Below are 57,671 nucleotides of genomic sequence, written 5' to 3' on the forward strand. Positions count from 1 at the left end.
ATATAAATATTATTCCTTATATCATTCGATTTGTAAATGCTTTTTACAAATCACTCGCAAGATATCCCTAGATTTGCAAACGCTTTTTCTAAATAATAAATTTACATTGAATCGAATTATTTTATAAATGATAATAAGGGTGTAAATAAAATAGCAAAGGAGCAATACAATGACAAAAGGAATCAAAATCGCTACCATTGGTGGCGGCAGTAGTTATACTCCGGAGTTAATGGAAGGCTTTATCAAACGCTATGAAGAACTGCCAATTCGGGAAATTTGGTTAGTAGATATCGAAGCAGGAAAAGAAAAACTGGCAATCGTTGGAGCGATGGCACAGCGAATGTGGGATGCTTCTCCTTATGATGTGAAAATCCACATGACGCTGGATCGAGAAGAAGCCTTGAAAGATGCAGATTTTGTTACGACTCAATTTCGAGTAGGCTTGCTGAATGCCCGGATCAAAGATGAGCGTATTCCTGCCTATTATGGCATGATCGGTCAAGAAACCAACGGTCCTGGCGGGATGTTTAAAGCATTTCGGACAGTACCAATTATTCTGGAAATCGTAGAAGATATGAAACGCTTATGTCCAAATGCTTGGTTGATTAATTTTGCCAATCCAAGCGGCATGGTCACAGAAGCGGTTGTCCGTTATGGGAAATGGGATAGAGTGATTGGACTTTGCAATGTTCCTGTGATGGCGACCATGATCGAACCTGCATTGATCGGTAAAGAGCCGGATGAGTTAATCTACAAATTTGCTGGCTTAAACCATTTCCATTGGCATAAAGTCACTGACTCACACGGAAATGATGTGACGATGGATATTATTGATAAAATGTATCAGGAAGATAATGGTTTGCCGAAAAATATTTTTGATGTGCCGTTTTATCGTGAACAATTAGAACAAATGAGAATGATTCCTTGCGGTTATCATCGCTATTACTATCGTCAAGAAGAAATGTTGAAGCATGCACTGGAAGAATATCAGACTGTAGGAACGAGAGCGCAGCAAGTGAAGCAAACAGAGGCAGAACTTTTTGAACTTTATAAAGATCCAGAATTGGATCATAAACCAGAACAGCTGCAGCAACGTGGGGGAGCCTACTATTCAGATGCGGCTTGCGAAACGATTGCCTCGATTTATGCAAACAAAAATACCCAGATCGTGGTCTCAACCAAAAATGAGGGAGCTGTTCCTGACCTACCGGCTGATTGTGTTGTCGAAGTTACCGCGTATGTTGGGGGACAAGGTGCCCGCAATGTGGCTTTTGGCGAGCTGCCGACTGCAGAAAAAGGCTGGCTACAAGTAATGAAGGCTATGGAGCTTTTAACGATCGAAGCAGCGGTTACTGGCGATTACAATACCGCATTACAAGCTTTCACCATTAACCCATTGGTGCCATCAGGAGAAACAGCTAAACGCGTAATGGATGAATTATTTATTGCTCACAAAGCTTATCTACCAAACTTTAAATCAACGATTGAGCGTTTGGAAAAAGAAGGAATCGAAGTTCAAGACGAACTGGCAAAATCACTTAATTAATCAACAAAATATCAAGAAAGTAGGAATGAAATAATGGGATTTAGAAAAGACTTTTTATGGGGCGGCGCAACTGCTGCCAATCAGTGTGAAGGAGGTTACAACGAAGGTGGGCGAGGCTTAGCCAATGTCGATGTTGTACCGATCGGTAAAGATCGTTTTCCAGTCATCACAGGACAGATGAAAATGTTTGATTTTGATGAGGATCATTTTTATCCTGCCAAAGAAGCAATCGATATGTATCATCGTTACAAAGAAGATATTGCTTTATTTGGAGAAATGGGCTTTAAAACCTATCGTTTGTCCATTGCTTGGAGTCGTATTTTTCCAAAAGGGGACGAACAAAAACCAAATGAAGACGGCTTGAAATTCTATGAGGATCTCTTCAATGAGTGCCATAAATATGGTATTGAACCACTGGTAACGATCACGCACTTTGATTGTCCAATGCATTTAGTAGAAAAATATGGTGCTTGGCGTTCACGAGAATTAGTAGGCTTTTATGAGAATTTATGCCGAGTTATTTTTAATCGTTACAAAGGATTGGTCAAATATTGGTTAACTTTCAACGAAATCAACATGATTCTTCACGCGCCATTTATGGGAGCTGGCCTCTATTTTGAAGAAGGCGACAACGTGGAGCAGGTCAAATACCAAGCGGCCCATCATGAATTATTGGCATCTGCGATTGCGACGAAAATCGCTCACGAAGTAGATCCGGAAAATAAAGTGGGCTGTATGCTGGCTGCAGGTGCCTACTACCCTTACACAAGTAAGCCTGAAGATGTTTGGGCATCAAGAAAATCAGATCGCGAAAACTATTTCTTCATTGATGTCCAGTCTCGGGGAGAATACCCACAATATGCATTGAAGGAAATGGCCCGTAACGGGATTGAGATCAAAATGGAAGAAGGCGACTTAGAGTTATTGAAGGCCCACACAGTTGATTTTATTTCATTCTCTTACTACTCTTCTCGGGTATCGACAACAGATGCTGAGCTATTGGAACAAACTTCTGGAAATATTTTTGCTTCAGTAAAAAATCCTTATTTGGAAGCAAGCGAATGGGGCTGGCAGATCGACCCATTAGGTTTGCGGATTACTATGAATGACCTTTATGATCGTTACCAAAAACCATTATTCATTGTAGAGAACGGTTTGGGTGCTGTTGATACACCAGATGCTGATGGCTATGTGGAGGATGATTACCGAATTGATTATCTTGCAGCACATATACAAGCCATGAAAGACGCCGTTGAACAAGATGGTGTTGATCTATTAGGGTATACAACATGGGGATGTATCGATTTGGTCTCTGCGGGAACAGGTGAGATGAAAAAACGCTACGGTTTTATCTATGTTGATCGCGACAATGAAGGCAATGGTACGCTGAAACGGACAAAGAAAAAATCCTTCGACTGGTACAAACAAGTCATTGCTTCAAATGGCGAAGACTTAACAAACAAATAATCATGCTTGCGGCTTCTTCTTGGATGAATTCTAAGAAGAAAGCCGCTGATAGTCTTTACGATGGAGGGATAATATGGGGTTTCCAAAAAATTTTCTTTGGGGTGGCGCAACAGCTGCGAACCAATATGAAGGCGGCTATCTTTCTGGCGGAAAAGGGTTAAGCACCCTCGATGCCATTACAGGAGGCAGTATGGATCAGCCGCGAATGATTACCTATAAAACAAAAGACGGCCAGATCGGGAAAGTTACTCGGGATACCGAATTACCTGAAGGTGCCGTTGGGTACATCGATCCAGAGCAGTATTATCCTAGTCATGTGGCGACAGACTTTTACCATCATTATCAGGAAGATATTGCGTTGTTTGCAGAGATGGGCTTTAAGTGTTTTCGGATGTCTATTTCCTGGGCGCGGATTTGTCCAAAAGGAACCAGAGAGATCAACGAAGACGGCCTGGCTTTTTATGATGCAGTTTTCGATGAGCTGTTGAAGCATGGCATTGAGCCAGTGGTGACGATCAATCACTTTGATATTCCTATGTGTTTAGCGGATGAATATGATGGTTGGTCGAATCGCAAAGTGATCGACTATTTCTTGTTTTTCTGCGAAACGATCTTCACTCGTTACCAAGATAAAGTGAAATATTGGATGACGTTTAACGAGATCAACTTTTTGAGAAGTTGGACACAAATTGGTATTCATAAAAATGATAAGCAGCATAAGTATCAAGCTGCTCATCACTTGTTTGTAGCAAGTGCTAAAGCAGTACAAATGGGACACCGAATCAACCCGGATTTCATGATTGGGATGATGGTGGCGTATATTCCAAGTTATCCGATGACAGCTAATCCAGAGGATGTTTTAGCTGCATTGCAATTCAATCGGGAACAAGAATTCTATATTGACGTTCAAGCAAAAGGCTATTATCCTGCCCACAAGGTAAAAGAGTTCGAACGTGAAGGGATCGAAATCAAAAAAGAAGCTGGAGATGACGCGGTCATTGCGAACGGAACGGTTGACTATATCGGTTTTAGCTATTATATGTCAACCGCTTCTTCAGCAAATCCTGAAACAGTCAAGTATGTTGGCGGCAACCAAATGCCTGCGGTGAAAAATCCTTATTTAGCCGAATCGGATTGGGGCTGGGCGGTCGATCCATTAGGGTTGCGGATCTCATTGTGTCAATTGTCTGATTGTTATCATCTTCCTTTATTTGTAGTAGAGAATGGATTCGGTGCCATAGACAAAGTGGAATCTGACGGCTCGATCAATGACGATTATCGAATTGATTATTTCAAAAAACACATTGCAGCCATGAAAGATGCGATAACTCTTGATGGCGTAGACTTGATTGGCTATACACCTTGGGGATGTATCGATCTTGTATCGGCAGGAACTGGTGAGATGAAAAAACGCTATGGCTTTATTTATGTGGACATGGATGATCACGGGAACGGAACATTGGCCCGGAAAAAGAAAAAATCATTTGATTGGTACAAAGAAGTGATTGCTTCAAATGGAGAACAACTTTAAAGAATAAGAAAACATCCCCGCATTCATGGCGCAAACAGCAGTGAGAGAGTATTCATTGCTGTTGCAAACCGATGAGTGAGTGGATGTTTTTTCTGGTTAGATCATTAGCCAAGAACCTTTTCAATACTAGGGATCATTTTGGTTGGATTGGTCTGAGGGGCAAAACGTTCAACGACATGTCCCTTGCGATCAATTAAAAATTTAGTAAAATTCCATTTGATCGCTTTCCCCATCGTTCCTGGGGCTTCTTCCTCCAAGTATTGAAAAAGCGGATCAGCTTCTTTTCCGTTGATGACTGTCAATTGATGCATCGGAAAGTCAACACCATAGGTTGTGCGACAAGCTTCGGCAGCTTCACTAGCAGAATGAACTTCTTGTTTGAATTGGTTGGAAGGGAAGCCTAAGACCATCAATCCTTGGTCGCGATATCGTTGGAACAATTCTTCAAGTTCGTTGAATTGGGGGCTCAATCCGCATTTTGTCGCCGTGTTGACGACAATGATGGCTTGCCCCCGATAGCGTTCTAATGAATAGGTTTCACCGTTTTCCAAAGTGGCTTGAAACGCGTAAATTGACATTTTTTTGCTCCTTTCGATAGTTGACAGTATTTTCTAATTGTTGATTGTTCAGTAGTTCTAAACTTGTAATTAGTATATTTCAATCTGGAGGAAAAACCAAAAATAATTGATTTTCTTTCAGCAGTAAATAGACACAAGGCAGCAAAAAAAGGTTGGGATCAGAAGTGTTAAACTTCGATAAATAAGGAGGAATATATGGAAATTGCTTTTCAATTTTTTGGTATTTCGACTTATTTCCGAAGACATTGTTTCGGCTACCGCTGTTTAGACGTGTTTAGAGCGTGAAACAAAAGTATTTTTTACTTTTGTTTCACGCTCTTTTATTCGCTTTGACATTCGATTGTCTAATTGGCAGAAAAGATGACCTTTTTAGCAAGTCATTAGATTTCTGAAGCGACTTCGCCTTCAATTTCTTTTCCATGGACTACCGATTTGGTTTTCCACACACCGGAATACCAACGATAAATCATTAAAATACTCCGCAATGCTTCATCAATTGCGTAAGCGATCCAGACACCAATCAAGCCAAATTTAAAGACGATGGCCAAAGAGTACGAGAATGGTAAGCTGATGACCCAAAGAACAATCAAACTGCAGAATAATGGGAATTTAACATCCCCGCTGGCATTTAAAGAGCCCACTAGAATCATATTGACCGCACGTGCTGTCTCTAGGACGATTTCAACGAGAAATACGCCTTTAGCGATTGAGATGACTTCAGCATTGGTAGTAAAGATTCCCATAATCGGTTCGATAAAGAGATAAGTCAATAAACAAATTGTAACAGAAGCGATGATGCCAATGATCATTGTGCGCATGCCCCGTTTTTGTGCTCGCTCAAATTCTCCTGCGCCTACATGACGACCAATCATGATTTGATTTCCCTGACTTAACGCCGAGGCGATCAAATACACAAATTGAGTGATCGCTGTAACATAAGACTTAGCAATCAGCACGCTTGAACCTAATTGCGCAACGATCATCGTTACTACCACTTGTGCTCCTTGATAAGACAAAGATTCTCCTGAGGAAGGTAGGCCATAGGTTAAGACATTTTTCATTACGTCCCATGATAAATACTTCAATCGGGCAGAAAGAACAGAAAAACCAACGTGTTTTTTCAGTAAAAATGCCGCAACAATCAAGCCAATCGTATTGCCGAAGACACTGGAGAAAGCTAGTCCTGTTACACCGAAATTAGGTAAGCCAAAAGGACTGTAAAGTACAAAGTAGTTACCAATAACAGCTAAGATAATGGCAAACATCGGTACAAGCAAAGCAGGTTTCGTAAAGCTGTGGCTACGCATGACCGCGATAATGACAGCTGTCAGCGAAGAAATAAACAAGCTTCCGCCATATACTTGCAGGTAGCCGCGACCCAAATCAACCAATGCTTCTTCTAATCCCATAAAATGCAGCAATTGATCAGAGCCAAAGATAAACATCAAGCTGATCAAAATACCTAAGAATAGAGAACCAAAAAGTGCTGTATTGATCACAGTAGGGATTTTATCTCGCTGCTTCGCACCAATTAGTTGAGCAATAATGATTTGCGTACCGACAGTGATGAAACCATAAATAAAGACGGTCAGATTCAGCAATTGATTTGCTGCGCTGACGGCAGCGACTGCTGGTTCAGAATAATGGGAAATCATCCATACATTGACATTCCCAATAATCACACGTAAAAATAGTTCAACAAAAATCGGCCAGCTAAGAAACAATAGTTCCCGATCAGATCTTTTCAAAAGTTTTTTCTTATTCAATTGTAAGGACTCCCCGTTTTCTATATAATAGATGTATCGTGAAAATTTTACAAAAAATGAAAAGAAAGTCAATGTAATTTTCAGAGAAAAAAACGGGAATATCTTATTATTTTTTGTAAGCAGAACATTCGACAGAAATTCTTTTTGAAAGTAAAGTATGGGTAGTCGAAAATGGAGGGAACAATTATGTATGATGTAATTATTATCGGCGCTGGACCTGCCGGCATGACAGCAGCGCTGTATGCGTCACGGTCAAATTTATCTGTTCTGATGATTGAGCGGGGAGCTCCTGGCGGTCAAATGAATAATACTGCTGAGGTTGAAAATTATCCTGGCTTCGATTCGATCTTAGGCCCAGAACTTGCTTTTAAAATGTATGAAAGTGCCATCCGCTTTGGCGTGGAGAATGCCTATGGCATCGTTCAAGGGATCACGGATCATGGAGAGTACAAGGAAGTCTGCACAGAAGACAAGAATTATCAAGGGAAAACTGTGATCATTGCAACAGGCTGTGTACATAGAAAATTAGGAGTCAAAGGCGAGGAAGAATTCGCTGGACGCGGAGTTTCATATTGTGCAGTTTGTGATGGCGCCTTTTTCCGCAACAAACGGTTGATCGTAGTTGGTGGTGGAGATTCTGCAGTCGAAGAAGCGATCTACTTAACACAATTTGCTTCAGAAGTAACGATTGTCCACCGTCGGGATGAGCTACGTGCGCAAAAGATCATCCAAGAACGAGCATTTGCCAATGAAAAGATCTCATTTATTTGGGATTCTGTCGTGGAAGAAATCAAAGGCAACGAGATGGTCGTAACTGGTGTTCAAGTGCGAAATGTCAAAACAAATGAAGTAACGGAAGAAGCGGCTGGTGGTGTCTTTATCTACGTTGGGCTAGATCCATTGACTGAACCATTCAGAGCTAGTGGACTCACGAATGAAACAGGTTGGATCCCAACCAATGAAATGATGGAAACAACTATGCCAGGCGTCTATGCGGTAGGGGATGTTCGAGAAAAAGGCTTACGACAAATCACTACAGCAGTCGGGGACGGCAGTATCGCTGGCCAACAAGTATTTGATTTTATAGAAACACAAAAAGACCAGCAACCAGTTAAATAATTATCGAACGCACTGTTATTTATAAAACGTTATTCGTTTTTGATAGCAGTGCGTTTGCATTTTCGTTTGGTTATTCTTTGAGAAAAACAGAAGTAGTGTTATACTAAAATTATAGTCATTTTAAAGTTAGAAGGAGTGGTTTTTGTATGGGATGGGAACAAATTTATGAGCAATGGAAAAATCATCAACAATTAGAAGCAGGGTTGAAGGATCAGTTAACAGAACTGGAGAAAGATCCAGAAATGTTGCAAGATGCTTTTTATATGCCGCTTGAATTTGGTACTGCTGGGATGCGAGGGATCTTAGGACCTGGGATCAACCGCATGAATATCTATACGGTCCGTCAAGCAACAGAGGGATTGGCGCGCTTCATGGATACACAAGATCCAGAAACCCGTCGCCGCGGTGTCGCAATCGCATATGATTCTCGTCATTTTTCACCAGAATTTGCGATGGAAGCAGCCAAGACATTAGCAAAACACGATATTCCTGCCTTTGTGTTTGAAAGCTTACGTCCAACCCCTGAATTATCTTTTGCGGTACGTTATCTGCATACGTTCACTGGAATCATGATTACAGCATCTCACAATCCGGCAGCTTATAATGGATACAAAGTATACGGCGAAGATGGTGGACAAATGCCTCCAGCAGATGCGGACGCCTTGACAGCTTTTGTTCGAGAAATTGAAAATCCATTAGAAATTCCAGTTTTATCAGAAGAAGAAGCAAAGCATAGTGGATTGATCACGATTATCGGCGAAGAGGTCGATACTGCGTATCTAAAAGAAGTCAAAACAGTGACAATCGATCAAAAATTAATCGAGACAACAGGGAAAAATCTTAAATTAGTTTACACACCATTACACGGAACAGGTCGGATGCTTGGTGAAAAAGCTTTGAAACAAGCAGGGTTTGAGCAATTTATTATTGAACCTTCACAAGCTGTTGCGGATCCAAACTTCAGTACAGTCAAGTCACCAAATCCAGAAGAACATTCTGCCTTTGAATATGCGATTGCTCTGGGAGAAAAAGAAGACGCAGACTTGTTGATTGCAACTGATCCGGATGCGGATCGCTTGGGTGCTGCAGTCCGGATGCCTGATGGAAACTATCAAGTATTGACAGGAAATCAATTAGGCGCATTGATGATCCGTTACATTCTAGAAGCCCACAAGAATGCCGGCACACTACCGGAAAATGCAGCAGTCCTAAAATCGATCGTTTCTAGTGAATTGCCAACAGCGATTGCCCAGTCTTACGACGTTGAAATGGTCAATGTATTGACTGGCTTCAAATTCATTGCCGAAAAAATCCAACAGTATGAAACAGATCATTCCCATACGTTCATGTTTGGTTTTGAAGAAAGTTACGGTTACTTGGTAAAACCTTTTGTGAGAGATAAAGATGCGATCCAAGCACTTGTCTTGTTGGCTGAAGTCGCTGCTTTTTATAAACAATCGGACAAAACACTTTATGATGGATTGCAAGATATCTTTGAGGAATATGGTTATTATGCCGAAAAAACGATTTCTGTTACGATGAGCGGTATGGAAGGTGCAGCCAAAATCACTGCATTGATGAAAACATTCCGAGAAAAAGCACCATCAGTTTTCGCGGGTATACCAGTCGTTCAAACAGAAGATTTCAAAGAATTGACAAGAGTTGGTTTAGATGGTCACATGCAAAAAATGACTACACCACCGTCAGATGTATTGAAATATACTCTTGAAGATGAGAGCTGGATTGCGGTTCGTCCTTCTGGAACCGAACCAAAAATAAAATTTTACATTGGTGTCAAAGGAAACTCTTCTGAAGATGCAGCAAATAAAATTGCTGAACTTGAAGCTGCCATTAATGAAATTACAGAAGTTTAAGCGATAAACAAGAGCTAGATCCTTTTCAAATACTTGGATGAGAATCAGATAGATTATTTTGCTGATATTCAGTTCTTCTTGGAGAACTTATTATAGGAAAATGTGCTGCTTCTTTTCCAGGTATTTGGGTGGATCCTGCATTTATTTTGACGCCTTGTTTTCAATGGGGCTTGACAAAGAATGCTTGAACCAGCTAGAATTTTATTCACCATCAAGAAAGGAAGACCAGCATGACTCAACCAGATCAAGAAGATATCCAAAAAGTCACTCAAATTTTTAAAATGCTTGGTGATCCTACACGTTTGAAGATATTGCTTTCTTTAGAAGAAGGAGAACGTAATGTAACTTCGATCGCAGAGCAAGTGATGATGGAACAATCTGCGGTCTCTCATCAATTGAAACTATTGAAAGATAATCGGATCGTAAAATCGGAACGACAAGGAAAGACAATTTTATATAGTTTAGATGACAAGCACGTAGTCGACATCTTACAAAAAACATTCGCTCATATCCATCACCGCTGAAACTAGGACGAGAATTTCTCGAAAGTCCTAGTTTTTTCTTATGCTTTTTGGTATGCTAGTAGAAAATTAAAAATGGATGAACGATTTTTTAATAACGTTTTCGGTAAGGAGGCTATATGAAAGAGCAATTAAATATAGGACTACTAGGAATGGGTGTCGTAGGCACTGGAGTCTGCCAACTATTAGCGGAACAAAGAGAGGCAATCGCAGCCCGAACTGGTGTCGAGATTTTTATTACGAAAGCATTGGCCTCTCCTTATGATGATAAAAGCGCAATTGCCCAAAAATACGGGTTTGAACTGACTAGTGATATTCAGGAAATCTATCAGGATGAGTCCATCGATGTCATTGTGGAATTGATTGGCAAGATCGATCCTGCGAAGGATTTTATTCTTGGTGCGTTAGCTCACAAGAAACATGTTGTAACCGCCAATAAAGATCTCTTGGCGTCTCATGGCCCAGAACTGACTGCCGCTGCTAAAAAAGCCGGTGTTGCATTGTATTATGAAGCCAGCGTGGGAGGCGGGATTCCTATCTTGCGAACATTAAGCACGCATTATTTACCCGATACGATTACCTCGATTTCTGGCATCGTCAATGGTACGACGAATTATATGCTGACAAAAATGTTAACAGATAACTTAAGTTATGAGGAAGTTCTAGCTGAAGCACAGGCAAAAGGATTTGCAGAATCGGACCCGACCAATGATGTGGACGGTATTGATGCAGCTTATAAGATGGTCCTCTTGACAAAATTTGCATTTGGTATGACGATCGAGATGAAAGATGTTTCTATCGGCGGCATTCGTGGATTAGCAATTGAAGACATCATTTATGCCCAACAACTAGGGTATGAAGTGAAACTTATTGGTACGGCACAAAAGACACCAAAAAATCATGTCGCTGTTTCTGTTGGTCCAGTTCTTGTCCCTAAGCCCCATCCGCTAGCCTCAATCAAATATGAGTTTAATGGCGTGTATATCGAAAGTACGGGCATCGATCGTTCCATGCTTTACGGGCCTGGAGCGGGGGCTCGTCCTACTGCAACGAGTGTGCTGGCAGATGTGACGGAGATCGCTAAAAATAAATCTGCTGGGATCACTGAATCATTTCTAACCTTTGAACAGCCGACTCAGATTGCAGTACCAGATGAGCTTCGTCAACGTTATTACATTGCGTTGACTGGACCATTAGCAGCGCAGCAACAGACATTGGACTGGATCGACCAAGAATCTATCTTGGAAAAGAAAGCATTTTTGACGAAGCCATTGAGTCCCTCGGAATTAACAGCAGCATTATCGATTTTTGAAGATGGTCGAATTAGCCAAATCATGAAAGTAATGGAGGAGTAGCAGATGTATGAAGGACTATTAAAGCACTATAAAGAGTATTTACCGGTGACAGAAAAAACACCGCTAATCTCATTAGCAGAAGGAAACACACCGCTGATTCCATTGAATAACTTATCAGAAGAATTGGGTATCACATTATATGGGAAATACGAAGGACTAAATCCTACTGGATCTTTCAAAGATCGGGGAATGGTGATGGCAGTAGCCAAAGCGGTGGAAGAAGGCGCAAAAGCAATCGTTTGTGCTTCTACTGGTAATACCAGTGCTGCAGCAGCAGCGTATGCGACACGAGCAGGAATCAAAGCCTATGTGGTGATTCCAGATGGTAAGATCGCAATGGGCAAGTTGGCACAGGCAATCGTTTATGGCGCGGATATTATTTCTATTCCCGGGAATTTCGATGAAGCACTAAAAGCAGTTAGAGAAATTGCCAAAACAGAAGCTGTGGCCCTCGTGAATTCAGTCAATCCTTACCGTTTGGAAGGACAAAAAACCGCTGCCTTCGAAATTTGCCAGCAGTTGGAGAAAGCGCCAGATGTACTAGCAATTCCAGTAGGAAATGCTGGAAACATCTCTGCTTATTGGAAAGGATTCAAAGAATGGCATGACAAACAAGGGACTTCACTACCAAGAATGCATGGATTTGAGGCAGAAGGTGCCGCAGCAATCGTAAAAGGCGCGGTAATCGAAGAGCCAGAAACAATCGCAACAGCGATTCGGATCGGCAATCCAGCAAGTTGGAAGCTAGCAGAAGCCGCTCGTGATGAATCAAAAGGGTTTATCGATGCTGTAACCGACGAAGAGATCTTGAATGCTTACCGAAAGGTAGCTGCACAAGACGGTGTCTTTATTGAACCAGGATCGGCTGCTTCACTAGCAGGCGTGATTCAGCACGTGAAAAACGGGAAAATTCGTCCTGGTGAAACCGTAGTGGCAGTCTTTACTGGAAACGGCTTGAAAGATCCTGATACAGCTATTCAGGCTACCGAAGTAGCGATCCATAAGATGAGTGATCTAGAAGAAATGCGGCAACACCTGCGTAAAGGAGTGTCTCAACTATGAAGATTCGCGTTCCTGCAACCAGTGCAAATTTAGGACCTGGTTTTGATTCTTGCGGGATTGCTCTCTCAAAATATCTATTCATTGAAATTATGGAAGAAAGTGACCGATGGGAGATCTTACATGAACTCGGCAGTGAAATCCCTAATGATGAAAGTAATCTGCTGTTACGTGTCGCGCTGAAGCTTGCACCTACACTTACACCGCGTAAAATCCGCATGTACTCAGATATACCTTTAGCACGGGGATTAGGCAGCAGTTCATCGGTTATCGTGGCTGGAATCGAATTAGCCAATCGTTTAGGACACCTGAACTTAAGTGATGCACAGAAAGTTGATATTGCAACGGCCATTGAAGGCCACCCCGACAATGTGGCACCGGCAATTTATGGCGATTTTCTGATTACGGCCTTTGATCATGAACATAAACAAACTTATGTTGTTAAACATCATTTTCCGGAATGCAATATTGTTGCTTATATTCCGCAAGAACAATTGTTGACAGAAGCTAGTCGGAATGTCCTCCCTAAAACACTGGACTTTTCAACTGCTGTTGAAGCCAGTGCAATCGCCAATGTGATGATCGCAGCAGTGATCAAAGGGAATCTACCTTTAGCAGGTAAAATGATGCAGGCGGATCGTTTTCATGAGAACTATCGTGAAAAATTAATTCCGCATTTATCCACGATCCGCCAAATTTGTGAAGAAGAAGGCGGCTATGGCTGCTTCCTGAGTGGGGCTGGACCAACTGTCTTAGCGATTGTCCCACCCGAAAAGGCAGATAAGATCTGCCGCCTTCTCCATGCGCTTGAAACCAATGCAGCAATCGAACAGCTGCAGATCGATCGCGAAGGCGTCCAAGTCTTTTAGACTTTTCTGATTTGACACAAGCAAAAATCCCCAGAATAATGGTACAGTCTAGCTGACCATTACTCTGGGGATCTTTTTGTCTAAAATGTATGTGGCTGGTTATTCTTCTGTTTCTGACGTGTAGTAACTATGGTCTTCCAAATTCAATGCATTCAAAATCATGGAAGCTGTCTCTTCAATTGAAAGAGAGGCAACATTAATGACGATGCAGCCTAATTTTTGATAAAGATCATTGGCAAACTCTAATTCAGCCCGGATTTTTTCAATATCTGAATACGCCGTGTCTGGATTCAATCCGTAAGAACGCATCCGTTCTTTGCGTATGCTGTTTAAAACGTCGGGATCATTCGTTAACCCAACGATTTTGCTCGGTTCGATTTCCCACAACTGCTTAGGAATATGTGCTTGGGGCACAAGAGGCAAATTCGCCACCTTCAAGTTTTTGTTGGCTAAGAAAAGACTTAGCGGTGTTTTTGATGTTCGGGAAACACCTAACAAAACGACATCGGCTTCGAGAAAACCTCGTGGGTCTTTTCCATCATCGTATTTAACAGCGAATTCCATTGCTTTGATACGTTTGAAATAATTTTTGTTTAAATGATGCAATGCGCCGGGTTCTCGCGACGGAGCGACACCTGTGCGTTTTTCTACCTCGGTGACAGGAGGAGTCAATACATCAAAATGATATAGGTCGGCTTCTTCACAAAAGTGATTGGTTAGCGAGACTAGCTCATCGTTAATCAGTGTGTGCAAAATAATGGCATCGTGTTTTTTGGCATCAGTCAACGCCTGGATCAAGTGTTCTTTGGTGTGAATAAAGGTACGCCGAAATAAGTTGAATTCAACACTTGGGTACTGTGCCATGGTTGCTTGAGCTAATTTGGAGGCCGTTTCTCCTGCTGAATCGGACAAGACAAAAATCGTGACAATCGTTTCTTGTGGGTTCATAGTAAAATCCTCTCTTGCATTTTTGATAATTTCATTATACCATACTTACGATCGCTAAAAATCGGAATGATTTTGATTTACTGGAGGGATTCGATGAAAAATCAACCATTGATTGAGCAAGCTATGTCGATATTAAAAGAACATGGCTATAAATATACCAAAAAAAGAGAAGCTATCATTACTTATTTAGTGAAACGCAACCGTTATTTGCCGGCAAAAGAAATCCATGATTTCATGTCTGAAGAATACCCGGGTCTAAGTTATGACACGATCTATCGGAACCTTCATGATTTTTCTGAGATTGGCATCTTGGAAGAGACTGAATTGAATGGAGAAATGAAATTTCGTTATAATTGCTGCGTGGAATTGGAAGATCATCACCATCATCATTTTATTTGCACGGTTTGTGGCAAAACAAAAGAGCTGCATATTTGTCCAATGGATTTCTTTCAAGAACAATTGCCCGGGTGCAGTATCGAAGGCCATCGTTTTGAAATTCTAGGCAGATGTGAAGATTGTCGCTGATTGTTCGGATTCTAAGATTGAATCAGGAAGTTCATCGACTTTTTTACTAGAATACCTTGACACTTTTTCAGGGGTTAGCTATAATTTTCAAAGGACAGTCTTGTTTTTTGAGATTTTATTTCAATGACAAATACGGTTACTTTTTAAGCTCGGAGGGAGGGAATTTACATGTCAAAAACAGTCGTTCGCAAAAACGAATCACTTGACGATGCTCTTCGTCGCTTCAAACGTTCCGTGTCAAAAGCGGGTACTTTACAGGAATCTCGTAAACGTGAATTTTACGAAAAACCAAGTGTAAAGCGTAAGAAAAAATCTGAAGCAGCTAGAAAACGTAAAAAATTCTAATTTTCTACTGTTTTGAGAATTGGAGCTGGTAGTGTGACGCTACTAAGTACACTGAATGATGACATGAAAACAGCGATGAAAGCCAAAGACAAGGAAACGTTGCAGGTGATTCGCATGTTGAAAGCATCGATTCAAAACGAACAGATCAAAAAAGGTGCCGACTTGAACGAAGAGGAAGAATTGACTGTGTTGTCTCGTGAAATGAAACAACGTCGTGATTCTCTGACTGAATTTGAGAAAGCCGACCGTACCGATCTGGCTGAAAAAGTCAAAGGTGAAATTGCAATTGTTGAAAAATACTTGCCGGCACAACTTGATGAAGCGGAAATTCGCCAAATCGTTGCTGGTGCGATCGAAAAAACAGGAGCTTCTTCTCCGAAGGAATTCGGAAAAGTGATGGGCGCTGTGATGCCTCAAGTAAAAGGCAAAGCAGACGGCAACCAAGTCAATGCGATCGTCAAAGAATTATTAGGGCAAATGTAAGGACACGCCGTAAGCATCTTATTGGATGCTTACGGCTTTTTTGTTCTTTCTTAGTGAGTATTTTTAAGTAGAATCAATGATCGAAAAACAAACTTTTAATAAATTGCAAAGAACGCTGCCAAAACGCTTCTTGAAGCTTACAAGTAATTTTGCTTTTAGCGATTGTGTGGTATTATAAACTAGAATGCCTAAAAAAGGAGCTGTAACTTATTTGACAGAAGAGCGTATTTCTTTGGAAATCCAACTGACTCAAAATGATGATATTAGTTTGTTGTTGGGTTCCCATGACAAACATATCAAAGTCATCGAAGATGCTACACAAACAACGATTCATACCCGCGGAGAAATGATCCAAATCATTGGTGAAAAGACAGCCGCTGAAAAAGCCCAATCCGTGATCCATGCGTTGCAAGAGTTGATCAAACGAGGGATCAATATCAGTACGCCAGATGTTATTACGGCATTGAACATGGCAAATAAAGGAAACTTAGATTATTTCACAGATATGTATGAAGAAGAAATCATCAAAGATCGTAACGGTAAGCCGATCCGCGCAAAAAATGCCGGACAAAAGAAATATATTGAAGCCATCAGAACCCATGATGTCGTTTTTGGCGTTGGACCAGCAGGAACCGGAAAGACGTTTCTTGCCGTTGTCATGGCCATTGCGGCATTGAAGAAAGGACAAGTTCAAAAAATCATCTTGACGCGACCCGCTGTTGAAGCAGGTGAAAATCTTGGCTTTTTACCAGGTGATCTGAAAGAAAAAGTCGATCCCTATTTGCGTCCCGTTTATGATGCCCTTTATCAAATCTTTGGTATGGATCATACCAATCGTTTGATGGAACGCGGCGTGATCGAGATTGCTCCGCTAGCCTATATGAGGGGGCGGACTTTGGAAGATGCTTTTGTGATTCTTGATGAGGCACAGAATACCACTATTGCCCAAATGAAAATGTTTTTGACCCGCCTAGGATTTAATTCAAAAATGATCGTTAATGGCGATACAAGTCAAATTGATTTACCAAAAGGAACAACGAGCGGACTGATTCATGCGCAACGAGCGTTAGAAGCAATTCCTAAAATTGCGTTTGCGCACTTTGAAGCAGGAGATGTCGTTCGTCATCCAGTCGTTGCAGACATTATACGTGCCTATGAGGAATCCGATAGTAAAGAACAACGTTGATTGTCGGACAGGAGGGGTAAAATGATCATACAACCGTTACGGAATTTTCGAGAAAAATTAGGCCGCTTTTACCTGCCGCTGCTTATGGTGCTCTTTTTTGTTTTATCTATTGGGATCATGTTTTCCAGTGTAAAACAAAACAATGTCGACTATAGCGAGGGGCAGGTTGCGGAAGAAAATATCCGAGCCAACAAAACGATTGAAAACACAACTGCTACTGAACAAAAACGTACGCTAGCCGCTGAAGCCGTCTCGCCTGAATACACGTATCAAGACGATTTGGCACAAGTTCAACATGAACGGATCAATCATTTGTTTGAATTGATTGATACAGTCAACAAGACTGTCAATACGAAATATGAAGCTGCGGTCAAAGCTGCTGGTGAAAATGAAAATGTTCCTAAACCGGATACAGAAGAGTATATCGCCACTTTAAAAAAAGAATTTGAAAAAATGAGTGATGATGAACTTGATTTTTATCAAGCGCTGACCAATAATTTTTTGTCGACATTGTTTTCATTGAATAGTGATCAGCTGAACACGGTAAGAGATTATGCGCTGCAGCTTGTTGATGAACAAATGGCTAAACAGATCCGCCAATCTGAATTGAGTACTTTTCGATCAGAAGCCGAAGAAAAGATCCAGTTTTTGGATGTAACTTCTGAAATGGCAACAGCATTACGCTTTTTAGTCAATCAAGGGATCGTTGTCAACGATTTTCCTAATGAGAAACGAACGGAAGAAGCTCGGCAGGCTGCCAAAGACGCTGTTCAGCCTGTTATGATCTATCAAGGTGAGATCATTGTCCGGGAAGGCTCGCAGATTGATTCAAATGCATTAGAAAAATTGCAGCTTCTCGGTCTGACGAGTCAAACCTTCTCTGTATTTCCGTTGATTGCTTTAGTTTTTACTGCTGCTTTACAGATGCTCATGCTCTTTTATTACACACGGCAGACAAAAAACGAAGACAAACGGATGAATGCTGTGACCTTTTATGTCATTGCGATGATTTTTAGTATTTTATTGATGAAGTTTTTCCAACTATTTCAGTCTGAACTCATCGCGTTCATTCCGTTATTCTTTCCAGCTGCCTTTACCCCGCTGATCTTGAATATATTCTCAAGTCGGCGTTTGGGAATTTTAGCTGCGATGTTTCAAGTAATCAATGCGATTTTCATTTATTTTAATTCCAGCGGTACGAATATGCTGACTACTGTCTTGGTAACCTATTTGTTCTCTGGATTGATGGGAACGATGATCAGAAGGGAACGAATCGCCAGTCAAGGACGAACAGCCATTATGTGGGTCATCGTCTTTCCGTTCTTATTAAGTGTCATGTTAGTGATTTTCCAAGGGATGGATTTCGCGAGAGGCAATACCTGGACGACGATCATTTGTGCCTTAGCGGGTTCATTACTTAGCTATCTACTAACGATTGGTTTGCATCAATACATTGAGTTATTGGTCTCAGACAATAGCATGATCGTTCTGAACGAACTAAGTAATCCAAATCACCCGTTACTTAAACAATTACTGGAAGAAGCACCAGGAACCTATCATCATAGTATGATGGTCGCCAATTTGAGTGCTAATGCTGTAGCAGAGATCGGCGGACAAAGTTTACTGACACGGGTCGCTTGTTACTATCATGATATTGGTAAATTAAAGCATGCGAATTTCTTTGTTGAGAATTTACCCGCAGGGGCTGAAAATCCCCATAACTTTTTGCTTCCGGAAGACAGCAAGCAGATCATTTTCGGACATGTGATCGATGGAGCGGTTCTTTTAGAAAATGAGAAAATGCCTCAGATGGTGGTGGATATTTGTCGCCAGCACCATGGAACAACCTTGATGCGTTATTTCTATGTCAAAGCGAAAGAACGTAATCCAGAAGTGACAGAAGCCGATTTTCGCTATCCTGGACCAAAACCACAAACAAGAGAAGCAGGGGTCGTTAGTATCGCGGATAGTTGTGAAGCTGCTGTGCGGGCAATGGATAATCCCACAGATCAGAAAATCAAGGAATTTGTTTCGAATTTGATCAATGATCGGATTCTTGATGGACAATTAGATGAGTCCGGACTGACATTGCATGAAATTCGTATCATTGAAAAGTCCTTAGTCAATGGATTGTGTAGTACATTCCATTCACGGATCAAATATCCGAAAATGAAGTCCGAAGCGGAAAAAATGAAAGAAGAACAAGAAAGAAGAGATCGGTAATGGAGATTGCTTTTTTAGATGAAACAAATACAGTGAGTCAAGAGAAAATCAATGAAATTGATGAACTGCTGCAGTATGCGGCAGACTATTTGAAGCTGCCTGAGGATACGGAAATGTCTGTCACCTTCATGGACAATGCCGCTATCCAAGTCATCAATCGGGACTATCGTGATAAAGATCAACCGACGGATGTCATCAGTTTTGCTTTGGAAGAAGAAACGGAAGAAGAGTTGCCGATCATCTTTGATGATGAAATGCCAGCTATGCCGAGAAATCTTGGGGATATCATGATTTCAGTCGAGCGGGCAAAAGAGCAAGCTAGTGAGTATGGACACAGCTATGATCGGGAATTGGGCTTTTTAGCGCTGCATGGATTTTTGCATATCAATGGTTATGATCATATGACACCAGAAGATGAGAAAGAAATGTTCGGTCTGCAAAAGGAAATATTGGATGCCTATGGACTCAAAAGATAAGAATACAGAAAAAAACAAACAATTTATCACATCCATTGAATTTGCCTTTACAGGAATCAAGACCGTCTTTGACGAAGAGCGCAATATGCGCAAACATGTCTTGTTAGGCATCGTTGCAATCATTGTGGGATTTGTCTTTAGATTAAATCAAATGGAATGGCTCTGGTTGTTGTTGTCGGTATTTTTGGTTTGGATCGTGGAAATCGTCAACACAGTCTTTGAAAATGTCGTTGATATGTTTACCGATTTTCACTTCCATCCCATTGGCAAAAAAATCAAAGACATGGCGGCAGGAGCAGTCCTGATGACAGCATTCTTTGCATTGATCGTTGCGGCAATCATTTTTATACCAAAAATTTTAGCGTTCTTTTAGAAAGATAATACACAGAGGAGATCACCTATGACAACACATAAATCAGGCTTTGCTGCCATTGTTGGCCGGCCCAACGTTGGTAAATCCACATTACTTAATCGCGTAGTAGGTCAAAAAATCGCTATCATGAGCGACAAAGCACAAACGACCCGAAATAAAATCCAAGGGGTTTACACAACACCAGATGCACAAATCGTTTTTATCGATACACCTGGAATCCATAAGCCAAAACATCGCTTAGGAGATTTCATGGTGGAAACTGCTTATAGTGCACTTCGTGAAGTCGATGTGACCTTATTTATGATCAGTGCCGATCAAAAACGGGGGAAGGGCGATGACTTCATTATCGAGCGGCTGCGGAAAAACGAGACGCCGGTCTTTCTAGTCATCAATAAAATCGATAAAGTACATCCAGACGAACTTTTAGCTATTATCGAAGATTATGCGGCTCAAATGACGTTTGCGGAGATCGTGCCGATTTCGGCAACGGAAGGAAATAATTTTGAGACATTGATGAGATTAGTCATTGATCAAATGCCGGAAGGTCCCCAATATTTTCCTGAGGATCAAATCACAGACCATCCAGAATATTTCATCGTTTCGGAATTAGTGCGGGAAAAAGTGCTGTTACTGACTAGAGACGAAGTGCCTCACTCAGTCGCTGTGGTGGTTGACTCGATGAAACGGGATGAAAATGATAAAATTCATATTCAAGCAACGATCGTCGTTGAACGGGATAGCCAAAAAGGAATCATTATTGGGAAAGGCGGCAAAATGCTGAAACAAATCGGAACAAAAGCACGATTAGATATCGAGCATTTGTTAGACGATAAAGTTTACTTGGAATTATGGGTCAAAGTTCAAAAAGACTGGCGAGACAAACAAACCTTCCTGACAGACTACGGTTATCGGAACGATGATTACTGATCTTCTCTAAACAAGATCAGCTAAGAAGTTTGATGAGAGAAAAGACAAAGAAAGCTGGAGCAAGCGAAGGGGATTGAGCTGCTTCAGCTTTCTGGTTTAGAAAGGAGCGTTGTTCATGAATTTAGTTGAAACAAAAGGGATCTTGTTATTTACTAGGGACCATAAAGAAAATGATAAACTGGTCAAAATATTCACTGAATCGGCTGGAAAGCAAATGTTCTATGTAAAAGGTGCCCACCGCAAGAATAATCCTTTAACGCCAGCTTTGCTTTCGTACACTGAAGCGACCTATATTGGAAATATTCGTTCTGAGGGCTTGTCATTCTTGAATAATGCCAAAGATATCCATTCTTTTCGCAAAATCCAAGGTGATATTTTTCTTGCAGGCTATGCTACGTATCTATTGAATCTGGCTGACTCTGCGATCGATGACCGCGTGTACGATCCAAATCTCTATCATTTCTTACATGAAGCTTTGCAGTTGATGGATACTGATAATGATGCAGAGATCATCACTAATATTTTTGAGATTCAGTTGCTGCAGCGTTTTGGGGTCTCACCGATATGGACCCACTGTGCGGTCTGCGGACAAACAGAAGGCCGCTTTGATTACTCCTCGAAATACAATGGCGTCATATGCGAAAAGCATTGGGCCTTAGATGACCATCGTTATCACGGTGATCCAAGGGCAATCCATTTTATTCGTTTGTTTGCACAAATCTCTTATGAACAAATCGCATCGATCAAGTTAAAACCAGAAACGAAGCAAGCCATTCGTCAGGTAATTGATTTATTGTATGATGAATATGTTGGCTTACATTTGAAAAGCAAAAAATTTATTGATCAAATGGGACAGTGGCAAGATATCCTGAAACCCAAAGATCAACGATAAAGTTGGCGAAACTTCTTTGGAGTAGCGCCAACTTTTTTTTTGAAAAGAGCAGTGAAATGACTTGCATCTGGGATTCCTACCAAGAAAGCGACATCTTGGATATCCAGATGAGGCTCGCCTACCAATAATTCTTTGGCACGATTCAGGCGATAATTCAGCAAAAATTGGGAGGTTGACTGCCCCAAAAAGCGCTGAAAGAGACGCGACAAATACTGCGGAGTTACAAAAATTTTTTCCGCAAGTTCAGCGACGGTCAATGGATGAGCATAATTGGTTTCGATTTCTAGTAGTACAGGCGCAATGTAGCGTTGGTACAAATGATGCTTTTCATTTGCGTCAGCATTTTGTTGTTGGATCAATGCCAAAAGAAAGTGATAGCAACTGCTGGAAGAGCGCAATGGGTCTAATATTTTTTCTTGATCGTCGCTGATTCGTTGATTGATCCACTCACTGTAAGAAAATAAAGGGCTATCTTGCCCCATCAAGTAGCGCTTTCCGCCAAAAGGTTTCAACAGTTCCTGTACTAAATCTCCTTGCAGCGTAACAAAGTTTGTCTGCCAGTCTCTATGAGGATGGTAACGATGAGGGATGAATGGCAAAATCAAAATGCCAGCCCCAGGAGTTAACACAAAGGATTGATCGTTAAAAAGGACGGTCCCTTGGCCAGCGGTAGTTTGCAACCAGTGATAATATGGATAACCAGTGGGGCGAACCACTTCATCTTGTGCCCAATGATTCCCAATGCTCTCGATACTGACAGGGAGCCGAGGGTTGTTCTGATAGAAATAGATAGACATTGAATTCTCCTTGTTTCGAAATATTATAGAATCATGACAATCCTATTATACTACAACTTTTTGAAAAGCCTTACAATAATAATTATCAATGAGAAAAAGGAGCGTCAAACATGAAAAAAGTTTTTGAACGGTTTTTATTCGGTGGCGATTATAACCCTAATCAGTGGCCGCAAGAAATCTGGCAAGAAGATATGCGAATTTTTAGAAATGCACACATCAATAGTGCGACTATCAATGTCTTTTCTTGGGCAAAAATCCAACCTTCAGAGCACAATTATTACTTTAATGAGTTGGATGAGATGATTGATATGTTGAGTGAAGAAGGCTACGACATTGTATTAGCGACTTCAACAGCGGCGTTGCCAGCATGGATGTTCAAGCGCTATCCAGAAGTGGCTCGAACTGACTATGAAGGGCGGCACCATAAATTTGGACAGCGGCACAATGCGTGTCCTAACAGCTTAGTCTACCAAAAATATGCACAACGATTAGCTGGGAAATTGGCACAACGCTATGGTGGTAACCCGCAAGTCACTTGTTGGCATATCAATAATGAATATGGAGGTGAGTGTTATTGCGAAAACTGTGAGAAAGCTTTTCGGGTCTGGCTAAAAGATAAGTATCAAACCCTTGAGGCATTGAATAAAGCGTGGAATCTGGAATTTTGGGGGCATACTGTTTATGAATGGGACGAAATCGTTCTGCCGAATGCTCTTTCTGAAGGAATCGGTCATGACAAAACCGCATTTGCAGGAATTTCTATCGATTATCGTCGTTTCAATTCTGACAGTCTTTTAGAAAACTTTAAGTTAGAACGGGACGCTATTCGTCAATTCGATAGTCAAACACCGATTACCACGAATTTGATGGGAACTTTTAAAGGACTCGATTACTTCAAATGGGCAAAAGAAATGGATATTGTTTCTTGGGACAACTATCCTTCGTATAATACACCATGGAGTTTCGTTGCAATGACTCATGATTTGATGCGGGGATTGAAGCAAGCGCCGTTTATGTTGATGGAACAAACACCATCCCAACAAAACTGGCAACCATATAATTCATTGAAAAAACCTGGCCAAATGCGCGCGCAAAGCTATCAGACGATCGCTCATGGAGCAGATACAATCCAGTTTTTCCAACTTCGCCGCTCCATTGGTGCTTGTGAGAAGTTTCATGGTGCGGTGATAGAACATGTTGGGCATGAGAACACCCGTGTATTTAAAGAAACTGCAGCATTAGGAGAAGAATTGAGCCGACTGAACGAAGTTTTGGGTAGTGAAACAAAGGCTGAAGTTGGTATTCTATTTGATTGGGATAATTATTGGGCATTGGAATATACGAGCGGACCAACAGTTGATTTGACTTATGTGCAACAAATCCATCAATATTATCGTTACTTTTATGAAAAGAATATCGCAACAGATTTGGTGTCAGTTGATGCAGATTTCAGCAAGTACCAAGTGCTGGTAGCACCGGTTTTGTACATGGTAAAAGCAGGTGTGAAAGAAGCTCTTGAATCCTTTGTGGAACAAGGAGGCACCTTGATCACAACGTATATGAGTGGCATTGTTGACCAGTCAGACAATGTCCATCTAGGCGGCTACCCTGGGCCTTTAAGAGAGCTAGCAGGAATCTGGATAGAAGAGATTGATGCATTAGCACCAGAGCAGACGAACGTTATCCAATTAAAGGGGGGAAGACAGGGAGAAAGTAACTTAGTCAGTGAGATCATCCATTTGGAGACCGCTGAATCTGTAGCGGACTATACGAGTAACTTCTATGCCGGTTCACCAGCAGTGACCAAAAATCGATTTGGTCAAGGTGTCGTTTATTATATTGGGACTCAACTTGAAAAAGATCTTTTAGATACGATCTTGGATGAGGCAACCAATAGCGCAAATCTAACTGCTGTGATTGAAGGAGAAACAAATCTAGAAATCAGCTGTCGTCGTACGGAAGAAGTGGTTTACTATTTTATCATCAATTTTCAGAAGCAAGCGCAAAAGGTGCCGGCACAATTTGTAGGAAAGAAGGACCTACTGTCCGGTAAGCATTTGACTGAAGACTCCGTTGCAAATCAATACAGTGTATATGTAATCAAGGAAGGAAGAAGCGAATGACTGCTTTTGTAATCAAAGACGAATTTTATTTAAATGATCAGCCCATGAAAATTATTTCTGGCTCGATACACTATTTTCGAGTTGTGCCTGCATATTGGCGGGATCGCTTAGAAAAATTACGTTTGATGGGTTGTAATACAGTCGAAACGTATGTGCCTTGGAATATGCATGAACCGCAGGAAGGAAAGTTTGACTTTAGCGATAATCTTGATTTGCGGCGCTTTATTCAGCTTGCACAGGAGGTAGGGCTGTATGTGATCCTTCGTCCAGCACCTTATATTTGTGCGGAATGGGAATTCGGGGGCCTTCCTTATTGGCTGTTAAAAGATCCCTTCATGAAGATTCGCTTTGACTATCCACCGTTTATGGAAAAGATCGCTCGATACTTTACACAGCTTTTTTCTCAAGTGAGTGATTTACAGATCACTCAAGAAGGACCAATTTTGATGATGCAAGTTGAAAATGAATATGGCAGTTATGGAAATGACAAAAGTTATTTGCGAAAGTCTGCTGAACTAATGCGTCACAATGGCATTGACGTGCCCTTATTTACGTCAGATGGTCCTTGGCTGGATATGTTAGAGAACGGTTCGATCAAGGACATCGCACTGCCAACCATCAACTGTGGATCAGACATTCAGGAGAATTTTAGAAAACTTCAAGAATTCCATGGGAAGAAGCAGCCATTGATGGTCATGGAATTTTGGATAGGCTGGTTTGATGCATGGGGAGATGACAAGCACCATACCACATCGGTAACCGACGCTGCTAATGAATTGCGGGACTGCTTAGAAGCTGGCTCCGTCAATATTTATATGTTCCATGGTGGCACGAACTTCGGCTTTATGAATGGTGCCAACTATTATGAGAAATTATCACCAGACGTTACTAGCTATGACTATGATGCGTTGTTATCGGAATGGGGCGATGTGACACCTAAGTATGAAGCATTTCAACAAGTCATAGGTGAAATTACCGAAATCCCATCCTTTCCTTTGACTACAAAAATCACCAAACGGGCTTATGGTAGCTGGAAAGTTAGTCAGCGAGTTTCTCTCTTTGAGACACTAGCTAGCATCAGTCAACCAGTCAAGCACAATTATCCTTTAACGATGGAACTGTTAGATCAAGCTACTGGCTATGTCTATTATCGTTCGCAAATTGGCAAATCGCGTGTGATCGAAGACTATCGACTGATCCATTGTCAGGATCGAGCCCATACGTTTATTAATAATCAGCTGCAATTTATTCAATATGATCAGGAAATCGGACAAAAGAAGACTCTCACACTGACGGAGGAGTCAAATGAGTTAGGGATCTTGGTTGAGAACATGGGACGGGTCAATTACTCCGTCCAAATGAATCATCAATACAAAGGTATCAAAGACGGAGTGATCGTCAACGGTGCGTTTCAAAGTGAATGGGAAATATACAGTCTACCGATGGATAATCTTGATCAAGTAGATTTTTCCGGTCACTGGCAAACGGGACAACCGAGTTTCTCCAAAGTGAGCTTTCAAGTGGATGAATGCGCAGATACATTTGTAGAACTGCCGGGCTGGGACAAAGGATTTATTGTGATCAATGGGCATAATATTGGTCGTTTCTGGGAGAGAGGACCGCAAAGACGGTTATATATTCCAGCTCCTTATTTACGAGAAGGAAACAACGAGGCTGTGATTTTTGAAAGTGACGGTCGGGTATCAGATATGATCATCTTTCACGATCAGCCGGACTTAGGCCCTAATTAATTGCTTTTATATTTTTTGATTGACAAAGTCCCTATACAGCTACTATGATAAGGATAATCAAATAAATACGTTGATCGGAAAAAAGAAAGAAGCCAGAGTCATCCAGCGAGCTTGGGATAGTGAAAGCCAAGTTGAATCCTTTTTTCGCAGGCATCCGGGAGTATGACTCAATGAAGCTGCCGAGTAATCGGAAGTAGGGTGGAACCGCGAGAATATCGTCCCTATATCTATGCGCAAGTATAGGTATAGGGATTTTTTGGTGTGGTTCACCATTGCTCGAATCACTGTGATCGACCTGTAAAACAGGACATACAAGTCCTTGTTAGCGAACCCTGCTGGTAGAAGTGACTGCAGGAGTAACACAGAAGAGACGAGCAGATGTGAAACAGTAGGCTCGCAGGGAGAACGTAGTACCTGTGTCCTATTTCATGAAAAACTCAACCTTTGCGGTAGAATCAATGACTTAGAAAAGGAGGGGACTCTCATGCCATTTGATATGACGATTGCTGCATCAGAATTCAAAGAAAAAAAATTAAAAGTGTTAGCAAGTATTCCATTGCAAATCTTAGTCAAGCAAGATGATCAACTAGTCAAAGAGTTAACAACAAAACCGGACCAAATGTTGTATGATTTGTCAGATGTTTTGACGGATGACCATGTTGTTGAAGTAAAATTGATTCCAGGTCATGTTGTTGAATTTTATCCAGTAGTCAATGCGTTGTAAGAAAGGAAGAAAATAATGAGTAAATTAACCGTTCAAGAAATGATCTTGACTTTACAGAAGTTCTGGTCTGATAACGGCTGTATGCTAATGCAGGCGTATGATACCGAAAAAGGAGCAGGAACCATGAGTCCGTATACTTTTTTACGTGCAATTGGACCGGAGCCTTGGAACGCCGCCTATGTGGAGCCGTCTCGCCGACCGGCTGACGGCCGTTATGGAGAAAATCCCAACCGTTTGTATCAGCACCATCAATTTCAAGTGGTGATGAAGCCCTCTCCAGAAAATATTCAAGAATTATACCTTGAAAGTCTGCGTTTGCTAGGGATCGATCCGCTAGAACATGATATTCGCTTTGTAGAAGACAACTGGGAAAATCCTTCTATGGGTTGTGCTGGTCTGGGTTGGGAAGTTTGGCTAGACGGCATGGAGATCACTCAGTTTACTTACTTCCAACAAGTTGGAGGATTGGCCTGCAAACCCGTTACTTCAGAGATCACCTATGGACTAGAACGTTTAGCATCTTATATCCAAGAAGTTGAAAGTGTCTATGATCTGGAATGGTCGACAGGGGTCAAATACGGCGAGATTTTCCGTCAGCCTGAATTTGAACATTCAAAATATTCCTTTGAAGTCAGCGATCAAGAGTTATTGTTAAGCAATTTTGGCCGCTTTGAGGCAGAGGCAAAACGCTGTATCGATGAAAACCTCGTTCATCCTGCATATGACTATATTTTGAAATGCAGTCATACATTTAACCTGTTAGACGCTCGAGGAGCTGTTTCGGTAACTGAACGTGCTGGATATTTGGCTCGTATCCGTAATTTAGCACGACAAGTTGCCAAGTTATTTGTCGCTGAACGGGAAAAACTAGGTTATCCATTATTAGCACCAGAAGAAGCGGAAAAATTGATTGCGGGAGGGAAATAAAATGGCACAAAACCTATTATTAGAAATCGGTTTAGAAGAAATGCCAGCACATGTTGTCACGCCAAGCATGAAACAGCTACAACAAAAAACGGCGGAGTTTTTGACAGCTCATGCACTGCAATTCAGTTCGATCGAAGCTTATTCTACACCTCGACGTTTAGCTGTATATGTGACTGGGATTCCGGAAAGTCAAGCTGATACGCAAGAAGAAGTGAAAGGACCTGCCAAAAAAATTGCAATCGATGCCGATGGCAATTGGTCAAAAGCAGCCCAAGGGTTCGTTCGTGGACAAGGATTGACCACAGATGCAATTACCTTCAAAGAATTAAATGGTGTGGAGTATGTCTATGTCACCAAGCATATTCAAGGTAAACCAGCGCTTGAAGTTTTAACTGGTTTGAAAGAGGTCATTACTAGTTTGGTGTTCCCAGTAACAATGCACTGGGCAAATTTCGATTTTGAGTATATCCGGCCAATCCACTGGATCGTAGCATTGTTTGGCGCTGAAGTCGTACCATTTACAGTCCTTGACGTAGTAACAGATCGGAAATCCCGTGGCCATCGTTTCCTTGGAGAAGAAGTCACCTTTGAAACTGCCGATGACTATTTGAGTCAAATGGAACGCCAATTCGTGATCGCTGATCCATCCAAAAGACAGCAATTGATCGTAGACCAAATTGACGCAATTGCTAAAGAAAACAACTGGCGGATCGATCTTGATGAAGATCTTTTAGAAGAAGTGAACAACTTGGTAGAATATCCGACTGCTTTTGTCGGTGACTTTGATGAAAAATATCTTTCAGTTCCAGAAGAAGTCTTAGTCACTTCGATGAAAGAACATCAGCGGTATTTTGATGTGCGCACCCCAGAAGGTGTTTTGTTGTCCCATTTCATTTCAGCAAGAAACGGCGATCGGGTAAAAATCGATAATGTAGTCAAAGGAAATCAGAAAGTATTGACAGCGCGTCTAGAAGACGCGGAATTCTTTTACAATGAGGATAAGAAACTTACCATCGATCAATGTGTGGAGAAACTAAAACAAGTCACTTTCCACGAAAAAATCGGTAGCTTATATGAAAAAATACAACGGGTAGCTGTTATTGCTCAAATCATTGGAGAAACCGTCGAATTGTCTGAAGATGAAAGAACAGAATTGAAACGTGCATCAGAAATCTATAAGTTTGATTTAGTAACGAATATGGTCGGTGAGTTTCCGGAATTACAAGGAGTCATGGGTGAAAAGTATGCTCTCTTGCAAGGAGAAACACCGCAAGTGGCACAAGCGATCCGTGAACATTATATGCCTGTCTCTGCTGAAGGTGCGTTACCTGAATCAAGCGTTGGAGCAATTTTAGCAATTGCTGATAAGTTAGACAGTTTACTGTCATTCTTTGCAGTGGGCATGATTCCAAGCGGATCGAACGATCCATACGCATTGCGCCGACAAACTTATGGCATCATTCGGATTATTGCTGAGAAACGTTGGTACTTCCCGTTAGCCCGTTTACAGGAAAAAATCCGCACAGCAATCAATGAACAGCCATCAGTCTATGGCATTCAATTGAACGAAGGACAAGAGCAAGTCATTGATTTTGTTGACGGACGTCTGCGTCAATTCTTAGCAACGAAAAACATTCGTCATGATGTGATCGAAGCAGTGATCAACTCTCGTCAAGGCGATATCAGTCTTTTGTTTGAAGCTGCTCAAATGTTGAGAGCACATTTGAATGATTCTGATTTCAAACCTTCGATGGAAGCTTTGACAAGGGTCATTAATCTTGCGAAAAAGGCAGATCTTGAACACAAACAAATCAATCCTGAATTGTTTGAGAACGAATCAGAAAATACGCTTTATGAGGCAGTGGTCGCCATTGAAGATAAGTTCCCGCAACAAACGATGGAACAAAACTATCAAAGCCTAGTTTCATTGAGACCATTAATCGAAGCTTATTTTGATCAGACAATGGTCATGGTAGATGACGAGGCAATACGTCGCAATCGTTTTGCATTATTGGATAAGATCGCCAAAATGAGTTTGGCAGTAGCCAGCCTTGATGCTTTAGTCACAAAATAAGATTTGATCCAGCTAGTGTCCAACAATGTGTGTTTGGATACTAGCTGAATTCCTAAAAAAGCCTAGCCATCTTCATTTACTTGAAGATGGCTAGGCTTTTTATATACGCGTCAATTTAACGACAACTTCACAACGAGCAGTTTGAGGAAACATGTCAACAGACTGTAAATACTCAATCTTGAAGACAGACGCTAATTTGACCAAATCACGGGCTAATGTTGAAACATTACAAGAGATATAAACCATTTTCTTTGGGGGCTGAGCAACTAACGCTTGCAACAGGTGGTCATCTAATCCAGTTCGAGGGGGATCAACCACAATACTGTCGGGTCTAAAACCAGCAGCAAACCATTTAGGGAGTAAGTCTTCGGCAGTTCCTGTTTCATAATGCGTATTATTTGCTTGGATTCGGCGGGCATTTTCTTTGGCATTTTCGATTGCTTGCGGAATGATGTCCATCCCACGGACTTCCTTTGCATGTTTTGCGAGGCTTAGTCCAATCGTTCCAACACCACAATAGGCATCAACGACGGTTTCATTTTTTGTCAATGCCAGTGCTTTGATTGCTTCGTCATAAAGTATACTAGTTTGTTGCGGATTCAGTTGGAAGAATGCACGAGGTGAAAGGTCGAATGTTAATTCCTGCAATCGTTCTTCAATCGCTTCTTTTCCCCAGAGATGTAAAGTTTCATCCCCCATGATCACCGAGGTCTTCTTGCTTTGGACATTTTGCATGATCGAAACTACTTGAGGCATGCGTTGATTGATTTCTCGAATCAACGCATTTTTCTGTGGCAGTTTGCTAGAGTTCGTGATAAAAACGACTTGTACTTCGCCGGTCGCTCTGCCCACTCTAACCATCAAAGTCCTCAGGATGCCGCTGTTTTTTCTTTCATCATAGATTGGGAGTTGATACTTGTTCAGTAACTGCACAAGGCCATTGATCACATCTTGGGTTGCTTTTTCTTGAACGAGACAATCATCGATCGCCACTAAACGATGAGAATCCATTTCGTAAAGACCAGCTTCGATTCGTTTTGATTTTGTATCATATCGCAACTGAAATTGCGCTTTGTTGCGATAGTGCCATGGTTCTTCCATGCCAATCGTATCTTTTAAGATATACTTCTGATAACCTTTGGGCTTAAATTTGGTTAATGCTTGTTTTAATAAGTCTTTCTTAAAGTCTAGCTGCTTTTCATAAACAAGATGCTGTAATTGACAGCCCCCACAACGATCATAAAATTTGCAGGGGGGGAGAATACGGTCGCTGCTTTTCTTGATGATTTTGGTCATTCTCGCTTCTGCAAACCTCGGAGTTGCTTTGGTCACTTCTGCAATCACTTCTTCTCCCGGAAGAACTCGCGGGACAAAGACGATCAATTTTTTATAATAGCCGATTCCTTCTCCGTTGATTCCTAAACGTTTGATCGTCAGTTGTAGTTTTTGACCGTTTTTAAGTTGTACGTTTGCCATGATTGCTCCTTATCGATAAATAGTCTCTCTATTTTACCATACTTTTTATAGCTCTTTTGAAGGAATTTCCCCTTTTTTGTGATAAACTAGAATATACGTTCGTGAGGTGAAGAAAATGATAACGATCATTCGTATCAGTAAGGGAAAAGGTCCCTTTTACGAAGTAGACTGCTCCAATGGAGAATCTTTGCGGGTTTCTGAGGATCTTCTGGTTCGTTTCCGTCTTCTAAAAGGAAAAGAAGTGACGGAAGAAGAGTTGACCGAAATCAAAAAAAGCTCCGGTTTTGATATTGGGCTGCAGCAAGCAATGAATTACATTAGCTACCAACTACGTTCCGAAAAAGAAGTTCGTACCTATCTAAAAGACAAAGAAATCAATTTAGAGGATCGCCATTTGGTCGTGCAGCGATTGAAAGAACTAAATTTACTTGATGACCGTACCTACGGAGAAAGCTACTTGCGGACACAAATCCGTTTAGGAGACAAAGGGCCATCAGTCATCAGTCAGCAACTAAAACAAAAAGGGCTGTCTGAAGAAGTGATTCAAGAAGTGATGCCGTTATATACAGAAGAAAAGCAATTTGATGTCGGCTATCATACTGCCGAAAAAGCATTGCGTCGGTTCCAAGGGAAAAGTCACAAAGAGATGATGCAGAAACTATCGCTGCACCTAATGCAAAAAGGGTTTAGACAACCAGTTATCCAATTAATTTTAGATGAACTGCCTACAGATAGAGGCGACGAAGAGGAAAACGCAGCTTTGCAAAAAGAGGGTCAACGACTTTTGCGAAGACATCAGCGGTTGCCTTTGAATAAAAGAAAAATGAAAATCAAACAAGGTCTTTACCAAAAAGGTTTCGCTCTGGATGCGATCCAACAATTTTTAGATGAGGAAGTTATGGATGAATAAACAGTGGGAAAAGTGGTCAAAAGAGGACATTCGTTCTTTCCAAGACAAGTTTTTGAATTGGTACCATGATGAAAAAAGGAATCTCCCCTGGAGAGCAACCAACGATCCCTATGCAATCTGGATCTCGGAGATCATGCTCCAGCAAACAAGAGTGGACACCGTCATTGGCTATTATTACCGCTTTATGGAACAATTTCCAACCATCAAAGATTTAGCTGGTGCAGAAGAGCAGAAGCTTTTGAAGGCTTGGGAAGGATTAGGTTATTACTCTCGTGCACGCAATTTAAAAGCTGCCGCTCAACAAATCATGGCAGAGTTCGATGGAGAGATGCCACAGACCATCACTGATATTCGTTCGTTAAAGGGGATTGGTCCTTACACTGCCGGGGCGATCGGCAGTATCGCTTTTGGATTGCCGGAACCTGCAATTGATGGCAATGTGATGCGTGTAGTGAGTCGTTTGTTTTGTATTGAGGCAGATATAGCTAAAGCAAGTTCTCGCGGAGTCTTTGATAAAGCAATGCGTACAATCATTTCTCACGATGAGCCAGGAGAATTCAATCAAGCTTTGATGGATCTTGGTTCAAGTATTTGTACGCCGACTTCGCCATTATGCGAGGAATGTCCACTGCAAGAATATTGTCTAGCCTATCAGCAGGGAACACAAACCGACTTTCCCGTAAAATCAAAAAAAGCGAAGCCAAAAGATATGTATTACATTGCTGGAGCTATTGAAGAAGATGGCCGCTTTTTATTGGTGCAGCGACCAGAAACTGGCTTGTTAGCCAAAATGTGGCATTTTCCGCTTTTGGAAGTGGATCAGGCGACCTATATGCAATTATTGGCTTATTGGCAAGACCAACAGTTAACATTGGATGCAGTTGCAGAAGAACCAGCTCCGATTTTCCCTGAATTTCCCGTCGTTTGGCAAAAAAGACATCTTGGTGAGGTTACTCACATCTTTAGTCATTTGAAATGGCACATACTGCTTTTTTATGGACGCACACCGTCGGAATTCTCTTTAGAACACAGTCAATGGGCTGCGCCAGAAGAATTTGAACAGTATGTCTTTCCCAAACCTCAGTTGAAATTAGTCGAACAATTGAAGAAAAATCATAAAGTCGATAAACATTTCTAGGCAAAGGGTTGTTTTATTGCTATAATATTTACGATATCGGTGTAATGAACACCCAAACAAAACGCAAGTTTTCTTGCTGAGGGAAGGGTTGCTATGCGAGTTCCAAAAGAAGGAGAGTTTGTCAGCATCCAAAGCTACAAACATGACGGCAATTTGCATCGAACGTGGCGGGATACTATGGTCTTAAAGACGAGCGAATTCTCAATGATTGGTGTCAATGATCATACATTGGTGACTGAATCGGATGGAAGACGCTGGGTTACCCGTGAGCCAGCTATTGTATATTTTCATAAAAAATACTGGTTTAATGTAATCGCAATGATCCGAGAAAAGGGGGTTTCCTATTATTGTAATCTCGCTTCACCGTATTTGCTTGATGAAGAGGCCTTGAAATATATTGATTATGACCTTGATATCAAAGTATTTCCTGATGGTGAGAAACGTTTACTAGATGTGGATGAATATGAGCTTCATAGCAAGATCATGCATTATCCGCAGGACATTGATTTTATTTTAAAAGAAAATGTCAAAATTTTAGTAGATTGGATCAATAATGGCAAAGGACCATTTTCTGAGGGGTATGTGGACATTTGGTATGATCGCTACAAGCAGTTGTCTCAGAAATAGCAAGGAGTAGCCGTAAAGGGTCACTTCAATGTGCAAAAGACTCGACTTTAATTCGAAGTCGAGTCTTTTTGTATCAAAAACACAATAAAAATCTGATTATCCGCTAAAACACAGTATCTATCAGCATTTTCAAGAAAACAAATACATCAATTTACTACTTATTTACTACTAACGAATGAGCCTTGATACGCAAGTTTTCCTAGATATGCAAAGATATGGTACAGCACATCAGTATTAAAATAAGAAAAAATTGAATAACTCATAGACTATGGAACGCCTAACATGACGTTCCTTTTCTATTTCCAGCCGTTCTTATTGGACGGCTATTTTATTACCCAAAATGAAAGGAGCATTAGATTTATGAAAAAGATGTTAAAACGATTGTGTACGGGCTTCTTAGCTCTTGCAACTGTCGTTACTGCTTTACCGACTACACCCGTCCATGCAGAAAGTAAGCAATACTGGACGGAAAGTGCAGAGCGTGTCGGTATCATTGAAAAAGTAATGAATGACGGTTCTATCGGTTCGACATTCAATGAGGGCTATATGAAAGTCGAGGGCGAAACTGCCTATTGTATCGACATTAACACAAACTTTAAGAACGGTTACAAGACCAGAGCTGACGCAAGCTCACGCATGAGTGCTGACCAGATTTCAGATGTGGCGTTATCCTTAGAGTATGTCAAACAGTATGGCGAAGCTCACAAGGAACTGAACTACAAACAAGTCTATCTGTTGGAACAATGTGTAGTCTGGCAGAGATTGAGCGTACATTTTGGCTGGCAATGTGATAACGTGCGAGCTTCTTATGATGAAATTCCAAAGGCAACACAGGACGAAGTTTTCTCTGGTGCAAAAGCCTTTATCAAAGAAAATAAAGGACGCTATGAATGTGGCGGTTATATCTACTCTGGCGAGGGGCAGGAATTGGGACAATTCTGGGCGAAGCTGAATGTCGGAAATGCAAAACTGCAAAAGACTTCCAGTAATACCAGCATTACCGACGGTAACGGGAATTACTCTATTGCAGGTGCAACCTATGGTGTCTTTTCTGATAAGGACTGTACGAAACAGCTTGCCACCCTTACGACTGATGAAAACGGAAATACAGATGTTGTAGAGGTAAAGGCTGGCACAGTTTATATCAAGGAGTTATCCGCACCAGCAGGATATAAAGTAGATAAAACCATATATTCCTTAAAGGTTGAAGTTGGAAAGACAGCAATTTTGAAAGTATCAGATACGCCAAAAGTAACGGACACTTTGATTGAGCTTTTCAAGATTGATATGGAAACACAGAAAGACAATCCGCAAGGGAACGCTTCTTTAGCAGGTGCGGAATTTACATGGAAGTATTATGCAGGCTTCTATAATAAAGACAATCTCCCTGCCGAAGCTACTCGTACATGGGTTACAAAGACAATCGCTGAAACAGACAGCGACGGGACAACTCACTACATCGCAAAATTAGCGGACGCATACAAGGTATCTGGCGATAGCTTCTATATGCAGGACGGCAAGGCGGTTCTTCCACTTGGAACGCTAACCGTTGAGGAAACGAAAGCTCCAAACGGCTACTTGTTAGACGGTGCATATATGCAGGCTGGCGATAAGTCCGAACAGATAAAAGGCTTATATGTAACACAGATTACAGAGGACGGCGACCTTGCCGTACTTACTGGAAGTAACCAGTTTTCTGTATCAGACAAGGTTATCCGTGGTGGTGTGAAAATTCAGAAACGAGATTTAGAAACGGGCGATACAAAGCCACAAGGAAGTGCTACCTTGAAAGATACTGCTTTTGACATCATTTCCTTAAATGATAATGCGGTATTGGTTGAGGGCAAATTATACAAGAAAAATGAAGTGGTAAAAACAATCCATACCGATATTGAGGGTGTCGCTTCTACTTCTTCTGACCTTTTACCTTATGGAAAATTCCGTATCGTTGAAAGTGAAGCTCCCGACGGTTACTTAACTGACGGTGCAAAGCCGATTGATTTTACAATCACAGAAAATGGAAAAATCGTGGACTTAACCGACGAAGCTCATTCTATCTATAATCAGATTAAGCGTGGAGATATTGAGGGTGTAAAAATCGGTGTAGGTACACACAAGCGTCTTGCTAATGTTCCCTTTAGGATCACAAGCAAGATGACGGGCGAAAATCATGTCGTGGTAACTGATGATAACGGGCAATTCTCCACTTCTGCTGAATGGGCTTCTCATAAGCACAATACAAACGCAGGAAAGACCAGCGAGGACGGTGTGTGGTTTGGAACTTCTGAACCAGATGACAGCAAAGGTGCGTTACCTTATGATACCTATATCATTGAAGAATTACGCTCTGATAGTAACAAAGGTTTTGAACTTATCCCACCTTTTGAAATCGTGGTATCAAGAAATAACCTTGTGATTGATTTAGGAACGCTGACTGATGAATACGAAAAAGAAATCTCTATCCATACCACAGCGACCAGCAAAGACGGCGAAAAGACTATCCTTGCAGGAAAAGAGATTACGATTGTTGATACTGTCAAATTAGACGGACTTACAAAAGGCACAAAGTATCAGTTAAAAGGCTGGCAGATGTTAAAAGAAGAAAATGTAGAACTTCTTATCAATGGAAAACGTGTGGAAAATGATTATACCTTTGTCGCTGATGATGAAGAAATGAAAGTGGAAATTTCCTATACATTTAATGCGTCTGCTTTAGGTGGCAAAAACCTTGTTACCTTTGAAGAATTGTATGATTTAAGCAATCCAGACGAACCCGTAAAAGTTGCGGAACATAAAGACATTGAGGACGACGGACAGACGGTACTTATCACAGAGCGTATCGTCAAAATTCATACGACTGCTACGGATAAGGACGGCAACAAAGAGCTTGAAGCTGGAAAAGACGTTACAATCATTGATACCGTAATCTTAGAGGGCTTAGAAGTCGGTACACAGTACAAACTTGTGGGCTGGCAGATGTTGAAAGAAGAAAATGCAGAACTTCTTATCAATGGAAAACGTGTGAAAAGTGATTACACTTTTACTGCTGACAGCGAAACTATGAAAGTGGAAGTTGCCTTTACCTTTGACGCTACTTCTCTTGACGGCAAACAGCTTGTAACTTTTGAAGAATTGTACGATTTAAGCAATCCAGACGAGCCGAAGAAAGTTACCGAGCATAAGGATATTGAGGATAAGGGACAGACGATTACCTTTAAGGAAAAAACCAAAGTCCCAGAAGAACCAAAGAAACCCGAAACACCACAGACACCAGATACACCGCATAAAACAGACAGTCCAAAAACTGGCGATAGCACAAACCTTTACGGACTGCTTGCACTTCTTTTGACTTCTGGTGCTGGACTGGCAGGTATCTTCTTCTGCAAACGCCGTAAAATGAAGAAATCATAAGGCGGTAACGGTATGAGAAAAGAAAAATCACGTTCTCCGCCGATACCGTGTCGGCAGACTTCCGCTTATTCTGGATTGTCTGCTACTTACCTGCAAGAACACGGATAGTCAAGGGTGCGTAAGCATTGATTTTACCCTTTACTATCTGGGGGATTGCTGGTACTTCCCAAACCGCCAGAATAAGAAATCACAATCAAAAAACTTATCAAAAATAGAAAGAAATGAGGTAAAACACTATGGAAATGAAATATGTCGTGCCAGATATGGCACAGTCTTTTGGAACTCTTGAATTTGCAGGCGAAAGTGAGCCAGTCTTTGAAAGAGATAAAAATAACCGCAGGGTCTTAGCCAGACGAAGCTATAACCTTTATTCTGACGTACAAAAAGGCGAAAATGTTGTGGTAGAAATTCCCGTGCAGGCTGGCGAAAAGCATTTCAAGTATGAACAGAAAGTAAAACTTGTCAATCCGAAGTTATATGGCAGAGGTTACGCAATCGGGGATATGGGACATACCGATTATGTGTTGCTTGCTGATGATATTGTAGCAGTTGAAGAAAAGTAAAGGAGTGAAGAATTTATGAGATTATCAAACGGGTTTGTTATTGACAAAGAGAAAACATTTGGAGAATTAAAATTTACAGCGGTGCGAGATGTGTTCTTGCAGAATGAGGACGGGACACCGAGTACCCAGCTTAAAAAGCGTATCTATGATTTGAAGTGCAGTCTGCATGGTGGAATTATCCCCGTGTCCGTACCGCCAGAAGTACCGTTAAGGGAATTTCCGTACAATGCGGTTGTGGAGCTTGTCAATCCAGTAGCCGATACGGTATCAAGAAAAACCTATACGGGTGCAGATGTGGACTGGTATGTAAAGGCAGAGGATATTGTATTGAAGAATAAAAGCAACCAGAACGCAGGCAATACACAGAACCATACACCGCAGGGACAACCGAAAAAATAGACTTGCTGAATAGATTTTCGTTGTAGAGGATATACGGAACTGTTATAATATGGGTATGAAGAAAGCGACAAATTAAAATTTTTAGGGAGTGAGAATAGTATATGGACAGTTGGTTTACCGTCGAACAAATAGACCAAGATACATTCGTCATCAGCGAATACAAACACTGGGAAGAAACACATTGTTATCTATTGTGTGGGACAAAAAGAGCCATTCTGATTGATACAGGTTTAGGTGTTTCCAACATCAGAGAGGTTATTGATGGATTGACGAAACTGCCCGTTACAGTAATCACTACTCATGTTCATTGGGATCATATCGGTGGACATAAATATTTTCGGTCTATTGCAGTTCATGAAGCAGAAAAAGAATGGCTATCGGTCAAATTCCCTATACCTTTGCAAGTGGTAAAAAACAATATTATGTGCAATCCATGTGATTTCCCCTCGGATTTTAAGGTAGAGAAATATCAGATTTTTCAAGGGGTTCCGCAAATGATTTTACATGATGAAGATTGTATTGACTTAGGGAACAGAAAGTTGGTAGTTATTCACACGCCCGGTCATTCTCCCGGACATTGTTGTTTCTATGAAGCGGATAGAAAATATCTGTATTCCGGCGATTTGATATATAGCGGTTGCCTTGATGCTTTTTATCCATCAACAAACCCACAAGAATTTTGGAAGTCTGTTAGAAAAATTCAATCTTTAAAGATAAGTCGAATTTTGCCAGGACATCATCATTTATCTATTCCAGTTACTATAATTGACAAGATAGAGACAGCTTTTCACAACTTGTCAAATGAAGGGAAATTAAAACAAGGGAATGGTATATTCAGCTATGAGGGGTTTCAAATCCATATCTGAAATGCAATCTTAGTTTTACAATTTTATATCCATACACACAAAGCAGTTAGTCTTAGGATTAACTGTTTTTTTCATACCCAGAAAGGAGTGATTGATTTATGCGTATGATTTGGAACAAAGGACACCGTATCAGAGCCAGCGACAAGCACCTTGTCTACCACTTTTCCATAGGGACGCTTCTGTTTGTGTTCGTGGCGGTTCTCCTGCTACTGAATAGCAAACAGCTCATGTGTACCGATTGGGAGCATTTCAGCTTGTTAGAGAACGGCTTGACGCTTTCCCCTTACAACTTCATAACCATACTGATAGCGACTGGTGTTTGTGCATTGGTCGCTTTTCTGTATTACCGCTTCTGTTATGACAGTTTCAAGAAGCTCCTGCACCGTCAAAAGCTGGCAAGAATGGTACTGGAAAATAAGTGGTATGAAGCTGATACCGTACAAGACAGCATTTTTTTTACTGACCTGCAAAGCAGATCAAGGGAAAAAATCGTCTGGTTTCCAAAGATTTATTATCAAATGGAAAAGGGACTGCTTCATATCCGCTGTGAAATTACGCTGGGGAAATATCAAGACCAGCTTTTACGGTTAGAGGATAAATTGGAAAGTGGCTTGTATTGTGAGCTGACCGACAAGACCCTGCATGACGGCTATATCGAATATACCCTGCTTTATGATATGATAGCAAACCGCATTACCATTGATGAAGTACGGGCAGAAAACGGCTGTCTTAGACTGATGAAAAATCTTGTGTGGGAATATGACGCACTCCCTCACGCCCTTATCGCTGGTGGAACTGGTGGCGGTAAAACATACTTTTTGCTGACACTCATTGAAGCCTTACTGCATACCAACGCTGTCCTTTACATCTTAGACCCGAAAAATGCGGACTTAGCAGACTTAGGGACAGTTATGGGAAATGTGTATCATACCAAAGAAGAAATGATTGATTGCGTCAATGCCTTTTATGAGGGAATGGTACAGCGAAGCGAGGAAATGAAGCGACACCCAGATTATAAGACGGGCGAAAACTACGCCTATCTGGGACTGCCACCCTGCTTTCTTATCTTTGATGAATATGTGGCGTTTTTTGAAATGCTGGGGACAAAAGAAAGCGTGAGCTTACTTAGCCAGTTAAAGAAAATCGTCATGCTGGGGCGACAAGCAGGTTATTTTCTTATTGTTGCCTGCCAGCGTCCAGACGCAAAGTATTTCTCGGACGGTATCAGAGATAACTTCAATTTCCGTGTGGGACTTGGGCGTATCAGCGAATTAGGTTATGGTATGCTGTTCGGTTCGGATGTGAAAAAGCAGTTTTTCCAGAAGCGTATCAAAGGGCGTGGCTATTGTGATGTAGGGACAAGTGTTATCAGCGAATTTTACACGCCTTTAGTCCCGAAAGGACATGATTTTTTGCAGACTATCGGCCCTCTTGCACAAGCAAGGCAGGACGTGACGGCGACGTGCGAAGCGAAAGGCGACGGCACGGACTAGCCGTTGCTGGTGTGGCGTAAGCCACGCCAGCAGGTAAAACCCCTCGGTATCTAACAGGGGGGTACAAATCGACAGGAAACAGTCAAAAAAACATTAGAAAATCCTTTGGTTACAAGGGATTTACAAAATTTCAGCGTATGTCAAATGGGCTTTAAAAGTTGACATACGCCTTTTTGATTGGAGGGATTTTTACTGAATGAACAAACTTGGTTACAGCATTTAAAAGAAAAACGCTTGGCTTATGGACTATCTCAAAACCGTTTAGCTGTTGCGACTGGTATTACAAGGCAGTATCTAAGCGATATTGAAACAGGAAAAGTCAAGCCATCAGAGGATTTACAGCAGTCCCTTTGGGAAGCTCTGGAACGCTTCAATCCCGACGCTCCCCTTGAAATGCTGTTTGATTATGTAAGGATTCGCTTTCCGACAACAGACGTACAGCAGGTGGTCGAAAACATCTTACAACTGAAACTGTCCTATTTTCTTCATGAGGACTATGGTTTCTATTCTTATTCAGAGCATTATGCTTTAGGCGACATATTCGTCCTTTGCTCCCATGAACTGGACAAAGGAGTTCTGGTGGAATTGAAAGGTCGTGGGTGCAGACAATTTGAAAGCTATCTTCTGGCACAACAAAGAAGCTGGTATGAGTTCTTTATGGACGTTTTGGTGGCTGGCGGTGTGATGAAACGCCTTGACCTTGCCATTAACGATAAGACAGGGATTTTGAATATCCCTGTACTCACTGAAAAGTGCCAACAGGAAGAATGTATCTCCGTCTTCCGCAGTTTTAAAAGCTATCGCAGTGGCGAACTGGTACGCAAAGAGGAAAAGGAATGTATGGGAAACACCCTCTATATCGGTTCATTACAAAGTGAAGTTTATTTCTGTATCTATGAAAAGGACTACGAGCAGTACAAGAAAAATGATATTCCCATTGAAGACGCAGAAGTAAAAAACCGTTTTGAGATTCGATTGAAAAATGAGCGTGCCTATTATGCAGTCCGTGATTTACTCGTCTATGACAATCCAGAGCATACCGCCTTTAAAATTATCAATCGGTATATCCGTTTTGTAGATAAAGACGATTCCAAACCTCGTTCTGATTGGAAACTGAATGAAGAATGGGCTTGGTTTATTGGGAACAATCGTGAACGATTAAAACTAACCACAAAACCAGAGCCTTACTCCTTCCAAAGGACGCTGAACTGGCTATCTCATCAAGTTGCCCCGACCTTAAAGGTTGCGATTAAACTTGATGAAATCAACCAGACGCAGGTTGTAAAAGACATTCTCGACCATGCGAAACTGACAGACCGACACAAGCAGATTTTGAAGCAACAGTCAGTAAAAGAACAGGACGTGATAACAACAAAAAAATAACTCAAATACAAATTCATTGAATATAGAGAGGAGAACATTTTTATGAATTTTGGACAAAACCTTTATAACTGGTTTCTATCAAACGCTCAATCACTGGTGCTTTTAGCAATCGTTGTGATTGGCTTGTATCTTGGCTTCAAGCGTGAGTTTAGCAAACTGATTGGCTTTTTAATTATTGCGATTATTGCGGTTGGCTTAGTCTTCAACGCTGCTGGAGTAAAAGACATTTTACTAGAGCTATTCAATCGCATTATTGGTGCTTAAATAAAACCGTTCTTTTGTGGAATATAAGTGGTTTTCTTATGTTCCGCAAAGGAATGGTACACCAAACGAAGTGCGGTAGGGATTTTTGAATCTCTACAAAGAAAGGACGTGAATATATGGACGATATGCAAGTCTATATTGCGAATTTAGGCAAATACAATGAGGGCGAATTGGTCGGTGCGTGGTTTACCTTTCCCATTGACTTTGAGGAAGTCAAAGAGAAAATCGGCTTGAATGATGAATATGAGGAATACGCCATTCATGACTACGAGTTACCCTTTACGGTTGACGAATACACTTCCATTGGCGAACTCAATCGACTATGGGAAATGGTATCGGAATTACCCGAAGAATTACAATCGGAGCTATCTGCTCTGCTCACTCATTTTTCAAGCATTGAAGAACTAAGCGAACATCAAGAGGATATTATCATTCATTCCGATTGTGATGATATGTATGACGTGGCACGCTACTACATTGAAGAAACGGGTGCTTTAGGCGAAGTACCAGCTAGTCTTCAAAACTATATTGATTATCAAGCCTATGGTCGGGATTTAGACCTTTCAGGAACGTTTATCTCAACCAATCATGGGATTTTTGAAATCGTCTATTAAATCTGTCGGTACATTACTACTGGCAGATTTTCTATTTTACGGGGTGGCTCAATCAGCTACCCCTATTTTTTATGAAAGGATTGATTACATGAAGAAAATACGAAGCTATACCAGTATCTGGTCTGTGGAAAAGGTACTGTATTCTATCAATGATTTTAGACTTCCGTTTCCCATAACCTTTACGCAAATGACATGGTTTGTCGTGTCACTCTTTGCAGTGATGATACTTGGCAACTTGCCCCCTCTTTCCATGATAGAGGGAGCATTTCTCAAATACTTTGGGATTCCTGTGGCTTTCACATGGTTTATGTCTACAAAAACTTTTGATGGTAAAAAGCCTTATGGATTTTTGAAGTCTGTCATTGCTTATGCACTGCGACCAAAGCTGACCTATGCAGGAAAAAAAGTAACGCTTGGCAGAAACCAGCCACAAGAAGCCATTACAGCAGTTAGGAGTGAATTTTATGGCATATCCAATTAAATACATTGAAAACAATCTCGTCTGGAATAAAGACGGGGAATGTTATGCTTACTATGAGCTTGTTCCTTACAATTACTCATTTCTAAGTCCAGAACAGAAAATACAAGTGCATGATTCTTTCAGACAGCTTATCGCACAAAATCGTGATGGCAAAATTCATGCTTTACAAATCAGTACAGAATCCAGCATACGTTCTGCACAAGAGCGTTCCAAAAATGAAGTCACTGGCAAGCTCAAAGCGGTTGCCTATGACAAAATCGACCAACAGACAGACGCTTTAATATCCATGATTGGCGAAAATCAAGTGAACTACCGTTTCTTTATCGGCTTTAAGTTGCTTCTCAACGATCAGGAGTTTTCTATGAAAAGTCTTACCGTTGAAGCAAAAAATGCTTTGTCTGATTTTGTCTATGATGTGAACCATAAGCTGATGGGCGATTTTGTTAGTATGAGTAATGATGAAATCCTGCGTTTTCAGAAGATGGAAAAGCTCTTAGAAAATAAAATCTCTCGTCGTTTCAAAATCCGCAGGTTAGATAAGGACGACTTCGGCTATCTGATTGAACACCTTTACGGACAGACAGGCACTGCCTATGAAGAGTATGAGTACCATCTATCAAAGAAAAAGCTGGATAATGAAACGCTGATTAAATACTATGACTTGATTAAGCCTACTCGCTGTTTGGTGGAAGAAAAACAGCGATATTTGAAAATCCAGCAGGAAGATGAAACCGTCTATGTAGCTTACTTTACCATTAACAGCATTGTCGGAGAACTGGACTTCCCGTCCTCTGAAATCTTCTACTACCAGCAACAGCAATTTACATTCCCGATTGATACGTCAATGAATGTGGAAATTGTAGCGAATCGTAAAGCCCTATCTACTGTCCGCAATAAAAAGAAAGAACTGAAAGACTTGGATAACCACGCTTGGCAAAGTGATAATGAAACCAGCTCCAATGTGGCGGAAGCTCTGGAAAGTGTGAATGAGCTGGAAACCAATTTAGACCAAAGCAAGGAATCTATGTACAAGCTGTCTTATGTGGTAAGGGTATCAGCAAATGATCTTGACGAACTCAAACGTCGTTGTAATGAAGTGAAAGATTTTTATGACGATTTAAGCGTAAAACTGGTACGACCATTTGGGGATATGCTCGGCTTACATGAAGAATTTTTACCTGCCAGCAAGCGTTATATGAATGATTATATTCAATACGTGACCTCTGATTTCCTCGCTGGTTTAGGTTTTGGTGCTACTCAAATGCTGGGGGAAAATGAGGGGATTTATGTTGGCTACAGCTTAGATACTGGACGCAATGTCTATCTGAAACCTGCTCTTGCCAGTCAAGGGGTTAAGGGTTCAGTAACCAATGCGTTAGCGTCGGCTTTTGTTGGTTCGCTGGGTGGTGGTAAATCCTTTGCGAATAACCTTATCGTCTATTATGCGGTGCTTTATGGGGCACAAGCAGTGATTGTAGACCCAAAAGCAGAACGTGGCAGATGGAAAGAAACCTTGCCAGAGATTTCCCATGAAATCAATATCGTCACTCTGACTTCTGATGAGAAAAACAAAGGCTTACTTGACCCTTATGTGATTATGAAAAATCCCAAAGATTCTGAATCACTGGCTATTGATATTCTGACATTCCTTACGGGGATTTCCTCTCGTGATGGGGAACGCTTCCCAATCCTTAGAAAAGCCATTCGTGCAGTAACCAATAGTGAAGTACGAGGGTTGATGAAAGTGATTGAGGAATTACGGGTTGAGAATACGCCACTAAGTACCAGTATAGCCGACCATATCGAAAGTTTTACAGACTATGACTTTGCACATTTATTATTCAGTAATGGTTATGTGGAGCAGTCTATCAGCTTAGAAAAACAACTGAACATTATACAGGTTGCGGACTTGGTACTTCCCGACAAGGAAACTTCCTTTGAGGAATATACCACTATGGAGCTTTTATCCGTTGCTATGCTGATTGTCATTAGTACCTTTGCTTTAGACTTTATCCATACAGACCGAAGCATTTTCAAGATTGTAGATTTAGACGAAGCATGGAGCTTTTTACAGGTAGCACAAGGAAAAACACTATCTATGAAGCTGGTTCGGGCTGGTCGTGCTATGAACGCTGGGGTATATTTCGTGACCCAAAATACAGACGACCTCTTAGATGAAAAACTGAAAAATAACCTCGGCTTAAAATTTGCATTTCGTTCCACTGACCTTAACGAGATTAAAAAGACCTTAGCCTTTTTTGGTGTAGACCCAGAGGACGAAAACAATCAGAAGCGATTGCGTGATTTGGAAAACGGGCAATGCCTTATCAGTGATTTATATGGTCGTGTCGGTGTGATACAGTTCCACCCTGTATTTGAAGAACTGCTCCATGCCTTTGATACCAGACCACCTGTGCGAAAAGAGGTGTAAATGTGAAACCATCAATAGTAAACAGAATAAAATCAAACTGGACGCTGAAACGTCTAGGTAAAGTGGCAATGACAGTGGCTTTCACACTTGTGATTGCCATTTTTCTTTTAGCCATGCTGGGAACGGTGGTTCAAGCTGCGGGCTTGGTAGATGATACGGTCAATGTGGCAAATGAATACAGCCGATACCCACTTGAAAACTATCAACTGGATTTTTATGTGGATAATAGCTGGGGCTGGCTTCCGTGGAACTGGTCGGACGGGATTGGAAAACAGGTCATGTATGGACTATATGCCATTACCAATTTTATTTGGACAATCAGTTTGTATGTTTCCAATGCGACAGGTTACTTAGTACAGGAAGCCTATTCCTTAGACTTCATTTCCGCTACAGCAGATTCCATTGGTAAGAATATGCAGACCTTAGCTGGTGTGAGTGCAAACGGATTTTCAACAGAGGGTTTCTATGTTGGATTCCTCTTACTCTTGATTTTGGTTCTTGGGGTTTATGTTGCCTATACGGGACTGATAAAGAGAGAAACCACAAAGGCAATTCATGCCATTATGAATTTTGTGCTGGTGTTTATCCTATCGGCTTCCTTTATTGCCTACGCTCCCGACTACATTAAAAAAATCAATGACTTTTCATCAGACATCAGTAATGCCAGTTTATCACTTGGCACGAAGATTGTCATGCCCCATTCCGATAGTCAAGGCAAGGACAGCGTGGACTTAATCAGAGATAGCCTGTTTTCCATACAGGTTCAGCAACCGTGGCTACTGCTTCAATACAACAGTTCAGACATTGAAAGTATCGGTATTGACCGTGTGGAAAGCCTGCTCTCCACCAGCCCAGATTCCAACAATGGCGAAGACAGAGAAAAAATTGTTGCGGAAGAAATTGAAGACAGAAGCAATACCAATCTAACCATTACAAAGACCATTAACCGTTTAGGTACAGTCTTCTTCCTATTTGTCTTCAATATTGGGATTTCCATATTTGTATTCCTATTAACAGGAATCATGATTTTCTCGCAGGTACTTTTTATCATCTATGCTATGTTTCTGCCTGTGAGCTTTATTTTAAGCATGATTCCATCATTTGATGGTATGTCAAAACGAGCCATAACAAAGCTCTTTAATACCATTTTGACACGAGCTGGAATCACATTGATTATTACGACAGCATTTAGTATTTCAACCATGCTCTATACCTTATCGGCTGGTTATCCGTTCTTTTTGATTGCTTTTCTACAGATTGTGACCTTTGCAGGAATCTACTTCAAGCTGGGCGATTTAATGAGTATGTTTTCTCTACAGAGTAACGATTCTCAAAGTGTGGGAAGTCGTGTGATGAGAAAACCTCGTATGCTTATGCACGCTCACATGCACCGTCTACAGCGGAAACTTGGACGTTCCATGACTACTCTAGGGGCTGGGTCTGCCATTGTTACAGGTAAAAAAGGACAGTCGGGTTCGGGGAGTTCTGCAAGGACACAAGCAGATCACTCCCGACCAGACGGAAAGGAAAAATCAACACTTGGAAAACGTATCGGTCAAACCATCGGTACAGTAGCTGATACCAAAGACAGAATGGTAGACACTGCTAGTGGTTTGAAAGAACAGGTTAAAGATTTGCCGACCAATGCAAGATATGCAGTATATCAAGGAAAATCCAAAGTAAAAGAGAATGTCCGTGATTTAACCAGTAGTATTTCTCAAACCAAAGCGGACAGAGCCAGTGGACGCAAGGAACAGCAGGAACAAAGGCGAAAAACCATTGCGAAGCGTCGCTCTGAAATGGAACAGGTCAAACAGAAAAAACAGCCTGCTTCTTCTGTTCATGAAAGACCGACTACAAGACAAGAACAATATCATGATGAACAGACCTCAAAACAGTCTAATATTCAGACTTCATATAAGGAATCTCAACAAGCCAAACAAGAGCGTCCAGCAGTTAAGTCCGATTTTTCAAGTCCAAAAGTGGAACGCCAAGGCAATACCGTTCAAGAAAAAACCGTTCAAAAGCCAGCAACTTCAACCACTACAGCAGATAGAACTTCACAACGTCCAATCACAAAAGAACGTCCGTCTACTGTTCAAAGAGTACCACTACAAAATACAAGAAGTAGACCACCAATCAAAACCGCCACCATTAAGAAAGTCGGTAAGAAACCATGAAGTTGAAAACTTTAGTGATTGGTGGTTCTGGATTATTCTTGATGGTCTTCTCACTGCTTCTGTTTGTTGCCATTTTATTTTCAGATGAACAGGACAGCGGAATTTCCAATATTCATTATGGAGGTGTGAATGTTTCCGCAGAAGTGCTGGCTCATAAGCCTATGGTAGAAAAATATGCCAAAGAATATGGCGTTGAAGAATATGTCAACATACTTCTTGCGATTATACAGGTGGAATCGGGCGGTACTGCGGAAGATGTTATGCAGTCCTCGGAATCCCTCGGTCTTCCACCTAATTCATTGAGTACAGAAGAATCCATTAAGCAAGGTGTGAAGTATTTCAGTGAATTATTAGCCAGTAGCGAAAGGCTCAGTGTAGATTTAGAATCGGTTATCCAGTCCTACAATTATGGTGGTGGTTTCTTAGGGTATGTGGCTAATCGTGGAAATAAATATACCTTTGAACTGGCTCAAAGTTTCTCAAAAGAGTATTCAGGTGGCGAAAAAGTGTCTTACCCCAATCCCATAGCCATACCTATCAATGGGGGCTGGCGATACAACTATGGCAATATGTTTTATGTGCAACTGGTAACGCAGTATCTTGTCACAACAGAGTTTGATGATGATACGGTACAAGCCATCATGGACGAAGCACTGAAATATGAGGGCTGGCGATACGTTTACGGTGGAGCTTCCCCGACTACTTCTTTTGATTGTAGCGGACTGACACAATGGACGTATGGAAAAGCTGGAATTAACTTACCACGAACCGCACAACAGCAATATGATGTGACCCAGCATATCCCACTATCGGAAGCACAAGCTGGCGATTTGGTTTTCTTTCATTCTACCTATAACGCTGGCTCTTATATTACTCATGTTGGGATATACCTTGGCAATAACCGTATGTTTCATGCAGGCGACCCAATCGGTTATGCCGACTTAACAAGCCCCTACTGGCAACAGCATTTAGTGGGAGCAGGACGAATCAAACAATGAGAAAGGAAGATTTAATGATGAAATTTAGAAAAAATCAGAATAAAGAAAAACAGATACCAAAGGAAAAGAAACCTCGTGTCTACTATAAGGTCAATCCTCATAAAAAGGTTGTGATTGCCTTGTGGGTACTTTTAGGGCTTAGTTTCAGCTTTGCGATATTCAAGCACTTTACAGCTATAGATACTCATACTATTCACGAAACAACTATCATAGAAAAGGAATACGTTGATACTCATCATGTAGAAAATTTTGTAGAGAACTTTGCGAAAGTCTACTATTCATGGGAGCAATCCGATAAGTCCATTGATAATCGAATGGAAAGTCTAAAAGGCTATCTGACAGATGAACTTCAAGCTCTCAATGTTGATACAGTACGCAAAGATATTCCTGTATCGTCTTCTGTAAGAGGATTTCAGATATGGACGGTAGAGCCAACTGGCGACAATGAGTTTAATGTAACCTACAGTGTAGACCAGCTCATTACAGAGGGAGAAAATACAAAGACCGTCCACTCTGCTTATATAGTGAGTGTCTATGTAGATGGTTCTGGAAATATGGTACTGGTTAAGAATCCGACCATTACCAACATACCTAAGAAATCAAGTTATAAACCAAAAGCCATTGAAAGTGAGGGGACGGTTGATTCCATTACAACCAATGAAATCAATGAGTTTTTAACGACGTTCTTCAAGCTCTATCCTACAGCGACAGCCAGTGAACTTTCCTACTATGTGAATGACGGGATATTAAAACCAATCGGAAAAGAGTACATCTTTCAAGAACTGGTAAATCCTATTCACAATCGTAAGGATAATCAAGTCACGGTATCGCTGACAGTGGAGTATATCGACCAGCAGACCAAAGCAACGCAGGTATCTCAATTTGATTTGGTACTTGAAAAGAACGGGAGTAATTGGAAGATTATAGAATAACAAATATTGGTACATTATTACAGCTATTTTGTAATCACGTACTCTCTTTGATAAAAAATTGGAGATTCCTTTACAAATATGCTCTTACGTGCTATTATTTAAGTATCTATTTAAAAGGAGTTAATAAATATGCGGCAAGGTATTCTTAAATAAACTGTCAATTTGATAGTGGGAATAAATAATTGGATGTCCTTTTTTAGGAGGGCTTAGTTTTTTGTACCCAGTTTAAGAATACCTTTATCATGTGATTCTAAAGTATCCGGAGAATATCTGTATGCTTTGTATGCCTATGGTTATGCATAAAAATCCCAGTGATAAGAGTATTTATCACTGGGATTTTTATGCCCTTTTGGGCTTTTGAATGGAGGAAAATCACATGAAAATTATTAATATTGGAGTTTTAGCTCATGTTGATGCGGGAAAAACTACCTTAACAGAAAGCTTATTATATAACAGTGGAGCGATTACAGAATTAGGAAGCGTGGACAAAGGTACAACGAGGACGGATAATACGCTTTTAGAACGTCAGAGAGGAATTACAATTCAGACAGGAATAACCTCTTTTCAGTGGGAAAATACGAAGGTGAACATCATAGACACGCCAGGACATATGGATTTCTTAGCAGAAGTATATCGTTCATTATCAGTTTTAGATGGGGCAATTCTACTGATTTCTGCAAAAGATGGCGTACAAGCACAAACTCGTATATTATTTCATGCACTTAGGAAAATGGGGATTCCCACAATCTTTTTTATCAATAAGATTGACCAAAATGGAATTGATTTATCAACGGTTTATCAGGATATTAAAGAGAAACTTTCTGCCGAAATTGTAATCAAACAGAAGGTAGAACTGTATCCTAATATGTGTGTGACGAACTTTACCGAATCTGAACAATGGGATACGGTAATAGAGGGAAACGATGACCTTTTAGAGAAATATATGTCCGGTAAATCATTAGAAGCATTGGAACTCGAACAAGAGGAAAGCATAAGATTTCAGAATTGTTCTCTGTTCCCTCTTTATCATGGAAGTGCAAAAAGTAATATAGGGATTGATAACCTTATAGAAGTTATTACTAATAAATTTTATTCATCAACACATCGAGGTCCGTCTGAACTTTGCGGAAATGTTTTCAAAATTGAATATACAAAAAAAAGACAACGTCTTGCATATATACGCCTTTATAGTGGAGTACTACATTTACGAGATTCGGTTAGAGTATCAGAAAAAGAAAAAATAAAAGTTACAGAAATGTATACTTCAATAAATGGTGAATTATGTAAGATTGATAGAGCTTATTCTGGAGAAATTGTTATTTTGCAAAATGAGTTTTTGAAGTTAAATAGTGTTCTTGGAGATACAAAACTATTGCCACAGAGAAAAAAGATTGAAAATCCGCACCCTCTACTACAAACAACTGTTGAACCGAGTAAACCTGAACAGAGAGAAATGTTGCTTGATGCCCTTTTGGAAATCTCAGATAGTGATCCGCTTCTACGATATTACGTGGATTCTACGACACATGAAATTATACTTTCTTTCTTAGGGAAAGTACAAATGGAAGTGATTAGTGCACTGTTGCAAGAAAAGTATCATGTGGAGATAGAACTAAAAGAGCCTACAGTCATTTATATGGAGAGACCGTTAAAAAATGCAGAATATACCATTCACATCGAAGTGCCGCCAAATCCTTTCTGGGCTTCCATTGGTTTATCTGTATCACCGCTTCCGTTGGGAAGTGGAATGCAGTATGAGAGCTCGGTTTCTCTTGGATACTTAAATCAATCATTTCAAAATGCAGTTATGGAAGGGATACGCTATGGTTGCGAACAAGGATTATATGGTTGGAATGTGACGGATTGTAAAATCTGTTTTAAGTACGGTTTATACTATAGCCCTGTTAGTACCCCAGCAGATTTTCGGATGCTTGCTCCTATTGTATTGGAACAAGTCTTAAAAAAAGCTGGAACAGAATTGTTAGAGCCATATCTTAGTTTTAAAATTTATGCGCCACAGGAATATCTTTCACGAGCATACAACGATGCTCCTAAATATTGTGCGAACATCGTAGACACTCAATTGAAAAATAATGAGGTCATTCTTAGTGGAGAAATCCCTGCTCGGTGTATTCAAGAATATCGTAGTGATTTAACTTTCTTTACAAATGGACGTAGTGTTTGTTTAACAGAGTTAAAAGGGTACCATGTTACTACCGGTGAACCTGTTTGCCAGCCCCGTCGTCCAAATAGTCGGATAGATAAAGTACGATATATGTTCAATAAAATAACTTAGTGTATTTTATGTTGTTATATAAATATGGTTTCTTGTTAAATAAGATGAAATATTTTTTAATAAAGATTTGAATTAAAGTGTAAAGGAGGAGATAGTTATTATAAACTACAAGTGGATATTGTGTCCTGTATGTGGAAATAAAACACGATTAAAGATAAGGGAAGATACTGAATTAAAAAAATTCCCCCTCTATTGTCCGAAATGCAGACAAGAAAATTTAATTGAAATAAAGCAGTTCAAAGTAACTGTGATTACAGAGCCAGACGCAAAGACGCAGAGCCGATAAAATGAGATTAATACAATCTCATTTTATCGGCTCTTTCCGTTATGTATGGATTCTTTTAATTAGTCTTCGATGTTTCTTGCTTCGTTGATACCGCTGGCTAAAGATTCCATTAAGGATAGTTCTTTGTCTGTAAAGCTATCCATGTATTTCTCTATCTGTAATCGTCGGGTGCTTTTTACCAAGTTATTAGCAGGTAAGAAAAATTCATCAACGGAAACATGAAGTAACGATACAAGGTCATAAAGAACTTGTATGCTGGGGTGTTGCCCTTTATTTTCAATATTAGTTAAGTACCGTGGGTCAATTTCAATCAATGCTCCCACTTGTTCACGAGTTAAACCTCGTTTCAATCGAGCTTCTTTAATGGCTAAACCAAAGGCTCTAAAATCATATTTATCTTCTTTTTTACGCATAGTAGACCACCTCTATACATTTTATTGTTCCTACTGAATTAAAAACAGGTATAGAAAAACGTGTTATATGGTTTATAGGTTTATATTTAATAAAAAGCACTACTAAACGCCAATAAAAAAAACCGTTATATGGTAGTGCTATTTACGCTGTTAAAATATTGTATATTACTTCCAAATGGCGGTTTGTTGGAGGTCAACGTCGCCATGAAGTACATCATATACAATAAATTTCCTTACATTGGGTTCTTGTCAAAAAAAGTCGTCTATCTGCAATAGATAAGTACGTCCACCAATGTGGTTTTATAAATCATATAGATAGAATAACAGAAGCATGTAAACAGAGAAATAAATCTGTTTATATGCTTTTTTGGCTATTCAGAACTTTTTTACAAAGTTTATTTATCAGTAATGCAACAAATCCCCCTTTCACATTGGGACTAAGAGTGAAAGGAGATAAACGAGCAAGGCTCACTTCCTTTCCTAGACAGAAAGGGGGTGAGAAACATGAAACCATCTTCTTTTCAGACCACAATAGAAAATCAGTTTGACTATATCTGTAAACGTGCTATGGAAGACGAGCGAAAGAATTATATGCTTTATCTTTCAAGGATTGCAAAGCGTGAGGTGTCCTTTTCGGATGTTGGCGATTATCTTGTTAGCCAGTTTGCGACAACAGATAACTATTCAACTGACTTTCAGATTTTTACACTCAATGGGTTATCAGTAGGCGTTGAAAATGATTTGTTGAGTGAAGCATTACGTGAGTTGCCAGACAAGAAACGTGAAATTCTACTGCTGTTTTACTTTATGGACATGAGCGATTCAGAAATTGCAGACCTGTTGAAATTGAACCGTTCTACTGTCTATCGGCATAGAACCAGTGGACTAGCCTTAATTAAAAAGTTTATGGAGGAATTTGAAGAATGAAAACACAATATCCTATGATTCCCTTTCCTCTCATTGTAAAGGCAACAGATGGCGATACCGAAGCGATTAACCAGATTCTACATCATTACAGAGGGTACATAACGAAGCGTTCCCTACGACTTATGAAAGATGAATATGGCAATCAAAGTATGGTCGTTGATGAAGTCTTACGTGGAAGAATGGAAACCAGACTGATTACAAAGATTTTGTCATTTGAAATTAAGTAATATCCTCTCTCCTTTCGTGGAAGCGTGCTAAACCATTCCACGCTTCCCGAACAGGGAGGTTTGTTATTCCACCAAAGCATATTGAGCTTTCAATGTGTTTTGATAGGCTAACGAGCCATTGTTCTTTGAAAACTGAATAAAAGTAATCGAATACGTTTCGATAAGAAAAGAGCCAACGGAACTAACCGCCATGACCTATCTTATAAAGATAGCGAGCGATTCATGTTAGTGATCCGAGAAGCAATCTTTAGCAGGATTGCCTGCAACGACATTCTTATCGTGATAATGATACTCCCATACAGTCAATAGTCCGAGCGTGATAAAACCGTCGCAGGCAATGAGTATGGCTACATGAGAACCATGCAGGGGTGGAACTCCCGTGAGCTTTGCTAAAGCTGTTCGATTGCTGGTAAAACAACTTTTATGAAATCCAAATAAGTGATTTGGAAAGGAGGATTTTATGAAGCAGACTGACATTCCTATTTGGGAACGTTATACCCTAACCATTGAAGAAGCGTCAAAATATTTTCGTATTGGCGAAAACAAGCTACGACGCTTGGCAGAGGAAAATAAAAATGCAAATTGGCTGATTATGAATGGCAATCGTATTCAGATTAAACGAAAACAATTTGAAAAAATTATAGATACATTGGACGCAATCTAGCGTCGCCAAAGGGTCTTGTATATGATAAAATAGTATTAAGTCGTATCAAGGCTCTTTCCATAAAGGAAAGGAGCAAATGCCATGTCAGAAAAAAGACGTGACAATAAAGGTCGAATCTTAAAGACTGGAGAGAGCCAACGAAAAGACGGAAGATACTTATACAAATATATAGATTCATTTGGAGAACCGCAATTTGTTTACTCGTGGAAACTTGTGGCTACAGACCGAGTACCAGCAGGAAAGCGTGATTGTATCTCACTTAGAGAGAAAATCGCAGAGTTACAGAAAGACATTCATGATGGTATTGATGTTGTAGGAAAGAAAATGACACTCTGCCAGCTTTACGCAAAACAGAACGCTCAAAGACCAAAGGTTAGAAAAAACACTGAAACTGGACGCAAATATCTTATGGATATTTTGAAGAAAGACAAGTTAGGTGTAAGAAGTATTGACAGTATTAAGCCATCAGACGCTAAAGAATGGGCTATTAGAATGAGTGAAAATGGTTATGCTTATCAAACCATCAATAACTACAAACGTTCTTTAAAGGCTTCATTCTATATTGCTATACAAGATGATTGTGTTCGGAAGAATCCATTTGACTTTCAACTGAAAGCAGTTCTTGATGATGATACTGTCCCTAAGACCGTACTAACAGAAGAACAGGAAGAAAAACTGTTAGCCTTTGCAAAAGCTGATAAAACCTACAGCAAAAATTATGATGAAATTCTGATACTCTTAAAAACAGGTCTTCGTATTTCAGAGTTTGGTGGTTTGACACTTCCAGATTTAGATTTTGAGAATCGTCTTGTCAATATAGACCATCAGCTATTGAGAGATACTGAAATTGGGTACTACATTGAAACACCAAAGACCAAAAGTGGCGAACGTCAAGTTCCTATGGTTGAAGAAGCCTATCAAGCATTTAAGCGAGTGTTAGCGAATCGAAAGAATGATAAGCGTGTTGAGATTGATGGATATAGTGATTTCCTCTTTCTTAATAGAAAGAACTATCCAAAAGTGGCAAGTGATTACAACGGCATGATGAAAGGTCTTGTTAAGAAATACAATAAGTATAACGAGGATAAATTGCCACACATCACTCCACATAGTTTGCGACATACATTCTGTACCAACTATGCAAATGCAGGAATGAATCCAAAGGCATTACAGTACATTATGGGACATGCTAATATAGCCATGACGCTGAACTATTACGCACATGCAACATTCGATTCTGCAATGGCAGAAATGAAACGCTTGAATAAAGAGAAGCAACAGGAGCGTCTTGTTGCTTAGTAGTACAAATGAATTTACTACTTATTTACCACTTCTGACAGCTAAGACATGAGGAAATATGCAAAGAAACGTGAAGTATCTTCCTACAGTAAAAATACTCGAAAGCACATAGAATAAGGCTTTACGAGCATTTAAGAAAATATAAAAAGATAATTAGAAATTTATACTTTGTTTGTATCAAAAAATAGTGCCTGTCATCGAGTGATTGATTTGTAAGGCGGGGCTTCTTTAAAGGAGATTCATCCAGTTCTATAAAGAAGCGAAAGTTGTCAATCACGTGAGTTATAAGTGATTGACAGCTTTTAAGATACTTAGTTCTGCAGATATTTACTCATTTTGATGTGGGGCATATCCGCATCAAGAAATTCTTCCCCTTCAGGTTGGTAGCCTAGAGAAAGATAAAAACCTTTTGCGGTTAGCTGAGCACCTAAAGTGATTTTTTGAAACCCTTGTTTCCGAGCAAAATCCTCCGCCCCTTGGATCAAAATTCGTCCGAAGCCTTTTTTGCGATGGGAAACGGGTACGGCCATACGCTGAAGTTTCAATGTGTGGCTATCTATAGGAAGCAGCCGCAAAGTTGCTGTTGCTTCTTTTTGTTCATTGTAGAGAACAAAATGGACCGCGTTTGCTTCGTCCTGATCGATCTCAAGACTTAAGGGCACGCCTTGTTCTTTGACGAAGACATCATTACGAATTTTCAACGAGTCCAGATAAATTTCGCTTAATGTATCTTTGGTTTGTGCGACGAACATAAAATCAACCACCTTCTTATTTCATCAATTATTTTCTAAGTATACCATTTTTACGAAAAGAAAAATTGCTTTTGCGGCTAAAGTCGCAAGCTTTTTTTTGCAAAATACTCTATAATAGTGAAAAAAAGGAGGGAATCGTTTGTTCGACAAATTCAAACAATCAAAACTTTTCTTCTGGTCAT

General features: G+C 40.6%; 54 protein-coding genes and 2 pseudogenes (1 of these 56 running past the window's edge). 48 read left to right on the forward strand and 8 right to left on the reverse strand.

Features of this window, described 5'->3' with window-relative positions; genetic code table 11:
• Nucleotides 1-169: 169 nt before the first annotated feature.
• The 3 genes from AB5Z52_RS01535 (at nt 170) to AB5Z52_RS01545 (ending at nt 4,544) form a co-directional block, all read left to right on the forward strand.
• Nucleotides 170-1,546, forward strand: coding sequence for a 6-phospho-beta-glucosidase (locus tag AB5Z52_RS01535; RefSeq protein ID WP_003126266.1), 1,377 nt, complete (start codon nt 170-172; stop codon nt 1,544-1,546).
• A 33-nt stretch (nt 1,547-1,579) separates the two neighbouring features.
• The gene (locus AB5Z52_RS01540) at nt 1,580-3,013 is read left to right on the forward strand and encodes a 6-phospho-beta-glucosidase (RefSeq protein WP_003126267.1); all 1,434 of its coding nucleotides are present in this window, start codon (nt 1,580-1,582) and stop codon (nt 3,011-3,013) included.
• A gap of 73 nt (nt 3,014-3,086) precedes the next feature.
• Nucleotides 3,087-4,544 carry a family 1 glycosylhydrolase gene (locus AB5Z52_RS01545; protein ID WP_003126268.1) on the forward strand — a complete coding sequence of 486 codons (1,458 nt, stop codon included), beginning with the start codon at nt 3,087-3,089 and terminating at the stop codon, nt 4,542-4,544.
• 104 nt (nt 4,545-4,648) lie between these two features.
• Here AB5Z52_RS01545 and AB5Z52_RS01550 read toward each other — a convergent pair whose 3' ends face one another.
• The gene (locus AB5Z52_RS01550) at nt 4,649-5,122 is read right to left on the reverse strand and encodes a glutathione peroxidase (RefSeq protein WP_005471196.1); all 474 of its coding nucleotides are present in this window, start codon (nt 5,120-5,122) and stop codon (nt 4,649-4,651) included.
• A gap of 380 nt (nt 5,123-5,502) precedes the next feature.
• Entirely contained in the window at nt 5,503-6,888 is a 1,386-nt protein-coding gene (locus AB5Z52_RS01555; protein ID WP_137264523.1) for an MATE family efflux transporter, read from the reverse strand.
• Nucleotides 6,889-7,074: 186 nt separating this feature from the next.
• On the opposite strand from AB5Z52_RS01555, the gene trxB reads away from it, so the two are divergent.
• The 6 genes from trxB (at nt 7,075) to thrB (ending at nt 13,685) form a co-directional block, all read left to right on the forward strand.
• Nucleotides 7,075-8,007 carry a thioredoxin-disulfide reductase gene (gene trxB, locus AB5Z52_RS01560; protein WP_003126271.1) on the forward strand — a complete coding sequence of 311 codons (933 nt, stop codon included), beginning with the start codon at nt 7,075-7,077 and terminating at the stop codon, nt 8,005-8,007.
• 146 nt (nt 8,008-8,153) lie between these two features.
• Nucleotides 8,154-9,881, forward strand: a complete 1,728-nt coding sequence (locus AB5Z52_RS01565) for a phospho-sugar mutase (RefSeq protein WP_005471201.1) — start codon at nt 8,154-8,156, stop codon at nt 9,879-9,881.
• A 230-nt stretch (nt 9,882-10,111) separates the two neighbouring features.
• Nucleotides 10,112-10,405 (forward strand): metalloregulator ArsR/SmtB family transcription factor, encoded by a 294-nt coding sequence (locus AB5Z52_RS01570; protein WP_003126275.1) that lies wholly within the window; start codon nt 10,112-10,114, stop codon nt 10,403-10,405.
• A gap of 116 nt (nt 10,406-10,521) precedes the next feature.
• Complete coding sequence (locus tag AB5Z52_RS01575; protein ID WP_003126276.1) at nt 10,522-11,757, forward strand: homoserine dehydrogenase; 1,236 nt, start codon at nt 10,522-10,524, stop codon at nt 11,755-11,757.
• A 3-nt stretch (nt 11,758-11,760) separates the two neighbouring features.
• A complete protein-coding gene (gene thrC / locus AB5Z52_RS01580; RefSeq protein WP_003126277.1) occupies nt 11,761-12,819 on the forward strand; it encodes a threonine synthase in 1,059 nt (352 codons plus the stop codon).
• A complete protein-coding gene (gene thrB, locus AB5Z52_RS01585) occupies nt 12,816-13,685 on the forward strand; it encodes a homoserine kinase (RefSeq protein ID WP_003126278.1) in 870 nt (289 codons plus the stop codon). The genes thrC and thrB overlap by 4 nt, the downstream gene beginning before the upstream one ends.
• Nucleotides 13,686-13,784: 99 nt before the next feature.
• Here thrB and AB5Z52_RS01590 read toward each other — a convergent pair whose 3' ends face one another.
• Entirely contained in the window at nt 13,785-14,633 is an 849-nt protein-coding gene (locus AB5Z52_RS01590; protein WP_003126279.1) for a pyruvate, water dikinase regulatory protein, read from the reverse strand.
• Between the two features lie 93 nt (nt 14,634-14,726).
• Here AB5Z52_RS01590 and AB5Z52_RS01595 point away from each other — a divergent pair, with 93 nt between their 5' ends.
• The 9 genes from AB5Z52_RS01595 (at nt 14,727) to recO (ending at nt 22,063) form a co-directional block, all read left to right on the forward strand.
• Entirely contained in the window at nt 14,727-15,158 is a 432-nt protein-coding gene (locus AB5Z52_RS01595; protein WP_003126280.1) for a Fur family transcriptional regulator, read from the forward strand.
• A gap of 168 nt (nt 15,159-15,326) precedes the next feature.
• Nucleotides 15,327-15,503, forward strand: a complete 177-nt coding sequence (rpsU, locus tag AB5Z52_RS01600; RefSeq protein ID WP_002356740.1) for a 30S ribosomal protein S21 — start codon at nt 15,327-15,329, stop codon at nt 15,501-15,503.
• Nucleotides 15,504-15,536: 33 nt separating this feature from the next.
• On the forward strand, nt 15,537-15,986 hold the full coding sequence (locus tag AB5Z52_RS01605) for a GatB/YqeY domain-containing protein (RefSeq protein WP_003126298.1): 450 nt from the start codon (nt 15,537-15,539) through the stop codon (nt 15,984-15,986).
• A gap of 211 nt (nt 15,987-16,197) precedes the next feature.
• Nucleotides 16,198-17,172 carry a PhoH family protein gene (locus AB5Z52_RS01610; RefSeq protein ID WP_003126299.1) on the forward strand — a complete coding sequence of 325 codons (975 nt, stop codon included), beginning with the start codon at nt 16,198-16,200 and terminating at the stop codon, nt 17,170-17,172.
• A gap of 21 nt (nt 17,173-17,193) precedes the next feature.
• The gene (locus AB5Z52_RS01615) at nt 17,194-19,395 is read left to right on the forward strand and encodes an HD family phosphohydrolase (RefSeq protein WP_005471208.1); all 2,202 of its coding nucleotides are present in this window, start codon (nt 17,194-17,196) and stop codon (nt 19,393-19,395) included.
• Nucleotides 19,395-19,871, forward strand: a complete 477-nt coding sequence (gene ybeY / locus AB5Z52_RS01620; protein WP_003126301.1) for an rRNA maturation RNase YbeY — start codon at nt 19,395-19,397, stop codon at nt 19,869-19,871. Before AB5Z52_RS01615 ends, ybeY begins: the two co-directional genes overlap by 1 nt.
• Nucleotides 19,855-20,244, forward strand: a complete 390-nt coding sequence (locus AB5Z52_RS01625; protein ID WP_288551484.1) for a diacylglycerol kinase family protein — start codon at nt 19,855-19,857, stop codon at nt 20,242-20,244. Before ybeY ends, AB5Z52_RS01625 begins: the two co-directional genes overlap by 17 nt.
• Nucleotides 20,245-20,271: 27 nt before the next feature.
• On the forward strand, nt 20,272-21,171 hold the full coding sequence (era, locus tag AB5Z52_RS01630) for a GTPase Era (protein ID WP_003126304.1): 900 nt from the start codon (nt 20,272-20,274) through the stop codon (nt 21,169-21,171).
• 115 nt (nt 21,172-21,286) lie between these two features.
• The gene (gene recO / locus AB5Z52_RS01635) at nt 21,287-22,063 is read left to right on the forward strand and encodes a DNA repair protein RecO (protein WP_041119729.1); all 777 of its coding nucleotides are present in this window, start codon (nt 21,287-21,289) and stop codon (nt 22,061-22,063) included.
• Here recO and AB5Z52_RS01640 read toward each other — a convergent pair.
• Nucleotides 22,054-22,860 carry an AraC family transcriptional regulator gene (locus AB5Z52_RS01640; protein WP_003126306.1) on the reverse strand — a complete coding sequence of 269 codons (807 nt, stop codon included), beginning with the start codon at nt 22,858-22,860 and terminating at the stop codon, nt 22,054-22,056. The genes recO and AB5Z52_RS01640 overlap by 10 nt on opposite strands.
• Before the next feature lie 110 nt (nt 22,861-22,970).
• On the opposite strand from AB5Z52_RS01640, the gene AB5Z52_RS01645 reads away from it, so the two are divergent.
• From AB5Z52_RS01645 to glyS, 5 genes are all read left to right on the forward strand, one after another.
• Nucleotides 22,971-24,983: a beta-galactosidase gene (locus tag AB5Z52_RS01645; RefSeq protein ID WP_137264521.1), complete on the forward strand. Its 2,013-nt coding sequence runs from the start codon at nt 22,971-22,973 to the stop codon at nt 24,981-24,983.
• A complete protein-coding gene (locus AB5Z52_RS01650; protein ID WP_288551482.1) occupies nt 24,980-26,734 on the forward strand; it encodes a beta-galactosidase family protein in 1,755 nt (584 codons plus the stop codon). The genes AB5Z52_RS01645 and AB5Z52_RS01650 overlap by 4 nt, the downstream gene beginning before the upstream one ends.
• 484 nt (nt 26,735-27,218) lie before the next feature.
• Complete coding sequence (locus AB5Z52_RS01655) at nt 27,219-27,458, forward strand: hypothetical protein (RefSeq protein WP_003126309.1); 240 nt, start codon at nt 27,219-27,221, stop codon at nt 27,456-27,458.
• 12 nt (nt 27,459-27,470) lie between these two features.
• A complete protein-coding gene (glyQ, locus tag AB5Z52_RS01660) occupies nt 27,471-28,385 on the forward strand; it encodes a glycine--tRNA ligase subunit alpha (protein ID WP_147587160.1) in 915 nt (304 codons plus the stop codon).
• Between the two features lies 1 nt (nt 28,386).
• Nucleotides 28,387-30,459: a glycine--tRNA ligase subunit beta gene (gene glyS, locus AB5Z52_RS01665; protein ID WP_368243221.1), complete on the forward strand. Its 2,073-nt coding sequence runs from the start codon at nt 28,387-28,389 to the stop codon at nt 30,457-30,459.
• Between the two features lie 99 nt (nt 30,460-30,558).
• Here the strand turns inward: glyS and rlmD are convergent, their stop codons facing one another.
• Nucleotides 30,559-31,935, reverse strand: coding sequence for a 23S rRNA (uracil(1939)-C(5))-methyltransferase RlmD (gene rlmD, locus AB5Z52_RS01670; RefSeq protein ID WP_003126313.1), 1,377 nt, complete (start codon nt 31,933-31,935; stop codon nt 30,559-30,561).
• Nucleotides 31,936-32,050: 115 nt separating this feature from the next.
• Between rlmD and recX the strand changes: the two genes are divergently transcribed.
• From recX to AB5Z52_RS01770, 20 genes and pseudogenes are all read left to right on the forward strand, one after another.
• Nucleotides 32,051-32,845 (forward strand): recombination regulator RecX, encoded by a 795-nt coding sequence (recX, locus tag AB5Z52_RS01675; RefSeq protein WP_005471227.1) that lies wholly within the window; start codon nt 32,051-32,053, stop codon nt 32,843-32,845.
• A complete protein-coding gene (mutY, locus tag AB5Z52_RS01680; RefSeq protein WP_021149874.1) occupies nt 32,838-33,983 on the forward strand; it encodes an A/G-specific adenine glycosylase in 1,146 nt (381 codons plus the stop codon). The genes recX and mutY overlap by 8 nt, the downstream gene beginning before the upstream one ends.
• 93 nt (nt 33,984-34,076) lie before the next feature.
• Entirely contained in the window at nt 34,077-34,610 is a 534-nt protein-coding gene (locus AB5Z52_RS01685; protein WP_003126316.1) for a DUF402 domain-containing protein, read from the forward strand.
• A gap of 360 nt (nt 34,611-34,970) precedes the next feature.
• Complete coding sequence (locus AB5Z52_RS01690) at nt 34,971-38,021, forward strand: SrtB-anchored collagen-binding adhesin (RefSeq protein ID WP_195954554.1); 3,051 nt, start codon at nt 34,971-34,973, stop codon at nt 38,019-38,021.
• Between the two features lie 236 nt (nt 38,022-38,257).
• Nucleotides 38,258-38,584, forward strand: a complete 327-nt coding sequence (locus AB5Z52_RS01695) for a YdcP family protein (protein ID WP_008792581.1) — start codon at nt 38,258-38,260, stop codon at nt 38,582-38,584.
• A gap of 15 nt (nt 38,585-38,599) precedes the next feature.
• Complete coding sequence (locus AB5Z52_RS01700) at nt 38,600-38,983, forward strand: YdcP family protein (RefSeq protein ID WP_008687119.1); 384 nt, start codon at nt 38,600-38,602, stop codon at nt 38,981-38,983.
• 101 nt (nt 38,984-39,084) lie between these two features.
• Nucleotides 39,085-39,849, forward strand: coding sequence for an MBL fold metallo-hydrolase (locus tag AB5Z52_RS01705; protein WP_008687118.1), 765 nt, complete (start codon nt 39,085-39,087; stop codon nt 39,847-39,849).
• 98 nt (nt 39,850-39,947) lie between these two features.
• Nucleotides 39,948-41,342 carry an FtsK/SpoIIIE domain-containing protein gene (locus tag AB5Z52_RS01710; protein WP_044593066.1) on the forward strand — a complete coding sequence of 465 codons (1,395 nt, stop codon included), beginning with the start codon at nt 39,948-39,950 and terminating at the stop codon, nt 41,340-41,342.
• Nucleotides 41,312-41,497: pseudogene (locus AB5Z52_RS01715) on the forward strand (conjugal transfer protein). Before AB5Z52_RS01710 ends, AB5Z52_RS01715 begins: the two are co-directional and overlap by 31 nt.
• Before the next feature lie 22 nt (nt 41,498-41,519).
• Nucleotides 41,520-42,725, forward strand: coding sequence for a MobT family relaxase (gene mobT, locus AB5Z52_RS01720; protein WP_000398284.1), 1,206 nt, complete (start codon nt 41,520-41,522; stop codon nt 42,723-42,725).
• 42 nt (nt 42,726-42,767) lie between these two features.
• Entirely contained in the window at nt 42,768-42,989 is a 222-nt protein-coding gene (locus tag AB5Z52_RS01725) for a hypothetical protein (protein WP_001009056.1), read from the forward strand.
• A gap of 116 nt (nt 42,990-43,105) precedes the next feature.
• Nucleotides 43,106-43,603, forward strand: coding sequence for an antirestriction protein ArdA (locus tag AB5Z52_RS01730; protein WP_000342539.1), 498 nt, complete (start codon nt 43,106-43,108; stop codon nt 43,601-43,603).
• Nucleotides 43,604-43,691: 88 nt separating this feature from the next.
• Nucleotides 43,692-44,084, forward strand: coding sequence for a conjugal transfer protein (locus tag AB5Z52_RS01735; RefSeq protein ID WP_000723888.1), 393 nt, complete (start codon nt 43,692-43,694; stop codon nt 44,082-44,084).
• Entirely contained in the window at nt 44,068-46,515 is a 2,448-nt protein-coding gene (locus AB5Z52_RS01740) for an ATP-binding protein (RefSeq protein ID WP_000331160.1), read from the forward strand. The genes AB5Z52_RS01735 and AB5Z52_RS01740 overlap by 17 nt, the downstream gene beginning before the upstream one ends.
• Before the next feature lie 2 nt (nt 46,516-46,517).
• Nucleotides 46,518-48,695, forward strand: coding sequence for a CD3337/EF1877 family mobilome membrane protein (locus AB5Z52_RS01745; protein WP_000804748.1), 2,178 nt, complete (start codon nt 46,518-46,520; stop codon nt 48,693-48,695).
• A complete protein-coding gene (locus AB5Z52_RS01750) occupies nt 48,692-49,693 on the forward strand; it encodes a lysozyme family protein (protein WP_000769868.1) in 1,002 nt (333 codons plus the stop codon). Before AB5Z52_RS01745 ends, AB5Z52_RS01750 begins: the two co-directional genes overlap by 4 nt.
• Nucleotides 49,690-50,625: a conjugal transfer protein gene (locus AB5Z52_RS01755; RefSeq protein WP_001224320.1), complete on the forward strand. Its 936-nt coding sequence runs from the start codon at nt 49,690-49,692 to the stop codon at nt 50,623-50,625. Before AB5Z52_RS01750 ends, AB5Z52_RS01755 begins: the two co-directional genes overlap by 4 nt.
• 313 nt (nt 50,626-50,938) lie before the next feature.
• Nucleotides 50,939-50,986: pseudogene (locus AB5Z52_RS01760) on the forward strand (hypothetical protein); the annotation flags it as partial.
• Between the two features lie 15 nt (nt 50,987-51,001).
• Nucleotides 51,002-52,921, forward strand: a complete 1,920-nt coding sequence (gene tet(M) / locus AB5Z52_RS01765; RefSeq protein ID WP_000691736.1) for a tetracycline resistance ribosomal protection protein Tet(M) — start codon at nt 51,002-51,004, stop codon at nt 52,919-52,921.
• A gap of 118 nt (nt 52,922-53,039) precedes the next feature.
• The gene (locus AB5Z52_RS01770) at nt 53,040-53,207 is read left to right on the forward strand and encodes a cysteine-rich KTR domain-containing protein (RefSeq protein WP_000336323.1); all 168 of its coding nucleotides are present in this window, start codon (nt 53,040-53,042) and stop codon (nt 53,205-53,207) included.
• A 59-nt stretch (nt 53,208-53,266) separates the two neighbouring features.
• Here the strand turns inward: AB5Z52_RS01770 and AB5Z52_RS01775 are convergent, their stop codons facing one another.
• Nucleotides 53,267-53,620, reverse strand: a complete 354-nt coding sequence (locus tag AB5Z52_RS01775) for a helix-turn-helix transcriptional regulator (RefSeq protein WP_001227347.1) — start codon at nt 53,618-53,620, stop codon at nt 53,267-53,269.
• Nucleotides 53,621-54,124: 504 nt separating this feature from the next.
• Between AB5Z52_RS01775 and AB5Z52_RS01780 the strand changes: the two genes are divergently transcribed.
• Nucleotides 54,125-54,547: a sigma-70 family RNA polymerase sigma factor gene (locus tag AB5Z52_RS01780; RefSeq protein ID WP_000804885.1), complete on the forward strand. Its 423-nt coding sequence runs from the start codon at nt 54,125-54,127 to the stop codon at nt 54,545-54,547.
• Nucleotides 54,544-54,774, forward strand: coding sequence for a helix-turn-helix domain-containing protein (locus AB5Z52_RS01785; RefSeq protein ID WP_000857133.1), 231 nt, complete (start codon nt 54,544-54,546; stop codon nt 54,772-54,774). Before AB5Z52_RS01780 ends, AB5Z52_RS01785 begins: the two co-directional genes overlap by 4 nt.
• Before the next feature lie 225 nt (nt 54,775-54,999).
• On the opposite strand, the gene AB5Z52_RS01790 is transcribed toward AB5Z52_RS01785, so the two are convergent.
• On the reverse strand, nt 55,000-55,251 hold the full coding sequence (locus tag AB5Z52_RS01790) for a hypothetical protein (protein WP_001845478.1): 252 nt from the start codon (nt 55,249-55,251) through the stop codon (nt 55,000-55,002).
• Here AB5Z52_RS01790 and AB5Z52_RS01795 point away from each other — a divergent pair.
• Together AB5Z52_RS01795 and AB5Z52_RS01800 are read left to right on the forward strand one after the other, a co-directional pair.
• Nucleotides 55,235-55,438, forward strand: a complete 204-nt coding sequence (locus AB5Z52_RS01795) for an excisionase (RefSeq protein ID WP_000814511.1) — start codon at nt 55,235-55,237, stop codon at nt 55,436-55,438. The genes AB5Z52_RS01790 and AB5Z52_RS01795 overlap by 17 nt on opposite strands.
• 81 nt (nt 55,439-55,519) lie before the next feature.
• On the forward strand, nt 55,520-56,737 hold the full coding sequence (locus AB5Z52_RS01800) for a tyrosine-type recombinase/integrase (protein WP_001291561.1): 1,218 nt from the start codon (nt 55,520-55,522) through the stop codon (nt 56,735-56,737).
• Nucleotides 56,738-57,048: 311 nt separating this feature from the next.
• On the opposite strand, the gene AB5Z52_RS01805 is transcribed toward AB5Z52_RS01800, so the two are convergent.
• Nucleotides 57,049-57,489: a GNAT family N-acetyltransferase gene (locus tag AB5Z52_RS01805; protein ID WP_003126317.1), complete on the reverse strand. Its 441-nt coding sequence runs from the start codon at nt 57,487-57,489 to the stop codon at nt 57,049-57,051.
• Between the two features lie 139 nt (nt 57,490-57,628).
• On the opposite strand from AB5Z52_RS01805, the gene AB5Z52_RS01810 reads away from it, so the two are divergent.
• On the forward strand, nt 57,629-57,671 hold the beginning of the coding sequence (locus AB5Z52_RS01810) for an AI-2E family transporter (protein WP_003126318.1). Its footprint extends 1,082 nt past the window's final position; 43 of the gene's 1,125 nt are visible here — the first part of the coding sequence; its start codon is at nt 57,629-57,631; its stop codon lies off the right edge, out of view.

It is taken from the genome of Enterococcus sp. RTP21361st1_A6_RTP21361_211029 (genome assembly GCF_040910045.1).
In the GTDB taxonomy this organism is placed as follows: Bacteria; Bacillota; Bacilli; order Lactobacillales; family Enterococcaceae; genus Enterococcus_D; species Enterococcus_D gallinarum.

What these genes read in the sequence shown, in the direction of transcription:
- AB5Z52_RS01700 (WP_008687119.1), top strand. Translation starts at nt 38,600, where the DNA reads ATGAGATTATCAAACGGGTTTGTTATTGACAAAGAGAAAACATTTGGA.
- AB5Z52_RS01645 (WP_137264521.1), top strand. Translation starts at nt 22,971, where the DNA reads ATGAAAAAAGTTTTTGAACGGTTTTTATTCGGTGGCGATTATAACCCT.
- era (WP_003126304.1), top strand. Translation starts at nt 20,272, where the DNA reads ATGACAACACATAAATCAGGCTTTGCTGCCATTGTTGGCCGGCCCAAC.
- AB5Z52_RS01750 (WP_000769868.1), top strand. Translation starts at nt 48,692, where the DNA reads ATGAAGTTGAAAACTTTAGTGATTGGTGGTTCTGGATTATTCTTGATG.
- AB5Z52_RS01625 (WP_288551484.1), top strand. Translation starts at nt 19,855, where the DNA reads ATGGACTCAAAAGATAAGAATACAGAAAAAAACAAACAATTTATCACA.
- AB5Z52_RS01695 (WP_008792581.1), top strand. Translation starts at nt 38,258, where the DNA reads ATGGAAATGAAATATGTCGTGCCAGATATGGCACAGTCTTTTGGAACT.
- thrC (WP_003126277.1), top strand. Translation starts at nt 11,761, where the DNA reads ATGTATGAAGGACTATTAAAGCACTATAAAGAGTATTTACCGGTGACA.
- thrB (WP_003126278.1), top strand. Translation starts at nt 12,816, where the DNA reads ATGAAGATTCGCGTTCCTGCAACCAGTGCAAATTTAGGACCTGGTTTT.
- mutY (WP_021149874.1), top strand. Translation starts at nt 32,838, where the DNA reads ATGAATAAACAGTGGGAAAAGTGGTCAAAAGAGGACATTCGTTCTTTC.
- AB5Z52_RS01730 (WP_000342539.1), top strand. Translation starts at nt 43,106, where the DNA reads ATGGACGATATGCAAGTCTATATTGCGAATTTAGGCAAATACAATGAG.
- AB5Z52_RS01535 (WP_003126266.1), top strand. Translation starts at nt 170, where the DNA reads ATGACAAAAGGAATCAAAATCGCTACCATTGGTGGCGGCAGTAGTTAT.
- recX (WP_005471227.1), top strand. Translation starts at nt 32,051, where the DNA reads ATGATAACGATCATTCGTATCAGTAAGGGAAAAGGTCCCTTTTACGAA.
- recO (WP_041119729.1), top strand. Translation starts at nt 21,287, where the DNA reads ATGAATTTAGTTGAAACAAAAGGGATCTTGTTATTTACTAGGGACCAT.
- AB5Z52_RS01800 (WP_001291561.1), top strand. Translation starts at nt 55,520, where the DNA reads ATGTCAGAAAAAAGACGTGACAATAAAGGTCGAATCTTAAAGACTGGA.
- AB5Z52_RS01785 (WP_000857133.1), top strand. Translation starts at nt 54,544, where the DNA reads ATGAAAACACAATATCCTATGATTCCCTTTCCTCTCATTGTAAAGGCA.
- AB5Z52_RS01615 (WP_005471208.1), top strand. Translation starts at nt 17,194, where the DNA reads ATGATCATACAACCGTTACGGAATTTTCGAGAAAAATTAGGCCGCTTT.
- AB5Z52_RS01550 (WP_005471196.1), bottom strand. Translation starts at nt 5,122, where the DNA reads ATGTCAATTTACGCGTTTCAAGCCACTTTGGAAAACGGTGAAACCTAT.
- rlmD (WP_003126313.1), bottom strand. Translation starts at nt 31,935, where the DNA reads ATGGCAAACGTACAACTTAAAAACGGTCAAAAACTACAACTGACGATC.
- AB5Z52_RS01690 (WP_195954554.1), top strand. Translation starts at nt 34,971, where the DNA reads ATGAAAAAGATGTTAAAACGATTGTGTACGGGCTTCTTAGCTCTTGCA.
- glyS (WP_368243221.1), top strand. Translation starts at nt 28,387, where the DNA reads ATGGCACAAAACCTATTATTAGAAATCGGTTTAGAAGAAATGCCAGCA.
- rpsU (WP_002356740.1), top strand. Translation starts at nt 15,327, where the DNA reads ATGTCAAAAACAGTCGTTCGCAAAAACGAATCACTTGACGATGCTCTT.
- AB5Z52_RS01780 (WP_000804885.1), top strand. Translation starts at nt 54,125, where the DNA reads ATGAAACCATCTTCTTTTCAGACCACAATAGAAAATCAGTTTGACTAT.
- AB5Z52_RS01775 (WP_001227347.1), bottom strand. Translation starts at nt 53,620, where the DNA reads ATGCGTAAAAAAGAAGATAAATATGATTTTAGAGCCTTTGGTTTAGCC.
- AB5Z52_RS01735 (WP_000723888.1), top strand. Translation starts at nt 43,692, where the DNA reads ATGAAGAAAATACGAAGCTATACCAGTATCTGGTCTGTGGAAAAGGTA.
- AB5Z52_RS01655 (WP_003126309.1), top strand. Translation starts at nt 27,219, where the DNA reads ATGCCATTTGATATGACGATTGCTGCATCAGAATTCAAAGAAAAAAAA.
- AB5Z52_RS01540 (WP_003126267.1), top strand. Translation starts at nt 1,580, where the DNA reads ATGGGATTTAGAAAAGACTTTTTATGGGGCGGCGCAACTGCTGCCAAT.
- AB5Z52_RS01795 (WP_000814511.1), top strand. Translation starts at nt 55,235, where the DNA reads ATGAAGCAGACTGACATTCCTATTTGGGAACGTTATACCCTAACCATT.
- AB5Z52_RS01545 (WP_003126268.1), top strand. Translation starts at nt 3,087, where the DNA reads ATGGGGTTTCCAAAAAATTTTCTTTGGGGTGGCGCAACAGCTGCGAAC.
- AB5Z52_RS01685 (WP_003126316.1), top strand. Translation starts at nt 34,077, where the DNA reads ATGCGAGTTCCAAAAGAAGGAGAGTTTGTCAGCATCCAAAGCTACAAA.
- ybeY (WP_003126301.1), top strand. Translation starts at nt 19,395, where the DNA reads ATGGAGATTGCTTTTTTAGATGAAACAAATACAGTGAGTCAAGAGAAA.
- trxB (WP_003126271.1), top strand. Translation starts at nt 7,075, where the DNA reads ATGTATGATGTAATTATTATCGGCGCTGGACCTGCCGGCATGACAGCA.
- AB5Z52_RS01575 (WP_003126276.1), top strand. Translation starts at nt 10,522, where the DNA reads ATGAAAGAGCAATTAAATATAGGACTACTAGGAATGGGTGTCGTAGGC.
- AB5Z52_RS01755 (WP_001224320.1), top strand. Translation starts at nt 49,690, where the DNA reads ATGAGAAAGGAAGATTTAATGATGAAATTTAGAAAAAATCAGAATAAA.
- AB5Z52_RS01790 (WP_001845478.1), bottom strand. Translation starts at nt 55,251, where the DNA reads ATGTCAGTCTGCTTCATAAAATCCTCCTTTCCAAATCACTTATTTGGA.
- AB5Z52_RS01725 (WP_001009056.1), top strand. Translation starts at nt 42,768, where the DNA reads ATGAATTTTGGACAAAACCTTTATAACTGGTTTCTATCAAACGCTCAA.
- AB5Z52_RS01565 (WP_005471201.1), top strand. Translation starts at nt 8,154, where the DNA reads ATGGGATGGGAACAAATTTATGAGCAATGGAAAAATCATCAACAATTA.
- AB5Z52_RS01640 (WP_003126306.1), bottom strand. Translation starts at nt 22,860, where the DNA reads ATGTCTATCTATTTCTATCAGAACAACCCTCGGCTCCCTGTCAGTATC.
- AB5Z52_RS01570 (WP_003126275.1), top strand. Translation starts at nt 10,112, where the DNA reads ATGACTCAACCAGATCAAGAAGATATCCAAAAAGTCACTCAAATTTTT.
- AB5Z52_RS01595 (WP_003126280.1), top strand. Translation starts at nt 14,727, where the DNA reads ATGAAAAATCAACCATTGATTGAGCAAGCTATGTCGATATTAAAAGAA.
- AB5Z52_RS01805 (WP_003126317.1), bottom strand. Translation starts at nt 57,489, where the DNA reads ATGTTCGTCGCACAAACCAAAGATACATTAAGCGAAATTTATCTGGAC.
- AB5Z52_RS01590 (WP_003126279.1), bottom strand. Translation starts at nt 14,633, where the DNA reads ATGAACCCACAAGAAACGATTGTCACGATTTTTGTCTTGTCCGATTCA.
- AB5Z52_RS01705 (WP_008687118.1), top strand. Translation starts at nt 39,085, where the DNA reads ATGGACAGTTGGTTTACCGTCGAACAAATAGACCAAGATACATTCGTC.
- AB5Z52_RS01710 (WP_044593066.1), top strand. Translation starts at nt 39,948, where the DNA reads ATGCGTATGATTTGGAACAAAGGACACCGTATCAGAGCCAGCGACAAG.
- AB5Z52_RS01740 (WP_000331160.1), top strand. Translation starts at nt 44,068, where the DNA reads ATGGCATATCCAATTAAATACATTGAAAACAATCTCGTCTGGAATAAA.
- AB5Z52_RS01650 (WP_288551482.1), top strand. Translation starts at nt 24,980, where the DNA reads ATGACTGCTTTTGTAATCAAAGACGAATTTTATTTAAATGATCAGCCC.